Annotated in this window: 49 protein-coding genes and 3 pseudogenes; 34 read left to right on the top strand and 18 right to left on the bottom strand. The window is 64.3% G+C overall.

The genetic code is table 11. The features are described from left to right. Positions 1-276 precede the first annotated feature (276 nt). The 10 genes from ACH107_RS07235 (at position 277) to ACH107_RS07280 (ending at position 9,856) form a co-directional block, all read left to right on the top strand. Positions 277-1,428 carry a muconate/chloromuconate family cycloisomerase gene (locus ACH107_RS07235; RefSeq protein WP_412505254.1) on the top strand — a complete coding sequence of 384 codons (1,152 nt, stop codon included), beginning with the start codon at positions 277-279 and terminating at the stop codon, positions 1,426-1,428. A gap of 31 nt (positions 1,429-1,459) precedes the next feature. Next, positions 1,460-2,845: a Rieske 2Fe-2S domain-containing protein gene (locus ACH107_RS07240; RefSeq protein WP_412505255.1), complete on the top strand. Its 1,386-nt coding sequence runs from the start codon at positions 1,460-1,462 to the stop codon at positions 2,843-2,845. Between the two features lie 4 nt (positions 2,846-2,849). Next, positions 2,850-3,386: a benzoate 1,2-dioxygenase small subunit gene (benB, locus tag ACH107_RS07245; protein WP_412505256.1), complete on the top strand. Its 537-nt coding sequence runs from the start codon at positions 2,850-2,852 to the stop codon at positions 3,384-3,386. A 73-nt stretch (positions 3,387-3,459) separates the two neighbouring features. Further along, the gene (gene benC, locus ACH107_RS07250; RefSeq protein ID WP_412505257.1) at positions 3,460-4,482 is read left to right on the top strand and encodes a benzoate 1,2-dioxygenase electron transfer component BenC; all 1,023 of its coding nucleotides are present in this window, start codon (positions 3,460-3,462) and stop codon (positions 4,480-4,482) included. Position 4,483: 1 nt separating this feature from the next. Further along, positions 4,484-5,257 carry a benzoate diol dehydrogenase BenD gene (gene benD, locus ACH107_RS07255; RefSeq protein ID WP_412505258.1) on the top strand — a complete coding sequence of 258 codons (774 nt, stop codon included), beginning with the start codon at positions 4,484-4,486 and terminating at the stop codon, positions 5,255-5,257. Between the two features lie 51 nt (positions 5,258-5,308). Then, a complete protein-coding gene (locus tag ACH107_RS07260; RefSeq protein WP_412505259.1) occupies positions 5,309-6,490 on the top strand; it encodes an ABC transporter substrate-binding protein in 1,182 nt (393 codons plus the stop codon). Positions 6,491-6,554: 64 nt separating this feature from the next. After that, positions 6,555-7,427, top strand: a complete 873-nt coding sequence (locus ACH107_RS07265) for a branched-chain amino acid ABC transporter permease (protein ID WP_412505260.1) — start codon at positions 6,555-6,557, stop codon at positions 7,425-7,427. Between the two features lie 3 nt (positions 7,428-7,430). Further along, a complete protein-coding gene (locus ACH107_RS07270) occupies positions 7,431-8,435 on the top strand; it encodes a branched-chain amino acid ABC transporter permease (RefSeq protein WP_412505261.1) in 1,005 nt (334 codons plus the stop codon). Further along, the gene (locus ACH107_RS07275) at positions 8,428-9,171 is read left to right on the top strand and encodes an ABC transporter ATP-binding protein (protein WP_412505262.1); all 744 of its coding nucleotides are present in this window, start codon (positions 8,428-8,430) and stop codon (positions 9,169-9,171) included. Before ACH107_RS07270 ends, ACH107_RS07275 begins: the two co-directional genes overlap by 8 nt. Then, positions 9,164-9,856 carry an ABC transporter ATP-binding protein gene (locus ACH107_RS07280; protein ID WP_412505263.1) on the top strand — a complete coding sequence of 231 codons (693 nt, stop codon included), beginning with the start codon at positions 9,164-9,166 and terminating at the stop codon, positions 9,854-9,856. Before ACH107_RS07275 ends, ACH107_RS07280 begins: the two co-directional genes overlap by 8 nt. 30 nt (positions 9,857-9,886) lie before the next feature. On the opposite strand, the gene ACH107_RS07285 is transcribed toward ACH107_RS07280, so the two are convergent. Together ACH107_RS07285 and ACH107_RS07290 are read right to left on the bottom strand one after the other, a co-directional pair. Beyond that, the gene (locus ACH107_RS07285) at positions 9,887-10,777 is read right to left on the bottom strand and encodes a LysR substrate-binding domain-containing protein (protein WP_412505264.1); all 891 of its coding nucleotides are present in this window, start codon (positions 10,775-10,777) and stop codon (positions 9,887-9,889) included. 97 nt (positions 10,778-10,874) lie between these two features. Beyond that, on the bottom strand, positions 10,875-11,750 hold the full coding sequence (locus tag ACH107_RS07290) for a dioxygenase (RefSeq protein ID WP_412505265.1): 876 nt from the start codon (positions 11,748-11,750) through the stop codon (positions 10,875-10,877). A gap of 526 nt (positions 11,751-12,276) precedes the next feature. Between ACH107_RS07290 and ACH107_RS07295 the strand changes: the two genes are divergently transcribed. The 7 genes from ACH107_RS07295 to ACH107_RS07325 all read left to right on the top strand — a co-directional run bounded on the left by ACH107_RS07295 (position 12,277) and on the right by ACH107_RS07325 (position 16,495). Next, positions 12,277-12,648 carry a hypothetical protein gene (locus ACH107_RS07295; protein WP_412505266.1) on the top strand — a complete coding sequence of 124 codons (372 nt, stop codon included), beginning with the start codon at positions 12,277-12,279 and terminating at the stop codon, positions 12,646-12,648. Continuing rightward, positions 12,645-13,484: an alpha/beta fold hydrolase gene (locus tag ACH107_RS07300; RefSeq protein ID WP_412505267.1), complete on the top strand. Its 840-nt coding sequence runs from the start codon at positions 12,645-12,647 to the stop codon at positions 13,482-13,484. Before ACH107_RS07295 ends, ACH107_RS07300 begins: the two co-directional genes overlap by 4 nt. A gap of 90 nt (positions 13,485-13,574) precedes the next feature. Further along, positions 13,575-13,724 carry a hypothetical protein gene (locus ACH107_RS07305; RefSeq protein WP_412505268.1) on the top strand — a complete coding sequence of 50 codons (150 nt, stop codon included), beginning with the start codon at positions 13,575-13,577 and terminating at the stop codon, positions 13,722-13,724. Then, positions 13,721-14,554: a 3-keto-5-aminohexanoate cleavage protein gene (locus ACH107_RS07310; protein WP_412505269.1), complete on the top strand. Its 834-nt coding sequence runs from the start codon at positions 13,721-13,723 to the stop codon at positions 14,552-14,554. The genes ACH107_RS07305 and ACH107_RS07310 overlap by 4 nt, the downstream gene beginning before the upstream one ends. Positions 14,555-14,591: 37 nt before the next feature. Then, on the top strand, positions 14,592-15,755 hold the full coding sequence (locus tag ACH107_RS07315) for a benzoate/H(+) symporter BenE family transporter (protein ID WP_412505270.1): 1,164 nt from the start codon (positions 14,592-14,594) through the stop codon (positions 15,753-15,755). A 177-nt stretch (positions 15,756-15,932) separates the two neighbouring features. After that, positions 15,933-16,313: an oxidoreductase C-terminal domain-containing protein gene (locus ACH107_RS07320; RefSeq protein ID WP_412505271.1), complete on the top strand. Its 381-nt coding sequence runs from the start codon at positions 15,933-15,935 to the stop codon at positions 16,311-16,313. After that, entirely contained in the window at positions 16,313-16,495 is a 183-nt protein-coding gene (locus ACH107_RS07325; protein WP_412505272.1) for a hypothetical protein, read from the top strand. The genes ACH107_RS07320 and ACH107_RS07325 overlap by 1 nt, the downstream gene beginning before the upstream one ends. Before the next feature lie 58 nt (positions 16,496-16,553). Here ACH107_RS07325 and ACH107_RS07330 read toward each other — a convergent pair whose 3' ends face one another. Then, positions 16,554-17,315: an IclR family transcriptional regulator C-terminal domain-containing protein gene (locus ACH107_RS07330; protein ID WP_412505273.1), complete on the bottom strand. Its 762-nt coding sequence runs from the start codon at positions 17,313-17,315 to the stop codon at positions 16,554-16,556. A gap of 105 nt (positions 17,316-17,420) precedes the next feature. Between ACH107_RS07330 and ACH107_RS07335 the strand changes: the two genes are divergently transcribed. The 3 genes from ACH107_RS07335 to pcaF are packed head-to-tail and all read left to right on the top strand — an operon-like array spanning position 17,421 to position 20,004. Then, a complete protein-coding gene (locus ACH107_RS07335; protein WP_412505274.1) occupies positions 17,421-18,128 on the top strand; it encodes a 3-oxoacid CoA-transferase subunit A in 708 nt (235 codons plus the stop codon). Then, the gene (locus ACH107_RS07340; RefSeq protein WP_412505275.1) at positions 18,125-18,814 is read left to right on the top strand and encodes a 3-oxoacid CoA-transferase subunit B; all 690 of its coding nucleotides are present in this window, start codon (positions 18,125-18,127) and stop codon (positions 18,812-18,814) included. Before ACH107_RS07335 ends, ACH107_RS07340 begins: the two co-directional genes overlap by 4 nt. Further along, entirely contained in the window at positions 18,811-20,004 is a 1,194-nt protein-coding gene (gene pcaF / locus ACH107_RS07345) for a 3-oxoadipyl-CoA thiolase (RefSeq protein ID WP_412505276.1), read from the top strand. The genes ACH107_RS07340 and pcaF overlap by 4 nt, the downstream gene beginning before the upstream one ends. 40 nt (positions 20,005-20,044) lie before the next feature. On the opposite strand, the pseudogene ACH107_RS07350 reads toward pcaF, so the two are convergent. Then, positions 20,045-20,574: pseudogene (locus ACH107_RS07350) on the bottom strand (alpha/beta fold hydrolase); the annotation flags it as partial. A 627-nt stretch (positions 20,575-21,201) separates the two neighbouring features. Here ACH107_RS07350 and istB point away from each other — a divergent pair. Beyond that, a pseudogene (gene istB / locus ACH107_RS07355) lies at positions 21,202-21,921 on the top strand (IS21-like element helper ATPase IstB). A 166-nt stretch (positions 21,922-22,087) separates the two neighbouring features. Here istB and ACH107_RS07360 read toward each other — a convergent pair. From ACH107_RS07360 to ACH107_RS07390, 7 genes and pseudogenes are all read right to left on the bottom strand, one after another. Next, positions 22,088-22,558, bottom strand: a pseudogene (locus ACH107_RS07360) (IS5 family transposase); the annotation flags it as partial. 127 nt (positions 22,559-22,685) lie between these two features. After that, positions 22,686-23,705: a DNA polymerase III subunit delta gene (gene holA, locus ACH107_RS07365; RefSeq protein WP_310703096.1), complete on the bottom strand. Its 1,020-nt coding sequence runs from the start codon at positions 23,703-23,705 to the stop codon at positions 22,686-22,688. After that, positions 23,702-24,199, bottom strand: a complete 498-nt coding sequence (gene lptE, locus ACH107_RS07370) for an LPS assembly lipoprotein LptE (RefSeq protein WP_412505277.1) — start codon at positions 24,197-24,199, stop codon at positions 23,702-23,704. The genes holA and lptE overlap by 4 nt, the downstream gene beginning before the upstream one ends. Then, complete coding sequence (gene leuS, locus ACH107_RS07375; RefSeq protein WP_412505278.1) at positions 24,186-26,756, bottom strand: leucine--tRNA ligase; 2,571 nt, start codon at positions 26,754-26,756, stop codon at positions 24,186-24,188. The genes lptE and leuS overlap by 14 nt, the downstream gene beginning before the upstream one ends. Positions 26,757-26,827: 71 nt before the next feature. Then, on the bottom strand, positions 26,828-27,313 hold the full coding sequence (locus ACH107_RS07380) for a DUF3576 domain-containing protein (protein WP_310692226.1): 486 nt from the start codon (positions 27,311-27,313) through the stop codon (positions 26,828-26,830). 97 nt (positions 27,314-27,410) lie between these two features. Further along, complete coding sequence (locus tag ACH107_RS07385; RefSeq protein WP_412505279.1) at positions 27,411-27,554, bottom strand: hypothetical protein; 144 nt, start codon at positions 27,552-27,554, stop codon at positions 27,411-27,413. 109 nt (positions 27,555-27,663) lie between these two features. After that, complete coding sequence (locus ACH107_RS07390) at positions 27,664-28,812, bottom strand: porin (RefSeq protein WP_412505292.1); 1,149 nt, start codon at positions 28,810-28,812, stop codon at positions 27,664-27,666. Between the two features lie 24 nt (positions 28,813-28,836). Between ACH107_RS07390 and ACH107_RS07395 the strand changes: the two genes are divergently transcribed. Together ACH107_RS07395 and ACH107_RS07400 are read left to right on the top strand one after the other, a co-directional pair. Beyond that, entirely contained in the window at positions 28,837-29,787 is a 951-nt protein-coding gene (locus ACH107_RS07395) for a tyrosine-type recombinase/integrase (RefSeq protein ID WP_412505280.1), read from the top strand. 243 nt (positions 29,788-30,030) lie between these two features. Then, positions 30,031-30,738, top strand: a complete 708-nt coding sequence (locus ACH107_RS07400) for a hypothetical protein (protein WP_412505281.1) — start codon at positions 30,031-30,033, stop codon at positions 30,736-30,738. A gap of 19 nt (positions 30,739-30,757) precedes the next feature. Here ACH107_RS07400 and ACH107_RS07405 read toward each other — a convergent pair whose 3' ends face one another. The 3 genes from ACH107_RS07405 to ACH107_RS07415 all read right to left on the bottom strand — a co-directional run bounded on the left by ACH107_RS07405 (position 30,758) and on the right by ACH107_RS07415 (position 31,864). Next, positions 30,758-31,114, bottom strand: a complete 357-nt coding sequence (locus ACH107_RS07405; RefSeq protein WP_412505282.1) for a hypothetical protein — start codon at positions 31,112-31,114, stop codon at positions 30,758-30,760. A gap of 14 nt (positions 31,115-31,128) precedes the next feature. Beyond that, positions 31,129-31,458, bottom strand: coding sequence for a hypothetical protein (locus ACH107_RS07410; RefSeq protein WP_412505283.1), 330 nt, complete (start codon positions 31,456-31,458; stop codon positions 31,129-31,131). Between the two features lie 91 nt (positions 31,459-31,549). Further along, positions 31,550-31,864: a DUF6626 family protein gene (locus ACH107_RS07415; RefSeq protein WP_412505284.1), complete on the bottom strand. Its 315-nt coding sequence runs from the start codon at positions 31,862-31,864 to the stop codon at positions 31,550-31,552. Positions 31,865-32,828: 964 nt separating this feature from the next. Between ACH107_RS07415 and ACH107_RS07420 the strand changes: the two genes are divergently transcribed. After that, positions 32,829-33,395, top strand: a complete 567-nt coding sequence (locus tag ACH107_RS07420) for a tyrosine-type recombinase/integrase (protein ID WP_412505285.1) — start codon at positions 32,829-32,831, stop codon at positions 33,393-33,395. Between the two features lie 276 nt (positions 33,396-33,671). On the opposite strand, the gene ACH107_RS07425 is transcribed toward ACH107_RS07420, so the two are convergent. Then, positions 33,672-34,772: a porin gene (locus tag ACH107_RS07425; protein WP_412505286.1), complete on the bottom strand. Its 1,101-nt coding sequence runs from the start codon at positions 34,770-34,772 to the stop codon at positions 33,672-33,674. A gap of 236 nt (positions 34,773-35,008) precedes the next feature. Here ACH107_RS07425 and ACH107_RS07430 point away from each other — a divergent pair, with 236 nt between their 5' ends. Next, entirely contained in the window at positions 35,009-35,662 is a 654-nt protein-coding gene (locus ACH107_RS07430; RefSeq protein WP_412505287.1) for a YggS family pyridoxal phosphate-dependent enzyme, read from the top strand. A gap of 48 nt (positions 35,663-35,710) precedes the next feature. Here ACH107_RS07430 and ACH107_RS07435 read toward each other — a convergent pair whose 3' ends face one another. After that, positions 35,711-36,223, bottom strand: coding sequence for a L,D-transpeptidase family protein (locus ACH107_RS07435; RefSeq protein WP_310691718.1), 513 nt, complete (start codon positions 36,221-36,223; stop codon positions 35,711-35,713). After that, positions 36,220-37,302: a GTP cyclohydrolase II gene (gene ribA, locus ACH107_RS07440; protein ID WP_310691717.1), complete on the bottom strand. Its 1,083-nt coding sequence runs from the start codon at positions 37,300-37,302 to the stop codon at positions 36,220-36,222. Before ribA ends, ACH107_RS07435 begins: the two co-directional genes overlap by 4 nt. Before the next feature lie 160 nt (positions 37,303-37,462). Between ribA and ACH107_RS07445 the strand changes: the two genes are divergently transcribed. The 6 genes from ACH107_RS07445 to ACH107_RS07470 all read left to right on the top strand — a co-directional run bounded on the left by ACH107_RS07445 (position 37,463) and on the right by ACH107_RS07470 (position 42,795). Further along, positions 37,463-38,149, top strand: a complete 687-nt coding sequence (locus tag ACH107_RS07445) for a response regulator transcription factor (protein ID WP_310691716.1) — start codon at positions 37,463-37,465, stop codon at positions 38,147-38,149. Positions 38,150-38,770: 621 nt separating this feature from the next. Next, positions 38,771-39,880, top strand: a complete 1,110-nt coding sequence (locus ACH107_RS07450) for a THUMP domain-containing class I SAM-dependent RNA methyltransferase (RefSeq protein ID WP_412505288.1) — start codon at positions 38,771-38,773, stop codon at positions 39,878-39,880. A 235-nt stretch (positions 39,881-40,115) separates the two neighbouring features. Further along, positions 40,116-40,904, top strand: a complete 789-nt coding sequence (locus ACH107_RS07455) for an exodeoxyribonuclease III (protein WP_310691714.1) — start codon at positions 40,116-40,118, stop codon at positions 40,902-40,904. Positions 40,905-41,007: 103 nt separating this feature from the next. Next, a complete protein-coding gene (trxA, locus tag ACH107_RS07460; protein ID WP_310691713.1) occupies positions 41,008-41,925 on the top strand; it encodes a thioredoxin in 918 nt (305 codons plus the stop codon). 40 nt (positions 41,926-41,965) lie between these two features. Then, on the top strand, positions 41,966-42,610 hold the full coding sequence (locus tag ACH107_RS07465) for an LON peptidase substrate-binding domain-containing protein (RefSeq protein ID WP_310691712.1): 645 nt from the start codon (positions 41,966-41,968) through the stop codon (positions 42,608-42,610). 32 nt (positions 42,611-42,642) lie between these two features. Beyond that, positions 42,643-42,795, top strand: coding sequence for a Trm112 family protein (locus tag ACH107_RS07470; protein ID WP_405049855.1), 153 nt, complete (start codon positions 42,643-42,645; stop codon positions 42,793-42,795). A gap of 16 nt (positions 42,796-42,811) precedes the next feature. On the opposite strand, the gene ACH107_RS07475 is transcribed toward ACH107_RS07470, so the two are convergent. After that, entirely contained in the window at positions 42,812-44,029 is a 1,218-nt protein-coding gene (locus ACH107_RS07475) for a UbiH/UbiF/VisC/COQ6 family ubiquinone biosynthesis hydroxylase (RefSeq protein ID WP_412505289.1), read from the bottom strand. A gap of 89 nt (positions 44,030-44,118) precedes the next feature. Between ACH107_RS07475 and ACH107_RS07480 the strand changes: the two genes are divergently transcribed. The 3 genes from ACH107_RS07480 to ACH107_RS07490 form a co-directional block, all read left to right on the top strand. Beyond that, the gene (locus ACH107_RS07480; RefSeq protein WP_310691709.1) at positions 44,119-45,447 is read left to right on the top strand and encodes an amidase; all 1,329 of its coding nucleotides are present in this window, start codon (positions 44,119-44,121) and stop codon (positions 45,445-45,447) included. 125 nt (positions 45,448-45,572) lie between these two features. Continuing rightward, on the top strand, positions 45,573-46,757 hold the full coding sequence (locus ACH107_RS07485; RefSeq protein ID WP_412505290.1) for an aminotransferase class I/II-fold pyridoxal phosphate-dependent enzyme: 1,185 nt from the start codon (positions 45,573-45,575) through the stop codon (positions 46,755-46,757). An 8-nt stretch (positions 46,758-46,765) separates the two neighbouring features. After that, positions 46,766-47,440: DNA translocase FtsK 4TM domain-containing protein (locus ACH107_RS07490; protein ID WP_412505291.1), on the top strand; the 675-nt coding region annotated here is incomplete at its 3' end.

A 47,440-nucleotide genomic window follows, 5' to 3' on the forward strand; every position in this document is an offset into this window, starting at 1 on the left:
CAATGCCTCATGGCTACGGCAGCGTCACGGGTACAAAACACCCGATCAGATCAGGGCCGAGCAAAAAGCCCTTGAACCCGAAGCCGTCACGGAGGTTAAGATGGCGGCCTAACCAGCGCAACGCGCTGTCTCAGAACCGTGCCCCGGTACAATTATCATACATCTGGTCGCTTGCCGGTAGTCGGGTATCACACCAGACCGAGCGGGTATTGGCATTTCGAGCGGTCGCAGTCGACGTTCTAGTCTACGACTTGACACACGATAAAGGTGTTTGCCGTGGCTAAAATCGACTGCATCGAAACGACCATCGTCGACCTGCCGACCATACGCGGGCATGTTCTTTCGATGACGACGATGATGCTTCAATCCATCGTTTTCGTCCGCGTGAAGTTCGCCGACGGCTCCGAAGGTATCGGCGAAGGTACGTCCATCGGGGGGATGAGCTACGGGGCCGAAAGCCCCGAGAGCATCAAGTCGGCAATCGACACCTACATCGCCCCGCTGCTCGATGGCCGTGACGGTGATCAGATCAACGCGCTGATCGATGTGATGGAGCGCGGTGTGAAAGGGAACCCGATCGCCCGCTGCGCGGTCGAGACCGCGCTCTGGCACGGGTTGGCCAAGCGGCTTGGCGTTTCGGTGGCGCGGCTCTTCGGCGGGCCGGTGCGCACCGCTATGCCCGTGGCCTGGACGCTGGCCTCGGGCAATTCTGAGACCGACATCGCCGAGGCGCGCGAGATGATATCGATGCGGCGGCACAACATCTTTAAGCTCAAGATCGGCAAGCGGCCGCTGCGCGAGGATATTGCCCATGTCGCGGCGATCTGCGATGCAGTGGGATCAGTGGCGTCGATCCGGGTGGACGTGAACCAGAGCTGGTCACTGACCGATGCACGCTGGGGCTTGCGGGGTCTGCAGGAGATCGGCGTCGACCTCGTTGAGCAGCCGATTGGAGCGGGCCACGTGCGGCAACTCAAATCGCTGACCGACGGTTACGAGATCGCGGTCATGGCCGACGAAGTCCTGAACGGTCCGAACTCGGCCATGCGGCTCGCTGCCGACCGTTCCGCGGACGTCTTCGCGGTCAAGATTGCCCAGTCGGGCGGTCTCAAGCGCGGCGCCGAGGTCGTGGCCATCGCGCAGGCGGCAGGCATCAGCCTTTACGCGGGTACGATGCTCGAGGCCGGGGTCGGCACCGCAGCAGCGTTGCAGCTCTTCTCGACAGTGCCGGTGCTCGACTGGGGCACAGAACTCTTCGGGCCGCTGCTGCTGCAGCACGAGATACTCAAGGAACCGCTACAGTATCACGATTTCGCTGTCCACTTGCCGGAGGGGGCAGGGCTCGGCGCGGAAATCGACGACGACAAGATCGAGCAATTCCGGCGGGATCGCAGCCGCACCACCCACAGTGTTGCCACGCGGTCCTGACGGAGCCACGATAAAGAGGAGGAGAAAGCCAATGTTTACCGAAGCCAACCTGGCCAGCATGGAAAAGCGGCTGGCAGGAATTGTCGAGGAGGGTGACCACAACGGGATCTACCGCGCCCGTCGCGACATGTTCACCGATGCCGAGCTATTCGAGCTTGAGATGAAGCACATTTTCGAGGGCAACTGGGTCTTCATGGCGCATGAGAGCCAGATCCCGACCCCCGGTGACTATTTTACCGTGCATCTCGGCCGCGTGCCGGTTGTCATCACCCGCGACAAGAAGGGTGATCTGCACGCCCTGGTCAATTCCTGCACGCACCGTGGCGCGATGCTGTGCCGGTTCAAGCGCAACAATACCAAGACGTTCACCTGTCCGTTCCACGGCTGGACGTTCTCGAACGATGGACGCCTCCTGAAGGTGAAGAACCCGAAGGATGCAGGCTACCCCGAGGACTTCAACAAGGACGGCAGCCACGATCTGCGCCGGGTGAAGCTCGGCAATTATCGCGGCTTCCTATGGGGCTCGCTGAACCATGACGTGCCCGAGATCGAAGAGTATCTCGGCGACACCACGAAGCTGATCGACCTGATCGTCGACCAATCTGACGAGGGCGTCGAGGTGCTGCGCGGATCGTCCACCTATACTTTCGACGGCAACTGGAAGCTCCAGGCCGAGAACGGCGCCGACGGGTACCATGTCTCCTCGGTGCACTGGAACTACGTTCAGACCACGTCGCGGCGCGGTCAGGAGGGCAAAGAGGACAAGATCAAGGCCAACGACGCCTCCAAGTGGGACCAGCAGCGTGGCGGCTTCTACGCGTTCGATCACGGCCACATCCTGCTCTGGAACATCTGGGCCGACGCGTCGAACCGGCCGGCCTACATGCGCTGGGACGAGTACATCGAAAAGTACGGCGAGACCCGGGCGCGCTGGATTGTGCAATCGCTGCGCAACCTCTGCATCTACCCGAACGTGTTCCTGATGGACCAGTTCTCGAGCCAGATCCGCATGTTTCGGCCCATCGACGTCGACAAGACCGAGGTGACGATCTATTGCATCGCGCCCAAGGGCGAGAGCCAGGAGGCGCGTTCGCGCCGGATCCGCCAGTACGAGGACTTCTTCAACGCCTCCGGCATGGCGACCCCGGACGACACCGAGGAGTTCCGGGCGACGCAACGCGGCTATGCCGCCGCCGACGTTGCACCGTGGAACGACCTCAACCGCGGAGCCGCGCACTGGATCGACGGGCCAGACGACACTGCCGGGGAGCTCGGGATCACGCCACGCATGTCCGGCCCCAAGCAGGAGGATGAAGGCCTCTTCGTCGTTCAGCACGGACACTGGGCCGAGCGGATGCTGGCGGCGGTCCGCGCCGAACGCGAAGCTCTCGCGGCAATCCCTGTGGCAGCGGAGTGAACCGATGAATGTCCAGACACTTGCCGACAACGTCGAAGCTGTCGCGCCTGAAAGCCTGACTTACGACCAGATTGCCATGTTCCTTTACGCCGAGGCGCGCTGCCTCGACGACCGGGACTGGGAGGCGTGGCTCGAATTCTATCACGAGGACTGCCCATTCTGGATGCCGGCGTGGGACGACTTCGACCAGCTCACCGAGGATCCGCAAAACGAGATGTCGCTGATCTATTATCCCGACAAGTCGGGGATCGAAGACCGCGTGTTTCGCATCAAGACCGACCGCTCGTCGGCGACCTCGCTGCCTGAGCCGCGCACCAACCACAACATCTCGAACATCGAGGTTTTGTCGGACAAGGGTGGTGAAATCCGATTAAGGTTCAACTGGGTCACCAAGTCGTTCCGCTACGGCGAGACCGACACCCACTGGGGCACGTCGTTCTACACGCTCGACACCTCGGGTAACCGTCCGCTGATCGCGGACAAGAAGGTTGTACTGAAGAACGATCACATCCACCACGTGATCGACATCTACCATATCTGATCCCGGGTCTCCGGAAGGTCTGAAGACATTCCGCGCAGTCACCGGGCGCGGAAAAGCAGGGGAGGAGGTTGTCATGACCTACCAAGTGGTTCTTAATTTCGAGGATGGGGTCTCGCGGGTGATCTCCTGTGATGAAGACGAGAAGGTCACGGACGCCGCCTTCCGTCACAAGATCAACCTGCCGATGGATTGCCGTGACGGTGTTTGCGGCACGTGCAAGTGCAAGGTTGGCAGCGGCACCTACGAGATGGAATTCTACCTCGAGGACGAAGCGATGACCGAGGAAGAGGAGGAGCAAGGCTTCGCGCTGCTCTGCCAGACCACGGTGACATCCAACGCCGTCTTCAACGTGCTGGCCTCGTCCGAGGCCTGCAAGACCGGCGCGCAGGAGGTGGGCGGTGAGGTGATCGCAGCCGAACGGCTGTCGAACACCTCGTTCAATCTTCGCGTCAAGCTTGACCAGCCGATGAATTTTCTTCCGGGGCAATACGTCAATGTCTCGATCCCCGGCACCGGCGAGACCCGCTCCTATTCGTTCTCGTCGAAGCCCGGTTCGGACGAGGCCACGTTTCTCATCCGCAACCTCGAGGGGGGCGTGATGTCGTCGTATATGGCAGATCGTGCGGCATCCGGGCACAGGGTCGCATTGACCGGGCCGATGGGTATCTTCTACCTGCGAGAGATGACGCGCCCCCAGCTATGGCTTGCCGGCGGGACGGGGCTCGCGCCGTTCCTGTCGATGCTCGAGAAGGTGGTCGAGGAGGGCACCGACCAGCCGATCCTGCTCTATTATGCAGTGACCAACGCTGCTGACCTCGTGGAACTGGAGCGGGTCGAAGCGCTCGCAGAGAAGATCGGCACGGTGAGAGTCGTCACGATCCTCGCCGCCGAGACGGAAGAGCACGAGCTGAAAGGCTATGTCACCGACCACCTGTCCGAGCAGGATATGAACGGCGGCGACGTCGACGCCTATCTCTGCGGCCCGCCCCCGATGGCCGATGCGGTCAGTGCACATTTCGGTGCGCTCGGTATCGAGCCTGCGCAGTTTTACTACGAGAAGTTCACCTCCTCCGAGCCCAAATCCGAGGCCGCCTGAAATGCGGTTCTCAAATAAGACGATGGTGGTCACGGGCGCGGCGCAGGGCATCGGCCGGCGCGTGGCCGAACGCGCCGCGGCTGAGGGTGCCGAGGTTCTGGTCGTGGACCGGGCGCGGGCGCGCACCGAAGTCGTGAAGGCGATCAAGGCGGCAGGCGGCACCGCACACGCGGTGTCGGCGAACCTTGAGACTTATGCCGGCTGCAAGAAGGCGATAGACAAGGCGCTCTCGCTCTGGGGCAGGATCGACATTCTCGTCAACAATGTAGGCGGCACCATCTGGGCCAAGCCCTTTGAATATTACGAGCCTGCGCAGATCGATGCCGAGATCAGCCGCTCGCTGCTGCCGACACTCTATGGCTGCCACCTTGCGCTCGAGCCGATGCTGGCCGCGGGTCGAGGTGTCATCGTCAACGTTAGTTCGATCGCCACGCGCGGGCTCAACCGTGTGCCCTACGGAGCGGCAAAGGGTGGTGTGAACGCCCTGACCCAGAACCTCGCGTGGGAAGTGGCCGAGCGCGGCATCCGCGTCGTCGCCACCGCCCCGGGCGGGACCGACGCGCCTCCGCGGATCACCCCGCGCATCCCCGAAGAGGGCGAGGCGCAGAGGGAGGAGTGGTACCAGCAGATCATCGACCAGACCACGCAGTCGTCGCTCATGAAGCGCTACGGAACACTCGAAGAACAGGCCGCGCCAATCCTGTTTCTGGCCTCGGACGAGGCCTCGTATCTTACTGGCGTGACGTTGCCCGTCGGAGGCGGCGACCTGGGCTGAGCGTGGGATCCACGCCTGCCTGCAAAAGTTCAATCTAAGGGAGGAAAGACAATGAAACTCAAGGCAATGAACGCACTTGCGCTCGCGGGGGGGCTGACTGCACACGCTGCGGCTGCGCAGGATCAGATCGAGGTCGGGTTGCTGCTGCCCTATTCGGGCGTCTACGCCGCGCTGGGCAACGACATCCAGGCCGGCTTCGAGCTTGGGCTCGAGACCTATGGCGGGGAGGTTGACCATTCTTTCAACCTGCATATCGAAGACACCGAGGTGAAGCCTCCGGTGGGACTCGCCAAAGCCCGCAAGCTTGCTTTGCAGGACGAGGTGGATGTGATGGTTGGCATCGTTTCCTCGGCTGTTCTCGGCGCGGTTTCGGACATCGTCGCGCAGATGGAGGTCCCGCTGATCGTCGCCAATGCCGGCAACGACGATGCGACCGGAGCAGGCTGTTCACCCTTCATTACCCGGCTGAGCTTCGCCAACAGCCAAGTGAACCGCCCGATGGGCGAATGGCTTGCCGGGCAGGGCGTTGAAACGGTCTACACCATTGCGCCCGACTATGCTGCCGGCCGGCAGATGATAGGTGCCTTCATCGACGGCTTCACCGAGGCGGGCGGCGAGATCGTCGGTTCGCAGTACACGCCGTTCCAGCAGACCACCGACTTCGGTCCCTACATGACCGAGGCCAAGTCCTCGGGTGCTGACGCGGTCTATGTCTTCTATGCGGGCGGTGAGGCGATCTCGTTCGTCAAGCAGTACGCCAGCTTCGGCCTCAAGGAGGATATGCCGCTCTACGGTGCCGGCTTCCTGACCTCGCCGCTCTACGTCAATGCCGAAGGCCCGGCGGCAGAGGGTGTGTTCGCCGCGCTGCACTACGTGCCGACCATCGACAACCCGGAAAACGAAAAGTTCGTCGAAGCCTTCCGGGCCGAGAACGATCGCGACCCCTCGGAATTCGCGGTGCACGGCTATGACGCGGCGCGCGCTCTGATCGAGGCGGTCAAGACCGGCGCGACCGAGCGTACCGAGATCGCCGCGGCGCTCTCGAAAGTCAGCTTTGACGGTCCGCGCGGCGCGCTCTCCATCGACCCGGCCACCAACAACATCGTGCAGCCGATTTACGTCTACGAAACCGTGGCCGCCGAGGATGGGAACGGTCTGACGCAGAAGGTGCTGGCGCAGCTAGACGCCGAACGCATGCCGCCGAACGGCTGCAAGATGAAGCCGATCAACTGATCGACACCTAATGGGCCGGCCGCGCGGGAGGCGTGGTCGGCTCCAACAAGGGAGGAGAAGACCGATGTCGACCGATCCCGGATTCTGGATCATGCAGATGCTCAACGCACTGCAACTCTCGATGCTCCTGTTCCTGCTTTCCGTGGGCCTCACGGTGATCTTCGGGCTGATGCATTTCGTGAACCTCGCGCACGGTGCGTTCTATGCGCTCGGGGCTTATGTCGCGGCCACCTTCGCGGGCCTGGCGGGCTACTGGGCCGGCTTCATCGCGGCCCCCATCGCCGTGGCAGCGGTAGGCATGCTGCTCTACTGGGGGTTGATCCGGCGAATGCGCAAGTCGGGGCCGATGTCGCAGGTGCTGGTCACCTTCGGCCTGATCTTCGCGCTTCTCGATCTCACGCGGATCATCTGGGGTGATATCGCCATCGGGAGCGAGACGCCCGCGCTACTTTCGGGCCGGGTCTCGATCCTCGGGGTCGATTACCCCACCTACCGGCTTTTCATCATCTTCCTTGGCGCCGCGATCTTCGCCGCGCTGGCCTTGATTCTGAGCCGCACGCAGATCGGTGCGATGATCAGGGCGGGTGTCGACAACGACGACATGGCGGCGTGCCTCGGGATCAATGTCGAGAAAATGTTCTTCGCGGTCTTCTGCGTCGGCTGCGCGCTTGCGGGGCTTTCAGGGGCTGTCGCCGCGCCATTGTTGTCCGTCACGCCCGGCATGGGCCTCGAGATCCTGATACCGACGCTCATCGTCATCGTGATTGGGGGCCTTGGCTCGCTTCAGGGCGCCATCGCTGGCTCGCTGATCTTCGGCTTCGTGCAGACATTCGGTGCGGTTCTGGCACCTCAGCTCTCCTCCCTTCTCATCTACGCTCTGCTCGCGCTCGTGCTCGTCACGCGGCCTGCGGGTCTTTTCCCGGCAAAGGGAGCCTGAGACATGTTTCGACACAATCCCCTTCGCTACGGTACGCTCGCCGTGCTCTTTGCATGCGCGGTCTATGCCGCCTTTGCCGCCGGGTATTTCGGCATTGAAATCCTGATCGAGATCCTCGTCCTGTCCATGCTGGTGCTGGCCATCGACATGGTCGCGGGCTTCGGCGGGATGGTGTCGCTCTGCCACGGCGCCCTTTTGGGCGTTGGCGCCTATGCCTATGCGATGCTAGCGGTTGAGGTCGGTGTCGCGGCCCCGGTGGCGATGCTGGCCGCCATCTGCATCACCGCCGCGCTGGCGTGGATCATCGGCGCGGTCTGCGCGCGCACCCACGGTATCTATTTCATCATGGCGACGCTTGCTTTCGGCCAGATGGCTTACTCCTACATCTTCGAGACTCCGATCTTTGGTGGAGATGATGGCCTGGGCGGCATCCCGCGGGTTGACCTCTCCGCCGTCGGCCTCGATACCAACGACAGCCGGACCTTTGCGCTCCTTGCCCTTGCGGCTCTGGTGCTGTGCTACCTCTTCGCGGTCGCGGTCCTGCGCTCGGGCCTTGGGCGCAGCCTCGTGGGGGTCATGCAGTCCGAGCAGCGGATGCGCGCCCTCGGCCTTGTGACTTGGCGCGTGAAGGCCGATGTCTTTGGCCTCTCGGGCATGATCGCAGGTCTCGCCGGGGCGATCTCGGCGCAGCACATCCTCTACATCTCGCCGGGCCTTCTGAACTGGACCGTCTCTGGCGAGGCGCTTGTGGTGGTGATCCTCGGGGGCCTCGGCACGCTGGTCGGTCCCCTGGTCGGGGCCGCAGCCTTCGTCTTGCTCAAGCACCAAATCAGCGAGTTCACGCCCTACTGGCACCTCGTCACGGGCCTGATCCTGATTGCCGTGGTGATGAGCCGCGCCAACGGCATCTACGGCTTTATCGAAGATCGCTTCGCCGGGCGGCTGACCGCGAAGGCGCGCAAGACATCCGACGCGGCCGTTCCTGCAAAGGACACCCAAAATGCTTGAAACGCGAGGATTGAACAAGATCTTTGGGGCCATTCAGGTAACCAAGGATGTGAACCTCAAGCTCGAACAGGGCGAGCGGCGCGTCCTGCTCGGCCCGAACGGCGCCGGCAAAACCAGCTTTTTCAACCAACTCGTCGGAGAGATCACACCGGATACCGGCAAGATCATCGTTGCGGGTGAGGACGTGACTGGGCTTTCGGTGCATCAGCGCGCGCGGCGCGGGATTTCGCGCAGCTACCAAAGGAACACGCTCTTCGACGGTTTGACCATCGCCGAGAACCTCGGGCTCGCCGCGGCGGTTTATACCCGCAACGCCACGCGGCTCTGCGGCGACAGCCTTTCGAAGCCGCAGGTGCGCGAGATCGTGGAAGAGGTCGCCGAGCTGGTGCACCTCGCCCCGCAACTGAACGCTCAGGTCAACGAGGTGTCCTACGGGGTGCGCCGCCAGCTGGAGGTCGGTGTGGCGCTCGCCACCCGCCCCAAGCTCCTGCTGATGGACGAGCCGACCTCGGGTGTCGGCCCCGAAATGAGCCACGCGTTTCACGAGCTTCTGGCCGGGCTGCCGCGCGATCTTACGATGCTCATCATCGAGCACGACATGGACCTCGCTTTCGAGATCGCGGATTCGATCACCGTCCTGAATTACGGCGAGGTCGTCTTTGACGGCAAGCCCGAGGAAGCCCGCGGATCGGCCCTCCTGCGCGAAATTTACCTGGGGAGTTGGGAAGATGCTTGATCTGAAGGACGTTTCTTCGGGCTATGGCGAGACGCAAGTGCTCCACGACCTGTCCGTCACCGCCAGAGCGGGCCGCGTGCTCGCCATCCTCGGGCGCAACGGCGCGGGCAAGAGCACCACACTCAAGACCATCATGGGCCTTCTGCCGACGCAGTCGGGGGCGATAACCTTTGATGGCAAGGCGATGCCCGCCCGACCCTTCGATGTGGCCAGGGCGGGGATCGGCTACGTGCCCGAAACCCGTGATATCTTCCCCTCACTCACGGTGCGCGAGAATCTCGATCTCGCCGCCAAACGGTTCGATGGCGCGGACTGGTCGATCGACCGGGTGCTGGATCTCTTCCCTCGGCTTGCCGAGCGCATGTCCAACGGCGGCACGCAGCTCTCCGGAGGCGAGCAGCAGATGCTCGCCATAGCCCGCGCGCTGCTCATGAATCCGCGCCTGCTGATCCTCGACGAGCCGACCGAGGGGCTTGCCCCGGTGATTGTCGAGCAGATCCACGAAAAGCTGATGGAACTCAAGCGCGAAGGCCTGTCGATGGTTTTGGTTGAGCAGAACTTCGGCTTCGCCACCTCGCTGGCCGACGATGTCGCAATCGTCTCGAAGGGGCAGGTGGTCTGGACCGGCAACCCTGCTGAGATCCGCGAAGATATCGAGGCGCAGCACCAGTGGCTCGGCGTCTGACATCAAAACGGCTAGCGCGTCAGCGCCGGCCTACAGCAGCTTGCGCGCGACCCTTTGGGCGATGCGGACAAAGTTTTGAACGTGGACGCCCTGTTCGTCGTAGCGGAAGTTCACAGACAGCGCTGTGCGCGCGATCTCAGGCTCGATCTTAAGAAACTTCATGCCCGTGCGCGATGCGGAGGAGACCGATTCCGGCACGATGCACACCCCTTCGCCGACCGACACGAGGCTGAGCGCGGTCTGCAGGTCCATGCACCAGACCCGCAGCGGAACAGGAAAATTGGCTTTCTCGCACGCCTCCAGAACGAAGTCCGCATAGCTCGGCCGGGGATACTCGGGATAGAGGATCAAATTGTGCGTCGCGAGACGTTCGAGCCGCGCCACTGTGCGGCTGCCGGTGTCGACCGTGTCTGGCAGTGCCAGGATGAGCTTTTCCTCGAGCAATTCTTTAGTGACGAATTCCGGGTCCTTCAGGGCTGGCCGGCCGAACGCCACATCAAGCTCGCGCGACACCAGCGCCCGCTGCAACTGGGCGTTATTCATCGGGATGAGGCTGAGATTTACCTCCGGGAAGCCCCGGCGATAGGACTTTATGATGTTCGGCAGGATACCGAACGTCGCGGATCCCACGAACCCGATCCGCAGACGCCCCTCGGACCCCTGTCCGAGGCGCCGGATCTCGAGCCGCGTGTCCTCGAGCTGCGCCAGGACCGACCGTCCGCGCTCGAGCAGCCGCTCGCCCGCCTGTGTCATTGTAATTGCGCTGCGGCCGCGGTTGAGGAGGGTCGCCCCCAACTCCTCTTCGAGCTGTTTTATGGCGCGGCTGAGAGGCGGCTGCGCCATGTTGAGCCGCTCAGCCGCGCGGCCAAAATGCAGCTCCTCCGCCACTGCGATGAAGTATTGCAGTTGTTTCAGGTTCATGTGTTCGTGCGCCCCGTCTGAGTAGGCGCAGGATCAACAGTAAAAAGAAAGCCTCCGCAAGGGGAGGCTTCCAAGTGGTCCGACGGGGAGATCTGATTTACTCGGCGGCGATGCGCTCTTTCGCGGCGTCGCGCTTCAGGGTGAAGTCGAACTCGACGTGCAGGTCGGTGTCGAGGTCCGGACCGGCCTTGCGGAACTGGCCGACAAGGCTGTCCTTCACCGCGAAGACGCTATCGTTCTCGAGGTAGTTCGACGTGCTGTCGTAGATCTGGCTGATCAGCGGGCGGTAGCCCACCTTTGACAGAATAAAGTGCATGTGCCCGGGCCGCATCGGGTGATGCCCCATGAAGCGCAGGAGTTCGCCCGCGGTCTCGTCGTCCGGGATCGGATAATCCACCGGGCGCAGCGCGCGGAAGGCATAGTGCCCATCTTCGTCGGTCTCGAATCGGCCGCGCAGGTTGAATTCGGGCTGGTCTGGGTCGTGATTCTCGTAGAGGCCGTTCGGTGCATCCTCCCAGACATCGATCGTGACGTCGCTCATCGGGTTGCCGTCGGTGTCGCGCACGTAGCCCTCGAAGTAGACCGTCTCCTGCCCGGCGAATTCCTTCAGGACGGTGGACGCGCCCTTCGGCAGGACCGGCGGGTTCTCGCGGTAGAACGGGCCGAGCACGGTGGATTCGCTTTCGTTGCCGGTGACCGGGTTCGACAGCATATCGACCAGCACCTCGACCCCGAGGATGTCGCCCAAAAGGATAAACTCCTGCCGCCCGCCATCGCAGACCGCGCCAGCGCGGGCCAGATATTGGCAGGCCGCGATGAACTCGTGGTGCTGAAGCTTCACGTCCTTGCAGAAGCCGTGCAGGTGCTTGATCAACGAAGTCATGATCTCGCTCTCGCGGGCGTCGACGTTGCCGTTCTCTCCGAGCGCGGCAATGACCTCTTCGGTTATATTGTCGAGTGTGACCTTCGCCATCCGTGATCCTCCCATGGATAAAATGCTGTCTATCTATATTCGCCGTTTCGGCCCCGCCGTCCAATGTCCGCGACGGTATGGAGCAATACCCGTTCGGTGCTCGTCGTGCTGGTATCGGAGATGAGTCCGCTGGCGATTTCCGTGGGCGGCTACGAATTCGGGGCGCATATCAGCAAATGAGGAACGTCATGGCGGCGCCACGCATCACGATTGTCGGGATCGGGGTCGACTGCTCCCGCAAACCGCGCCGTCCGCGGACCCGGGCCATCCCGCTCGGCGCGGCAGCAACGTCCGACCTGCTGCACCTGCCCGGCAACGCGGATATTGCCGCGCGGCGAGCGCACGTTGCTCGGTTCGAAGGGGGGATGTCAACGGGGCTCACGGCTTGGAGATACGCGATGCCCTGCAGGCGGGCCAGATGTATCTGCACGTCTGAAGCCTAAGGTATCGTAAGATACCTGCTGGAGTATTGGATCGGACGGCGCTCCCGCGCAGAGTTGCTTCGACGACATGCACCGGAGGAGATATGAGCGTAGAGGCGACGCAGATGCAGGCCCGGCTCGAGGAGCGGCCGCACACCATCCGGCTCGGCCGGCTGTTCTCGGAAACGGTGCTACTCAAGGTCGATGACGACGAGCATTACCTTGTCTTCGACAGGGGCCGGATCGTCGAGGTGCTGCCGGGGCCTTCCAAGAAGATCCCCTACCGCTTCGCGTTGGTGACTGACGGGGCCGCGCTGGACAAGTTCTGGCAGAGCCGTCCCGAGCCCGGCTTCCACGACATCTTCGGTCTGGTGAAGATCGGCCGCGCGCAAATCCTCGGCGACATCCTGATGCTGGTGAAGAACCTGCGCTTTATCAAGGATGTGCTGGCGCTGCCGCGGGAGGGCCGGGCATGAGTCTGGAGCCCATCATCGGCCGCTACGTCGCGGTTCAGGCGGGCGGACGCAACTACCGCATCTATTTCGAGGAAGCAGGCGAAGGCCGTCCGATCCTCTGCCTGCACACGGCAGGGGCGCACACGGGCCAGTGGCGTCACCTGATGAACGATACCAAGGTGACGGCCTCGAACCGGATCATCGCTTTCGACATGCCATGGCACTCCAAGTCGCTGCCGCCGGCAGGCTCCGAGTCCGAGGAGTACCTGCTCACCACGGAAGGCTACATCGAGATTATCTGCGCGTTCATGGACGCGCTGGATCTGGAAGCGCCGGTTCTGGCAGGCTGCTCAATGGGCGGTCGCATCGCGCTGCAGCTGGCGGCCCTGCATGCAGATCGTTTTTCAGGCTTCATCGCCATCGAGGCGTCGGATTTCCAGCCTGCCTGGTACGACATCGACTGGTTCCATCGCCCCGACGCCCATGGCGGCGAGATGGGCGCGGCGCTGGTGTCGGCGAACATTTCGCCGCACGCTCCCGAGGCCGAACGCTGGAATACGCTCTGGATGTTCATGCAGTCGGGGCCGGGCGTCTTTCGTGGTGATCTTAGCTTTTACACGCAGGATGACAGCCTGATCGGGCGATTGGACCAGATCGATACGGACAAGACGCCGGTGCACATCATTGTCGGCGCCTACGATCTGACCTGCACGCCCGAGGACGCGCAGCGCACCGCCGACGCGATCCGAGGTGCGACCCTCGCGGTAATGGACGAGCTGGGGCACTTCCCGATGAGCGAACACCCCGAAGGATTCCGGCCCTTCTTTCTGGAGGCACTCGAGAAGATGCCGGGTTGAGGAGCGTGGGCAAGGATCGGGCCGGGCCCGGCGCCTGGCCATGCCAGGTGCCGGCCGGACCCGGGGCCAGCTGCGACAGGAGGAGACGAGGTGTCCAAAAATGCATCGGGCCGCTATCCGGGCCGCACCCGGCACGCACGCAATGCCAATCTGGAAACCCTGTCCATGACGGCGGACGCGGCGGGGGCGTATCGCGCGCCCCCTGACGCCGAACCGCGCTGCGCAGAGGCGCGACCGTGACCACTCCTGCAATCATCTGCGTCGCCATCACCGGTTCGCTGCCCACCAAGGCCGACAACCCGGCGGTCCCGATCACCATCGAGGAACAGGTCGACAGCACCCGCGTCGCATTCGAGGCGGGCGCAACCATTGCGCATTGCCGCGTCCGCCACGATGACGGCCAGCCGACGTCTGATCCGGACCGGTTCGCGCGGCTGAAGAAGGGGATCAAGGCCGCGTGTCCGGGCATGATCGTCCAGCTGTCGACCGGTGGCCGGTCGGGCGCGGGGCAAGCGCGCGGGCGAATGCTGCCGCTTGCCCCCGATATGGCCTCGCTGTCGGTCGGCTCGAACAACTTTCCGACACGTGTCTACGAGAACCCGCCCGACCTCGTCGCATGGCTCGCTTCCGAGATGCGCGCGCACGAGGTGAAGCCCGAGATCGAGGCCTTCGATCTCAGCCACATCCATCAGGCCAAGCTGATGCATGATCGGGGTGAGATCGAGCATAGGCCTTATGTGCAATTCGTCATGGGCGTGAAGAACGCGATACCCGCCGACCGCCGCGTCTTTGCGTTCTACATCGAGACGGTCCGGCGCCTCTTCGGACCGGACGCGCCGTGGTGCGCCGCCGGGATCGGGCGGCATCAGGCCGAGCTCAACGACTGGTCGGCCGAGCTGGTTGGACATCTGCGCACGGGGCTTGAGGACAACATTCGCCTCGTCCGCGACACGCTCGCGCCTTCGAACGCGGCGCTGGTGGAGCGCGCCGCTGCTGCTGTGACACGCCATGGCCGCCGGGTCGCCACGCCCGGCGAGGCGCGCGCGCTTCTGGGCCTCGCCCATGCCTGACAGCCCGGCCGACGACCGCCTGCTGTGTGGCGCGTCCGTGCTGCGTGACGCCTCGCTGACGTCGGTTGCGGCGGGATTTCTCGCAGTGCTCATTTCCTTCGCGGGCCCGCTCCTGATCTACCTTCAGGCGGCGGTCGCGATGGATGTGGACGCCGGCCTCTTCTCGTCATGGGTCGCGGCGATCTTTGCCGGCGCTGGGGTGGCGAGCCTCGTGCTCAGTCTCTGGACGCGCCTTCCTGTGCTCGTCGCGTGGTCCGCTCCGGGCAACGTCCTTCTGGTTACCGTTGGCCCGACGCTCAGCTATCCCGAGATCGTCGGTGCCTACGTTCTTTCGGCGCTGGCGATTCTCGTGATCGGCCTCAGCGGCGCGTTCGACAGGCTGGTTCGGATCGTGCCTGCCGGCGTCGCCGCGGGCATGATGGCCGGGATCCTCTTTCGCTTCGGTGCGGACGCGTTCATCGGGTTCGAGACGGCGCCGGTGATGGTGGGCACCCTGCTGGTCACCTTCCTCGTCTTGTCGCGTATCACCCCGCGCTACGCGCTGATCTGGCTTCTGGCAGGGTCGCTCGTCTACATGACGCTGCGCGGCGATGCGGGCAAGACTTCGCTCGATCTCGCCATGCCCGAGATGACGATCACCTGGCCAGCCTTCTCCCTCGATGCCGCGCTCGGCTTCGCGCTGCCGCTGGTGGTCACGACGCTCACCGGGCAGTTCCTCGCAGGTCTCGCGATCCTGAAGGCCAACGGCTTCGCCACGCCCGCGCGCCCGATCCTGACGACGGCGAGCCTTCTGTCCCTACCGGCGGCGCTCTTTGGCGGCATCACCATCGCGCTGGCGTCGATCACCATGGCACTCGGCGCGGGCGAGGAGAGCCATTCCGATCCGGATAGGCGCTACGTGGCCGGGGTGGCATCAGGCCTCTTCTTCCTCCTCGGGGCGCTTGGAGCCGGATCCATCGTCGCCTTGCTGCGCGGGCTTCCAGCGGAGCTGATCGCGCTGCTTGCCGGTCTCGCGCTTCTCGGTGCGATCGCGAAGGGCATGAGCGACATGCTCGGCGACACCGCGAACCGGCAGGCGGGAATTTTGACCTTCGTGGTGACAGCATCCGGCGTCTCTGTTCTGGGCATCGGCGCAGCTTTCTGGGGCCTTGTCGTCGGGCTTGTGGCCCTGCTGATCGGCCGCTTGATCCGAGCCGGGTAGATCTCGATCCAGAGGCATACGGGATGCGTTGATGGAAGGCTTTCTGATCTTCGCAAGGCGCGGCAAGTGCGATACTGGAGGTGCGAATACGCGAACGTATAGTCTACACCAAAATTGGAAGAACTCAGAATGGCACCGAGATGTAAGCCTACGCCGAGGGCCGTCTGGCGGGATCATTTGGCGACGGTTTATCGAGCGTCCTTATGGACCGACCAGCTTGGCCACAACCTGCAGGTCGTGGGCGCCTGGTCTGGTGCCACATATGAAGTAGCGCGAGGCGTGCCGGGCGAAAAGGGCTCCAGCCTGTTCTGGACTCATAATGGCGTCCTGATGGGCGGCGTGCTGTTCGACAATGGCCGCGACCGCCGGTTCCTCGAAGCCCTCGTCGAGAGCAAGGCCAACGTCCCGGTTCAAACTCAGGCGAATGCGTCTTTCTCTTTGCCATTTCGGATCGCCTCTCTCGTCGTGCTATCCACCTTAACAACTGGTCCGAATTTTCGCGACCACCTCTACAGCGGGCGGTCGTCGATGAGTCCACCGCGTGGTTCGAAGAGATGATGGTCGAGTGGAGCGCCGAGAAGAGCGAGGCCGAGCTTGCCGCACAGGAAGCCGCCGGTGTCGTGGCCTTCGACGCAGGCCCCGAAGTGCGCGAAACCGCCGTGTCGATCTACTGGGACGACCTTGAGGCGCTGAGTCCCGAAGTCGAGCGCCTGCGCCCGGTTCCGGACCCGCAGGACTGATCGTTACTCACGGTACGAGTAACGCCGCCCCGGTTCGTCCGGGGCGGCCTTTTCGTGCCTAGGCCAGCACGCGCCTCAGCCCCGCCTGCACTTTCTGCAGCGGGTCGAGGAACCGGGTGACAAGCTCGCCCGCCTCGGCCTGTGTCGCGGCCAGCCCGACGTTGAGCGCCGCGTCCACGTGGCCATGCACGTTCATCAGCGGCACGGCGATGGAACGCAGGCCGATCTCGACCTCCTGATCTATGACCGCGTAACCGTCCCGGCACACGTTCGCGATCCGCGCCATGATCTCCTCCGGGTCAGTCAGGCTGAAGGCGGTGCGCGGCGACAGGTCCGAGCGTTCGACCAGCGCCCGCGCCTCTTCCTCGGGCAGCGCGGCGAGCAGTACTTGCCCCATCGACGTACAATGCGCAGGCAACCGTGATCCGGGCATCAGCCCGATGGACATTACCCGGCGTTGGGCGGCACGGGCGAGATAGACGATCTCGGTCTCGTCGAGGATCGACACGCTCGCCGATTCTCCGATCTTCTCCGACAGCTGGTCGAGCCACGGTTGCACGATCTGCGGTAAGAGCAGCGACGCGAGCGCCCCCATTCCGAGCCGCAGGATTCGTGGCGTGGCGGCAAAAAACTTTCCGTCGTACTCTGCATAGCCCTGCGCGTGCAGCGTCAGCAGACACCGCCGCGCGGTCGCCCGGTCCAGCCCTGTGCGCCGCGCCACATCCGTGATGGTCAAGCGCGGCGTCTCGGCGCCGAAACACTCGATGACCTGAAGGCCTTTCGCGAGAGAGGAGATGAAGTCCGTGGGTTTGTTCGCCATGCGCACGAATGAATTCACCATGTTAACAAAAGTCAATATGTGAACAAAATGACTAGCCCGCTCGCATGGCCTGCCCTACCTCGGGTGGCAGAGGAGGACTTGGACATGGACAAAACCATCCAGACCGCTGCCGAGGCGGTGGCCGCGATCCCTGACGGGGCGACGGTGATGATCGGCGGGTTCGGCGGCTCCGGCGCGCCCATCGAACTGATCCACGCGCTGATCGACGAGGGGGCGAAGCACCTCACCGTGGTGAACAACAACGCGGGCAACGGCCACGTCGGCCTCGCAGCCCTGATCGAACAGGGGCGAGTCGACAAGCTAATCTGTTCCTTCCCGCGTTCCGCCGACCCCAGCGTTTTTGTCGAGACCTACAAGGCCGGCAAGATCGAGCTCGAAATCGTGCCGCAGGGCACGCTGGCCGAACGCATCCGCGCGGGTGGCGCGGGCATCCCGGCGTTCTACACCCCGACCGCCTTCGGCACCGAAGTGGCCGAGGGCAAGCCCATCGAAGAGTTCGAGGGCCGCTCCTACGTGCAGGAACGCTGGCTCAAGGCGGATTACGCGCTCATCAAGGGCGAGCTGGGCGATCCGCACGGCAACCTGACCTATCGGATGGCCGCGCGGAACTTCAACCCGATCATGGCGACCGCCGCGAGCACCACCATCGCGCAGGTCTCGCGCCTCGTCCCCTTGGGGGGCATCGACCCCGAGCACGTCATCACGCCGGGTATTTTCGTGAGCGGCGTAGTCGAGATCGCGAACCCCGCGCAGGAAGAAGACCTCAACCGGGCGGAGGCCGTTTACCCATGATCGACATCACCGACATCAAACTGTCCAACGCCCAGATCGCATGGCGCACGGCGCAGGACATCGAAGACGGCGCTTACGTGAACCTCGGGATCGGTTTTCCCGAAATGGTTGCGCGGTTCCAGCCCGAGGGCAAACAGGCGATCTTTCAAACCGAGAACGGCGTGCTCGACTTCGGCAAGGCGCCGGAGCTGGGGGATGAGGACTGGGATCTCATCAATGCCGGGAAAAAGGCGATTACGCTGAAGCCGGGGACGAGCTTTTTCCACCATGCCGAAAGCTTCGCGATGGTGCGGGGCGGGCATCTGGACCTTGCCGTGCTAGGCGCCTACCAGATCGCGCGGAATGGTGACCTCGCTAACTGGTCGACCGGCAAGGGCGGCATCCCGGCCGTGGGCGGCGCGATGGACCTCGTACAATCCGCCAAGCGCATCGCGGTGGTGATGGATCATGTGACCAAGAAGGGTGATCCCAAACTGGTCGAGACCTGCACCATGCCGCTGACCGGCGTGGGCTGTGTCACGCGGATCTATTCCTCGCTCGCCGTCATCGACGTCGAAAATGGGCTCTTCGTGCTGCGCGAAAAAATCCCGGCGATCTCGCTGGACGACCTGCAATCCCTGACCGGCTCGACCCTCCACACAGATGGCCCGGTCGCCGACCTGATTTGCCCGGAGGAGCTGGCATGACCGACGTTTACATCTGCGACTACATTCGCACCCCCATTGGCCGTTTCGGCGGCAGCCTCGCCTCGGTGCGGGCTGACGACCTTGGCGCGATCCCGATCAAGGCACTGATGGCGCGCAACGACATCGACTGGGCCGCGATGGACGAGGTCTATTACGGCTGTGCCAACCAGGCGGGCGAGGACAACCGCAACGTCGCGCGCATGGCGGCGCTACTTGCAGGCCTGCCCGAAAGCGTGCCGGGTACGACGATGAACCGGCTTTGTGGGTCGGGCATGGACGCGATCATCACCGCGGCGCGTGCGATCCGAGCGGGCGAGATCGAAATGGCCATCGCGGGCGGCGTCGAAAGCATGAGCCGCGCGCCCTTCGTCATGCCGAAAGCGGAGGCAGCGTTTTCGCGCGCGAACACGGTCTATGACACGACTATCGGCTGGCGCTTCGTGAACCCGGTGATGAAGGCGCAGTACGGCGTCGACTCCATGCCGGAGACCGCCGAGAACGTGGCCGAGGATTTTGCCATCGCCCGAGCCGATCAGGACGCCTTCGCGCTCATGTCGCAGAACAAGGCCGCCGCCGCGCAGGAGAACGGGCGGCTGGCGCAGGAGATCACGCCGGTCACGATTCCGCAGCGCAAGGGCGATGCGTTCGTGGTCGACAAGGACGAGCATCCGCGCGCCACCACCATTGAGGTGCTCGAGAAGCTCAAGACCTTCGTCAAGGCCGACGGAACCGTGACGGCGGGCAATGCCTCGGGCGTCAACGATGGGGCTGCGGCGCTGATCGTGGCGTCGGATGCAGCGGTCAAGGCGCACGGTCTCACCCCTCTCGCCCGCTTTCTAGGTGGCGCGACCGCCGGTGTCGCCCCGCGCATCATGGGGTTCGGCCCCGCGCCCGCTTCCAAGAAACTGATGGCGCGGCTGGGTCTGACCACCGACGATTTCGCGAGTATTGAGCTCAACGAAGCCTTCGCCTCGCAAGGGCTCGCCACGTTGCGCGACCTGGGCATCGCGGATGACGACCCGCGCGTGAACCCCAACGGTGGGGCCATCGCTCTGGGCCATCCCCTCGGCATGTCCGGCGCGCGCATCTCGGGCACCGCGATCCACGACATGAAGGCGGGCGAGAAAAGCCTCGCGACCATGTGCATCGGGGTCGGTCAGGGCATCGCCATCGTGCTGGAGCGCGTCTGACACACGGCCGGGCCGGGGGGCTGACCCCCGGCTCGCGCGCTTACGGCATCTTCGCGAGGCCCTCGACGAAGAACGGGCGGAACGCCTCGGGGTGTTCGCTCATCGGGAAATGCCCGACCTCGTCCATCACCGACAGCGTGGCCCCCGCGACTTGATCCGCCGTGCGCTTGGCGTCCTCCGGCGTGTAGGTGAAATCGTAAGCCCCCACGATGAAATGCGCGGGCGTCTTTGCGGTGTCGATGCGGCCAAGCTGCCCCACGAGGCTGTCGTCCTGCGTGTAGAAACTCAGATCGCCCCGAAAGACGCCCGGCCCCGACTGCATGAACATCCACAGCGTATTGGCGCGTTCGGCGGCGGGGGCGTAGGGTTAATATTGGTCGACACCAGCGCCGCCCCCATCTCGCCGCCATGCGCGTCTGGCCGGTGGAACCAGTCGATATCGTACCACGCGGGCTGAAAATCGCTCGCCTCGATGGCGAGGAAGCTCGAGAAGGCGTCGGGGTGATGCACGGCGAGTTACAGCGCGATCTGCCCACCCATGACCTGCCCCCATAAAACTGGGCCATTCATTCGGAGAGTTTGTTCGCCGCGCAGCGGATCGAAGGGTTCGGGAGACCGTGCGAATGAGGGCGAAGCGCCGATCACCGTCTACTTCGATCTCGCCGAAGCCGTGCCGCCAGCGCTGCGCAACCTCTATGGTATCGCAGACGGGTGAGGGTGCTCTGCATGGTCATTGATTGAGGTTACCGGCAGCTTTGGGTCGGGCGGGTCTTATAGGCTGACCACGTTTCGCAGTTCAGCATCGCCGCTACCTGCGTTTAGCGGGCACCTCGATTTTTGAGGCTTCTGGGTCTGATTTGGCCGCAGTAGCGTGTTGACGGCGCTTGGATGGCGTGGACGTTTTGAGGTTTACAGCGCGGCGTCCCACTGCGGCGGTGGCTGGAGCGCCGGCTTCTCGGGCCGATGGCCTGATCGGCCCGTCTGCGCGCCGCTTCGTCACGCCGGGCAAACCAGCGCGCAGGTCAGGCCGCAAATCTGGAGAAACCGGGGATGAAAGGCACCGAGCCGTGATTGCCCCGGGGGGCATACCGCCAAACAGCTACTTCCCTCCCGCTTCACGCCAAACGCACCGCTGCGCGACCAAGAAAATAGTCAAAAATCGAGGTGCCCGTCCAGTTCCTGGCGCGCCTGGTGGAAATGGAGATGCCCGGCGGCGTGCGCCGCCAATTCCTGTATCGCGCGCCTTTGGCGCGACCGTGAACGGCGGATGGTCGAGCGCCGCAGTTCAAGCTGGTCCGCGCCAGCGGATCAAATGGTCCGGGGGACCATTTGAAGGCGCAGAACGCGGCGAAGTTCCCGGCCGCCAAGAGCCTCGACAGCTTCGACTTCAAGGCAATCCCGAAGCTCAACAAGATGCAGGTGCTGGAACTTGCCCGCTGCGAATGGATCGAGCGGCGCGAGAATGTCATCGCCCTCGGGCCAAGCGGCACCGGCAAGACGCATGTCGCTCTGGGCCTTGGCCTGGCCGCCTGTCAGAAGGGGCTGCCCGTCCGCTTCATCACCGCCGCCACGCTCGTCAGCGAGCTGATGGAAGCCCGCGATGAGCGCCGCCTGCTGCGGCTGCAAAAGCAACTGGCCAACGTCAAGCTGCTGATCATTGATGAACTGGGCTTCGTGCCGCTCTCCAAGACCGGGGCAGAACTGCTCTTCGAGCTGATCTCGCAGCGCTACGAGCGCGGCGCCACAATGATCACCAGCAACCTGCCATTCGACGAATGGACGGAAACCTTCGGCACCGAGCGTCTGACCGGTGCCCTACTCGACAGACTGACGCACCACGTCAACATCCTCGAGATGAACGGCGAGAGCTGTCGCCTCGCGCAGAGCCGCGCGCGAAAGTCCACCGACACCGCCTGAGACGACCCTCGCTGGCTTGGCCCTGACGGGCCAAGGCGGCCAGTCAACCGACAGCTATATGGGGAGCGCGGCTGACTGGCCGCCGCCACGTGGCGCGCGTCGTGCCCAAAATCAAAAGTGGCCGGATTTTGCGCCGCCCAATGGCCGGATTTTACTCCGCCGTTGACACAGCGAGCAGATTTCCCTGCGTATCCGTCACGATATGGCGTTTGCGACCCTTGATCCTCTTGCCGGCGTCGAAGCCTCGGGGACCGCCACTTTCGGTGGTTTTCACGGACTGGCTGTCGATGATGCCCGCCGTGGGCTCGGCCGCGCGGCCGTCCACCAACCGGGCCGCAGACGCCAGAGCGTCGTTCATCAGATCCAGCGTCCCGCTGTTGCGCAGCATGTAGAAGTAATACTGGACCGTCGTGAACGGCGGGAAGTCCTTCGGCAGCATGGCCCACTGGCATCCCGTCGCCGCCATGTACTGGATCGCGTCCCAGACGGCCCGGAGGTCGGTCGTGCGCGGACGTCCGACCTTGCTCCGCGCCGGCATGAAAGGCGCGACCACCGCCCACTCCTCGTCCGTGCTGTCGGTTGCGTCGCGGAGGCCCTCGCGGGCATAGTTTCTGCGGGTGATTTCGGTCCAGGGCATCGTGTTCTCCAAGGTGTCGCAACCCGAGAGAATCATAACCGGCTGAAATCACTCAACTTGGTTTTCGGTTGGGCTCTAACAGTGTGTCAATGGCGGTGGGGCGATGGCTCGGCCAGGTGCGGCGGGCCTACCGGCCCAGCATGGCCAGGCGGATCAGGGCGCGTTCCATCAGGGCCTGCGCGGGGGCATGGCTGCTGGACCGCAGGCGCAGGTCGGTGTCGGTCAGGTAGGTCAGGGCCTGTTCCAGCCGCGTGCGGCCCCATTTGCCCGCCTGGCGCGCCATGCGGTCTCGCCGGGGGCCATGGATCGGGGGGCGCAGCCGCGCGATGCCCGCCGCAGGGCCGCCGGGGTCCGATGCGGCGGCGTGGAGGCTGCGGAAATGCCGTGTCGTGCCGATGCACAGGCCCACCGGGTTGCTGCCCTGGGCATACAGACGGCTCAGCACCGGGCCGATCTCGCCCACGCGCGACTCGGCCACGATATGCAGCAGGTCGTCGAGTTCGGCCTCGCTCGAGCGCGGCGCACAGAGGTCCAGGTCCTCGACCGTGACGGGCGTGGCATCCCCGAGCTTGTAGAGCCCCAGTTTCTGCAGGGTCTGGCGGAAATCGCCCGGGTCCAGTGCGCGCGACAGGTCGGTGATCGCGGCCATGACATCGCCGGGGACCCGGGCCAGCCCGGCTTCGGCCAGGATGCCCTCGATCTCGGCCCGGTCGGGCGGGTCGTCATAGATCCCGACCGCGTAGGCCTGCTTGTGTCCCTCGAAAAGCTTGCGCAGGGTCGAGCGCGCAGTGAGCGCCCCGGCCGTGACGATGACCTGCGCATCCCCGGGCGCCCAGTCAGCCAGGGCCGGCTCGATGGCCTTGGCGGTGCCGTCGGTGGCCTCTTCGACAAAGGCGACGCGCGGGCCCGGAAAGAAGCCCTGCGCCTTGATGGCGTCGTGCAGCAGGGCGGCATCCTTGCGCAACTCGGCACCGCTGATCCGGGTCAGGCGCATTTCGGCCTCGGCCTCGGGGCCGACGAGGGCCGCGATGACCTCTTGCCGCCGGGTCGCCACGCGCATCGCGTCCGCGCCGTAGATCAGAAGCCCCGCGGCCTCGGGGTCGGGCTTGCGGCAGTAGCGGGCGGCGTCGCGCGGGATCAGCTTCATGGCAGGTCTTGCGCGGCGAAGATCAGGTCCGTGACGATCTGGTCGGCCAGGGCCACCGCCAGCCGGTCGCGGGCGTCGTTCTGGGCCTCTTGCGTTGCCACGGTGTTGCCGAAGGCGGAATAGGCGGTGAAGGTCCGCACCTCGCCGCTGGCAAGCGGTGTCTCGGTCTCCAGGTCGTAGGCGGCGTAAAGCGCCCAGGTCGCGTGGCCCTGTAGGTTGTAGCGGTTGATGTTTTGGTCCGAGGAAATGACCAGCGCGACTTCCCCGGTCTCGATATCGACGCGCAGCAGGTAATCGCCGCGCTCGACGCGGCCCAGGCGGTCTTCCAGCCGGGCGCGCAGGCGGAAGCCTTCGGGCGTGTCCGGTGCGCGATAGGCAACCCGGCCGCGCAGGGCGGTGGCTGCCCCCGCCGGACCATGGACCGGCGTGAAGCCGCAGGCTGCCAGTGGCAGCCCGGCAAGGACAGTCAGCGCATGGCGTCTAGATAACCACATTCACGATCCGGCCCGGCACGACGATCAGTTTCCTGGGCTGCCCGCCATCGAGCGCCCGTTGCACAGCGTCCTCTGCCAGGGCGCGCTTTTCAACCTCTTCCTTGGGCAGGTCCTTTGGCACCTCGATCTCGGCGCGGCGCTTGCCGTTGATCTGGATCGGCATGGTGACTGTGTCCTCGACCAGAAGCGATTCGTCGGCGACGGGCCAGGGCCGATCGGCGATCAGGCCGGCGCCGCCCAGCATCGCCCAGATTTCCTCGGACAGGTGCGGGGTCATGGGTGACATGAGCTGCGCCAGAACCTCGGCCGCCTGCCGCCGGGCCTCGGCCCCGGCTTTGGATTTCTGCAGCACGTTGGTGAAGGCGTAAAGCTTGGCGATGGAGGCGTTGAACCCGAAGGAGTCGATGCCCTGGGTCACGTCGAAGATGGTCTTGTGCATTTCCTTGAGCAGGGCGTCGTCGTCGGCGTTGGCCGGGGTATCGGCCTGCGCGATGTCGCTGGCGATGCGGTGGACGCGGGCCAGGTGCCGGTTGGCGGCCTCGGCCCCGCTGGCCGTCCATTCCACGTCACGCTCGGGCGGGCTGTCGGACAGCACGAACCAACGCGCGGTATCGGCGCCGTAGGTGGCGATGATGGTCATCGGGTCCACGACGTTGTTCTTGGATTTCGACATTTTGGCCGAGGGAATGATCTGAACCTCGGTGCCGTCCTTCAGAAATCCCTTGCCGTCGCGCAGATCCACGTCCGCCGGGTAGTGATAGACGGGCCGGCCGTCCGCATCGCGGGTCTGGAAGATCGCATGCGTCACCATCCCTTGGGTGAACAGGGCGTTGAAGGGTTCGCGGCTCTTCTCCGGCAGGTGGCCGGTGATGTGCATCGCCCGCGCGAAGAACCGCGAATAGAGCAGGTGCAGGATCGCGTGTTCGATGCCGCCGATATACTGGTCGACGTTCATCCAGTAGTCGGCCTCGTCCATGTCGGTGGGCGTGTCCGCCTGCGGCGCGGTGAAGCGGGCGAAATACCAGCTGCTGTCGACGAAGGTGTCCATCGTGTCGGTCTCGCGCCGGGCCGGCGCGCCGCAGGCGGGGCAGGGGCAGTCGCGCCATGACGGGTGACGGTCCAGCGGGTTGCCGGGCACGGAAAAGTCGATGGGCGTGCCGTCCTCGTCGTAGGGCAGTTCGATGGGCAGGTTCTCTTTCTTCTCGGGCACCACGCCGCAGGCGTCGCAATGGACCACCGGGATCGGGCAGCCCCAGTAGCGTTGCCGCGACAGGCCCCAGTCGCGCAGGCGGAACTGCGTCACGCCTTGGCCGACGCCCTTGCTTTCGCAGACCGCGATGGCGGCCTCGACGGCCTCTTCGCCGGTGGCGTCCTGCGCCCAGCCGAAGCTGCGCACCCAGTGCACCTTGTCGGTCTTGGCGGGCACGAAGGCCTCGGCCAGCTCCTCGGAACTGTCGGCGTCGGGCAGGAAGGTCGGGATAATCGGCAGGCCGTACTTGGTGGCGAAGTCGAAGTCGCGCTGGTCATGGGCGGGGCAGCCGAAGATGGCGCCGGTGCCATAGTCCATCAGGATGAAATTGGCGATGTAGACCGGCAATTCCCAAGCGGTGTCGAAGGGATGCCGCACCGTCAGGCCGGTGTCGAAGCCCAGCTTCTCGGCCTTTTCCAGCGCTTCCTCGGTGGTGCCGCCCTGGCGGGCCTGCTTGCAGAAGGCGGCGACCTCCGCGTTGTCGCGCTCAAGCTCTTTGGCCAGCGGGTGATCGGGCGAGATGCCGATGAAGGAGGCCCCCATCAGGGTATCAGGCCGCGTGGTATAGACCTCGACCCGGTCATGCGCGCCCCGCGGCTCGACCATGGAAAACCCGAATTGCAGGCCCCGCGACTTGCCGATCCAGTTCGATTGCATCAGCCGCACCTTGGCGGGCCAGTCATCGAGCGTGTCCAGCGCCTCCAGCAATTCCTCGGAAAAGTCGGAGATCTTGAAGAACCACTGCGTCAGCTCGCGCCGTTCCACCTCGGCGCCCGAGCGCCAGCCCTTGCCGTCGATCACCTGCTCATTGGCCAGAACGGTCTGGTCGACCGGGTCCCAGTTGACGGTGGCGTTCTTGCGCTCGATCAGCCCGGCCTGAAGGAAGTCCAGAAACAGTGCCTGCTGCTGGCCGTAATACGCTGGGTCGCAGGTGGCGAACATGCGCGACCAGTCCAGGCCAAAGCCCAGCGGCTTCATCTGGGCGACCATGTCGTCGATGTTGCCATAGGTCCAGTCGCGCGGATGCCCGCCGCTGGCCATGGCCGCGTTCTCGGCCGGCATCCCGAAGGCATCAAAGCCCATGGGATGAAGCACGTTGTGCCCGGTGGCCAGCTTGTAGCGCGCGATCACGTCGCCCATGGTGTAGTTGCGCACATGCCCGATGTGGATGCGCCCCGAGGGGTACGGGAACATTTCCAGCACGTAGTACTTGGGCTTGCCGTCCTCACGGCGGGCGGTGAAGGTGCCGGCGGCGTCCCATGCGGCCTGCCACTTGGCTTCGATCTCGGTGGGGCTGTAACGTGACATCTCGGGTCCTTGAAACGAAAGCGCCGGGCGAATTTACCCGGCGCGGTGTTAGCTTGTCTGCGGGCGCGGGTCTACAGGCCGCCGTCGCGGATGCGCAGCTGGCGCGCGCGCGACAGGATCGCATCCTCGACCGCGCGCACGGTGTCCTGCGCCGCCGGTCCCGCGCGGGTCTGGATCGCCAGGTTCAGCGCGCGGGCGTCCAGTGCCGGATCGCTGATGAAGACGGTGGCGCGATAGGCCCGGCCGCCGCCCGGCGGGGTGCCATAGCCGAAGTCGATCACGCCGGTGAAGGGGTCCACGCTTTCGACCGGCAGGAAGTCCAGCACCTCGAGCGAGGCCGCCCAGAGATAGCGGTTCACGGCCACATTTTCCGAGGCGCTGGCGCGCGCGGCCGGCCGGGTGGAAGGCGCGCCCCCGCCGGTGCCGATCCCCGACCCGATGCTGCCGAAGGGGCTGGACCCGATGGAGCCGATGCTGCCCGAGCCGCCGCACCCTGCAAGCAGGGCTAGGATGGCAAGGCTTGCCACGGCGGTCTTGATGCTGGATGTGCCGGTCACGTCGTCTGCCCCCCCCGAAAATCAGTGCTCCGACAATCTGTAGCCGAGGGGCACCACCCTCACAAGGCTCGGGTCGTGCGGGGCGGGCCATGGCGGATCAGCGGCCGACCATGTTGCCGGCGCTGCGCAGGTCTTCCGCCACGCCCTCGATCACGCGGCCGGTGCCGTCGAACAGGCCCTGTATCGTTCCGCAGCCGCTCAGGGTGACCGCGGCAAGTATCAGAAGGACAGTGGGTTTCATTGCTCAGCCTCAAAGCGGGTTTGTTTGGCGCGAGGGTACAAAAGCCCCGCACAAAAAGAAAGAGCAGCGCCGAAGCGCTGCTCTGACTTGGTGTTAAGTTCCAGTTCGATCAGAACTCGAAGGAAACTTCCACAGTGGTGCCGTGCTTGTATTCCTGCGGACCGATCTCGTCGTTGAGGTTGGGCGCCGTCGTGTCTTCGTCTTCGGCATAGGCCACCAGCAGCGCAGCGCCGCCACCCAGGTTGTATTCACCTGCAGCGTAGGCGCCGTCGGCATCAGAACCACCGGCGTAGACCACCAGGCCGTTGCCAACATCGTAGGAGGCATGCAGGCCGAAGTCTTCGTCGTTGCCGTCATGATAGAAGGCATCAACTGCCACCGGACCTTCGGAGTAGGCGATGGCGAAGCCGTAGTTGTCGTCAACTTCGGTCCCAGCAGCGTCGTCCTGCTGCGACACATAGAACAGGGTCGCAGTGACAGGGCCGAAGGGCATGGAGCCTTCAACGCCGAACGCGGTTTCGGGAATACCGCCTGTCCCCGAGTCGTTGTTGACGAAGGACGCAGTGATGTCAGCGCCGCTCAGCGTGGTGGAGCCGGACAGACCGAAGATCTCGCCGCCCACATTGTCGTCGTCTTGGTAGGCAACGGTGACACCGAATTGGCCCAGATCCGCAACAGCAGCGAACTGCATGTTGGTCAGATCGTCATCGTCAGTACCGCCGTTGGTGTCCACTACCGCATACGACAGCGAGCCGGTGACGTTGCCAAAGGTGTACTCGCCAACAAGCTGGCCCTCTTCAGTGGCATCGCCAAATTCGGCAAAGCCATCGTTGTCCATGTTGGTGACGCCGCTCCAATGACGATCAGCCGAAGGATCGGTGTCGCCAAAATCGAGGCTGGCAGTATCACTGCTCAGCGACACGACAAAGTCAGACGAGTCAACGGAGCCAAGGCTGCCGGTATCGTTGTTCGTGACCAGATCGACGTCCAGCGAGAAGCCAGCTGTGACACCGTTGTCCAGCGCGGTCGAAGCCGAAACGCCAAGGCCAGCGCCCCAGTACATGCCGTTGTCGATGTCGTCGTTGTAGCCCAGCTCAGCGTCACCAGTGACATTGAGGTCAGTATGTCCGTCAGCAGCGGCAGCGCCTGCGAAGGCGAAGACCGAAGCCGAAGCGAGAAGGATGCTAGGATGGTAGCAGGTGCGTATTTCATTGCTTTTGTCGATGTCGCACTCGTCCGCGCAGTCGTTTGACAGTATCGTTGTACTGCAAAGGAGACTGCAGTGCGATCACTTTCAAATCTGTTCGGCAAAGCCAGCGCAAGCACGGACACGCAGCTGAGCCTGCGCTTGAGTGAGTTCTTCGACGACAAGTATATGTCGTTTGCGAAGGCTACAAAGCGTAGGAGCGAGCTGGATCGCTATGTTTTTGACAAGCACATGCGCGCACAGCTGGGTCACAAAAAGCTGGGTGACATACGCAGTGAAGACATAGACCATTGGATTATGCAGCAGGTGGACGATGGATACAAACCTGCGACCGTCAACAAGCACAGCGCCATGTTAAACCGGATGCTTAACATAGCCATGCACTGGGGATACTTGGATCACAATGTGTTTAAGAACACAGCCATACGCAAACTGGCAGTTGGCGACCATGTGCAGCGCTTCCTTAATGATGCAGAGATCAAGCGCCTGCTGCATGCGTGCAAGCACAGCTCACACCCTTTCCTGTATCTTTTCGTCAAGCTGTTGCTGCTGACGGGAGCACGCAAAAGTGAGCTGAGATTGGCACGCTGGCAGGACATCGACACAGACACACAGGAACTGTTTGTAGCGGTCAGCAAAAGCGGGCGCAGCAGGACTGTGATGCTCAGCGAAGCGGCGCTCACAGTGCTGGTGCAAGTGCGGGCGAAGTCGGACGCGCTTGGCTTGCCCATAAGCAACGACGCATTCGTGTTCACCAACCCACGCACCTGCAAGCCCTATACCAGCTTCCATCTTGCCTTTTTTGAGGCGCGCAAGCAGGCAGGACTGGACAGCGTGCGCATACACGACCTGCGCCATACATACGCCAGCTTGCTGATCAACAACGGCGCGAGCATCTACGAAGTGCAGCAGCTGTTGGGGCACTATCACATTTCAATGACTGAGCGATATGCGCACCTGTTTCCCAGCACGCTGCAAGATCGTGTTGACATCATCGCAGGCAAGATCGACTTGGATCGTATTTGAGACCAGCGTCACTATGCCAGTGGGCGAGATCGATCGGTGACACGGGGGTGCTGCAGTTTGCGCCATGTATACGCCCAAAAACGCACACACAGCGGCGTTGGGGCGTTTGTGTGTGCTTGGGGTGCAGGCGACAGTTAGACGGCGTGTGTGCTGCGCTGTTGCGCGCGCTGTGCAAGGTGGATTAAAACTACCAGTGATGCGCAGATAACGCCAGTTGCCCGTATGTCCAAAGATGAACATCCATTGATCAAACAGATCCGAGCGCGCGCGCAGCAGCAATCACAGGCGGAGGATGCACGGGCTGACACTGTGGGCGAAAGCGGCGGCAAGCACAAGCTGCACTTTCCGCGCATAGAGGGCGAGAGCGCAGTTGAACGCTACAAGCGCGTCAGGCGTTGGACTGGTATACTGGACAAGATGAACAGGCGCTTTGTGGCGCTGGCACTGTTGCGAGAGCGCATAGAAGAGGGCAAGCATGTGCAAAATCGTGCCCTGCAAAACAATCTCACCAAAGCGGAATATCAGGCGCTGCAGGCAGAACAGGAGAGACAGAGGCGCATGCGCGCTGGCAAGAACAAGCCTGACGCAATCAAGCACTACGAGGCAGCACTGAACCGGATAACGCTGCAGGCAGTCAAAGCCAAAGACCTTGCGCACAGTGGACACGATGCGGGCGCGTCAGAAGTTGCCCGGCTGTGCAGCAGCCAAATTTGGGATCTACTCACACAGCTGCGCAGCGCAGTTGCCAAAGACCCAGCACTGCAGCATTGGCTGGATAGACCAGTGCCACAACAGCACACAGTGACTGTGGAGCAATTGCCACGCGCCATAACCAGCGGCAGCCAACACTGCGTAGCGCAGCGCAAGAGCAGCAAAGAGGTCAAACTGGACGCGATCAAACAGGCGATGCACAGCTTGGATGAACAGAAGACACAATATCTACGCAGTTAACAGTGTCTGCAGTGCGGCGTCAGGCGTTGCGCCTTGCTTCTTCAGCTGCCCAAGTGTCATCCGTGCTTTCTTCGATGATGGCTTTGTAGGCCTGCAGCACAGATTTCACAGCCTCCAAGTTGTTGTCCACATATGTGCCCATGCCCTCAACAGCACGGTTGCCATACTTGGGCGTGATCTTGCGTTTGCCATCCACACTTTGCGGTGCCCACCAAAAGCGCGCATTGTCTCCATCCAAGTCTGCAGCGCTGTCGTAGTTCTCCATCTCTTTGAGCATGCGATTGACCTGGTTAAGCAGCTTGCTGCGCGGGCCAGAGCTGGGATTTTCCATCGGCGTAACGCCGTGCTTTTTGAGCAGATCGTTTAAGTCAGGCATCGCCTGTTCTCCAGTTAGTGCTTATCAGCTTCAATGTTAGACAATGCGCGCAGGGTTTCAACAGTTTCTTGTGGTAGATCAGGCTCAGTGAACGGTCGAGCAGTGGTCTTAGCTGGTTCGGGCGCTGGTGGAGCTGTGGGCTTTGGGGGCGCAGCAGGCTTGGGCACGGCTTTTGCAGCTGCACGCTTTTTGGGTTGCTGAGTGCTGCCGCGCAACTCGCGTGCCATGTCTGCAGCAGTGCTGGTCATCAGCGCCAAAGCCGCTGTGCGCGTGTCCGCTGTGCCCGCACGTTCCAACCGTCGTATCTGGTTCAGTGCGCGCTGTATGTCGGTGATAGCTGACATTACATGGACTCCGCAGCTGAGCTTGGGGTTGCTAAATCACCACCCACAAACTGTAAGTACTCCACCTCTGGATTTTGCAGCACAGGTGTAATCATACGCAGATGCCTTTTTGCTGCAACACCTCAAGCGCGCGCTGATCCAGTGCCTGATAAGTGCGCACGCGCAGCTGATCCAAATCCCCAGCGCTGCTGTGTTTGCCCTGTGCGCGCAGCTCACTGGCTGTGTGCGCCAATCGTGATGCACATGTTGCCAGTGCATCCGCGCTGGGTTGGACGCCAGAGAAGCGCAAGCTGCGCATGTAACACTCGCTCTTGCCCAGCCACAGCTGACAGAACTGTGCGTTGCTGCTGATCAGTCCTGCCGCATGCACACCGTCTCGCACCTCTGCCAATATCCCGTTGTCCACTCGCAATACCTCCTTGTGTCGTGTATTTATCAATGCCCAGCAACACTGGTATCGTGCACGCCAAAATCGCCTGTGTTTCCTGTGCGATCTTCGATCACACATACAGCTGCAGCACCGTGTATTCGCTCGCGCTCACACCCCGTGCTTTGCTGTTGTTCATCCGATCAGTTAAGCCGGTATCAGTGTTGGTTGATTCATTGATTGATAGGCATTGCAAGGAGCAGTTAGATCAACGCCTATTAAGGCGTCGATCCAACAAGCGTGCATTGCACGTCGCTTGCAGGCTGTATCACCGAACCATTGCAGGAAGAGCAGGTTTTGCTATCATCTCTATTACCGGCGTATCACACGCACACACAGGACCCATACAGCCAGGCCGACCCATGCGTTGATGGGTGCCGCATCACACGGCGTTGTCATCCATCTCACTTGCGCCGCTGCAGTTCTACCCACAGCGCCTATCACCACACACTGTTACGACAAGTGAAGCTGCGGGCCGGCTAAACATTTATGCCTTTGCAGCTTTGAGCATCTCACCGACAAGGATGAGTTAGTCACTTGAAGCGTATAACGAGCAATACATTGCTTACCGTCTCACCGCAGAACGGGTTCGCAGCACTATCACAGTCGGCGTGCTAGCCTTGATCTCGTTTGTAGAGCCTTGCTTGAGCCTTGCTTGAGCCTTGCACAGTTATTTAGCCAACGCGCTGTGAAAGTGGATTATTTTTGAGCGTGACCCCAGTTTTCCAAGCTGCACAGTTCACCAGCCACTGCAATTTCGTGCAAGCCAAAACTCGGGTCTTGCCCCCGCTGCCCAGCCCTGTGCTGATCCTCATAAAATAAGTATTCAGTGATAAATCCTGCTAACCCATTGTGATCATACAAGATCACTGCGCGTGTTTTTTGGTCGCACAGCACAGCTCTCAGACCATAGCATAGTGCTGCAACACAGTATGAGGACAACATGGCAGGCGCACGCGCATTGACTGACAAGGAGATCAAGTTGGCACTGGCACAGTGCAACACACGCAGGCACAGCGCGCGTGATAGAACGCTGGTGCAGTTCAGCGTGCTTGCTGGGTTGCGTGCATGTGAACTGGCAGCGCTGGCTGTGGGAGATGTTTATGATCAGCAGGGCACAGCACGCAACAGCGTGATCTTGCAAGTGGGCCAAACCAAAGGCCACAGTGCGCGCAGGGTCTACATCAACACAGAGCTGCAGCGCGTGCTCAAAGCGTATTGGCCTCATTTGCGTGACACAGCACAGGCAGCGCCACTGTTTGCCACGCGCTTTGGCACAGCATTCTCAGCCAACACCATGAGCCAGCTGTTTTTGGAGATATATCACAGCTGTGGCCTGCATGGATGCAGTTCACACAGTGGGCGCAAGACCTTCATCACACGCTTGGCAGACAAGGGTGTTGCTGTGCACTTGCTGGCAGCGCTGGCTGGGCACAAGCACATCAGCACCACGCAACGCTACATCACCGTCAACGAAGCACTGCTCACACGCGCCGTAGAACTGGTATAGCAGTTTTCTGTGCGCGCAGCTGCGTCAGCGCCGGAACATGCCGCCAGCACTGCGCAAGTCCTGTGCCACACCTTCCACAGCGCGCCCTGTGCCCTCAAGCAATCCTTGCAGTGTTCCGCATCCGCCAAGTGTCAGCGCAGCCAGCATCAAAAGCACAGTCAGTTTCATCGCTCAGCCTCAAAGCGGTTTGTTTGGCGCGAGGGTACAAAAGCCCCGCACAAAAAGAAAGAGCGACGCCGAAGCGCCGCTCTGACTTGGTGTTAAGTTCCAGTTCAATCAGAACTCGAAGGAAACTTCCACAGTGGTGCCGTGCTTGTATTCCTGCGGACCGATTTCGTCGTTGGTCGCGTCATCTTCGTCGTCGGCGTAGGCAACGAGCAAGGCAGCGCCGCCGCCCAGATCGTACTCGCCAGCACCGTAAACGCCGTCGGCGTCGGAACCACCGGCGTAGACCACCAGACCGTTACCCACATCGTAGGAGGCATGCAGGCCGAAGTCTTCGTCGTTGCCGTCATGATAGAAGGCATCAACTGCCACCGGACCTTCGGAGTAGGCGATGGCGAAGCCGTAGTTGTCGTCAACTTCGGTCCCAGCAGCGTCGTCCTGCTGCGACACATAGAACAGGGTCGCAGTGACAGGGCCGAAGGGCATGGAGCCTTCAACGCCGAACGCGGTTTCGGGAGTGTCAGCAGCGTCAGAGTCGTTGTTGACAAAGGACGCAGTGATGTCAGCGCCGCTCAGCGTGGTCGAGCCGGACAGACCGAAGATCTCGCCGCCCGGATTGTCTTCGTCCTGGTAGGCAACGGTGACACCGAACTGGCCCAGATCAGCAACAGCAGCGAACTGCATGTTGGTCAGATCGTCATCGTTGGGAGCGCCATTGGTGTCCACCACCGCATACGACAGCGAGCCGGTGACGTCGCCAAAGGTGTACTCGCCAACAAGCTGGCCCTCTTCAGAGGCGTCGCCAACTTCAGCAAAGCCATCGTTGTCCATGTTGGTGACGCCGCTCCAATGACGATCAGCCGAAGGATCGGTGTCGCCAAAATCTAGGCTGGCGCTATCAGTGCTCAGCGACAGAACGAAGTCGGAAGTAGAGACAAGGTTTTGGCTCAACGTCGATTCAGAGCTAAGAATACCGTCGGTTTCGAAGTCTTCATCAATGTCAATGTCCAGCGAGAAGCCAGCTGTGACACCGTTGTCCAGCGCGGTCGAAGCCGAAACGCCAAGGCCAGCGCCCCAGTACATGCCGTTGTCGATGTCATCGTTGTAGCCCAGCTCAGCGTCACCAGTGACATTGAGGTCAGTATGTCCATCAGCAGCGGCAGCGCCTGCGAAGGCGAAGACCGAAGCCGAAGCGAGAAGGATGCTTTTCATGGTTTTGTTCCTCGTGTTTGCATTCCCGAGAATGCCAGTTGCACCAGCATTGCGAGTGTCTTTGCGCTTTAAGCGCCGCACACTCAAGGGAATTGCCGGGCCCGCGGTGCGCGGTGGTCGAAACTGATGCAGGCGTGCCACACACGAGCAGCGGGGCCCTGGCGCGGCAGCGCTTGCCAAACCAGCCCCGGAATGGTCCAACAGGGCGATTTTGACGCCGGAACAGGAGCTTGAACATGCCATTGGCTGAGATCACCGAACGGGTGCAGCGCGCCGAGGATGCCGCCGGACGGGCGCGCGGGTCGGTCCGGCTGATCGCCGTGTCCAAGATGCAGCCCGACGCGCGGGTCGCGGCGGTTCTGGAGCAGGGCCACCGGACATTCGGCGAGAATCGCGTGCAGGAGGCGGCGGGCAAGTGGCCCGGCTTTCGTGACCGGTTCGAGGGGGTGGAGCTGCACCTGATCGGCCCCTTGCAGACCAACAAGGCCCGCCAGGCGATGGAGCTTGCCCAGGCGATCCACACGCTGGACCGGCCCAAGCTGGCCCGGACCTTCGCCCGGCTGGCGCAGGAGATGGGCCGGTGCCCCGCGCTGTTCGTGCAGGTCAACACCGGCGAAGAGCCGCAGAAGGCCGGCGTGCTGCCCGCGCAGGCCGATGCCTTCGTGGCCGAGTGCCGGGGGCTGGACCTGCCCGTGGCGGGGCTGATGTGCATTCCGCCCGTGGACGAGGCGCCCAGCCTGCATTTCGCGCTGTTGGGAAAGATCGCCGCGCGCAACGGGCTAAGTAGCCTGTCCATGGGCATGTCCGGCGATTTCGAGCAGGCCGTGGCGCAGGGCGCGACCCATTTGCGCGTCGGCTCGGCCATCTTCGGGGCGCGGGATTACGGGTGACTGCGGTGCCGGGGTTGCGCTGGCCACCGACGCCGACCGGCCCTGCCGTCAGGGCACGATGAGGCGGGTCCGGTACCGGATGCGCTGCGCGAGCCAGGTCAGGTGATCGGGGCGCAGCGCGACGCAGCCCGCAGTGGGAAAACCGGGGCGCCGCCAGCGGTGAATGAAGATGGCCGAGCCGCGCCCCTTGACCGGGTAGGGCCAGTTCCAGTCGGTCAGGATGACCAGATCATAGAGCGGATCGGCCCGCCGCAGCGCCTCGTGGCTGTGCGGATAGGGGGCGCGAACCATCAGGTTGTAATCCGCCTGCGCGGGGTCGTCCGACCACAGGTCGCCGGGGCGGATCGGCAGCGCCCAGTCCGTGGGCCGCGCCATGCGGTCGGGGCGGTAGAGCATCCCGACGATGCCGTGGCGGCCGCGCGGGGTCGCGCCGTCGCCCTCGCGCTTGCGGCGGCTGACCCCGCCCTTGCCGATCACGCAGGGCAGACGCCGCCCGAAAAAGCGCAGTCCCGTCGGGGTCAGGACGATGTCTTGCGGGCCGGGCGCGGCAACCGCCGTCACAGCAGATGCCCGGACTTGCTGGCCTTGGTCGCCAGGTAGTGATGGTTGAACCGGTTTTCGCCAACCTTCAGCGGGACGCGGTCCATCACCTCGATCCCGCAGTGTTCCAGCCGCTCGACCTTGGCGGGGTTGTTGGTCAGCAGGCGGACCTGTGAAAAGCCCATGCGGCGCAGGATCTCGGCGCCGATGCGGAAATCGCGCTCGTCGTCCTCGAAGCCGAGGCGGTGATTGGCCTCGACCGTGTCGAAGCCCTGGTCCTGCAGCGAATAGGCGCGCATCTTGTTGGCCAGCCCGATGCCGCGTCCTTCCTGGTTGAGGTAAAGCAGCACACCCTCGCCCGCCGCGCCCATCTGGGCCAGCGCGCCATGCAGCTGCGGGCCGCAATCGCATTTCAGCGATCCCAGCAGATCGCCGGTGAAACAGGCCGAATGCAGCCGCGCCAGCACCGGCCTTGAGCGGTCGGGGCTGCCGATCTCGACGGCGTAGTGTTCCTCGGCCCCGTCCTCGGGGCGGAAGATGTGCAGGCGGCCCGCTTCGGACACTTCCAGCGGGACTTTCGCATGGATCACGGATGCCAGCGGGGACAGGTCCGTGGTCATCGCCGTGGCTGCGCCGATCAGGGTAAGGCCGTGCGCGCGCGCCAGCGCCGCGCCATCGGGGATCGGCACGACCAGAACCGCCGGGATCAGCCGCGCGGCCTTGGCCAGGCGAATCCCCGCGCGGTGCAGCATCGCGTCGCCCGCGCGCCGCGCCCGGAACGGCCCCTTGATCGGCAGGCGCAGGTCGTCGGCGGGGTCGGCCACCGCCTGGACCCAGTCGAGACCGGCCCCGCCGGGCACAGCAAGCCGCACAAGGTCGCCGTCATAGGCGGCGGTCTTGAGCGTCGTCGCCCGGTGTTCGGTGATGGCAAGGTCGGCCTGCCCCAGGGCAAGCGCATCGGCGAGCCGCTGCGGCCCCAGCGTTTCCACCGCCATGACCACGGCCGCCCGGTCGCCGTCCGACAGCACCACGGGCACGCCCAGGCGCATGTCGGCGCGGGCGCGGGCCAGCATCTCGGTCAGGTCGGGGGCGAAGCTCATGCGCGATCCTGTGGTCAGGGGGGCGGGATAGCTGCATCTGACAGGAAATGAAACATATCCGCCAGTGGCCACACGTCGGCGTGAGCGTTTTGCAGCATGCCTTGCCCTTCGCCGCGTCCGGACGCATCTGGATGTCATAACAGGCGGGGAGGGCCAATCCATGGCACAGCTCAAGAAAATTCTTTTGGTCGATGACGACGAGGACCTGCGCGAGGCGCTGGGCGAGCAACTGGTCATGACCGAGGATTTCGACGTCTTCGAGGCCGGCACCGGGTCCGAGGCCATGCAGAAGGCCAAGGAAGGGCTATACGATCTCGTCATCCTCGATGTCGGCTTGCCCGACACCGACGGGCGCGAGCTGTGCCGCCTGATGCGCAAGCAGGGGGTCAAGTGCCCCGTGCTGATGCTGACCGGGCACGACAGCGACAGCGACACCATCCTCGGGCTGGACGCGGGGGCGAACGACTACGTCAGCAAGCCCTTCAAGTTCCCGGTGCTTCTGGCCCGCATCCGCGCGCAACTGCGCCAGCACGAACAATCCGAGGACGCGGTGTTCACGCTGGGGCCTTACACCTTCAAGCCCGCGCAGAAGATGCTGGTCACCGAGGAGGACCGCAAGATTCGCCTCACCGAAAAGGAAACCAACATCCTCAAGTTCCTCTACCGCGCGACCGAGGGCGTGGTTGCCCGCGACGTGCTGCTGCACGAGGTCTGGGGCTACAACGCGGGCGTGACGACGCACACGCTGGAAACCCATATCTACCGCCTGCGCCAGAAGATCGAGCCCGACCCCGCCAACGCGCGGCTGCTGGTGACCGAAAGCGGCGGCTACCGGCTGATGGCCTGAGAGATCCCGCCGGCGGCCGGGTCATGCCGCCATCCTCCCTGTTGGACTGGCCCCGGAGATTCTCCGGGGCCTTTTTTGTGCGGGGTCGGATTGTGGAGGGTCGGGGTCGCTGCCGGCTGTCCGGCACACGCGGTGCGATCGGCTGCACAGCATCGATTGCGCGATCTGCAAGTTTCTGCGGCGTGGGTGCGGAAAGCGGGCACGCAGACCCGTCCCGACGCGCGCCAAGGACGAGGCTCGGGCATGTCGCGCCCTGGCGCGGGGTAAAGGCGAAGCCGCTGCGCCATCGCCGGGCCGCCCCCACGGCCCGGCGATATGTCAAAGCCAGCGCCACGTGTCGCGGGTCGTCCGAACCAGCTTGGATAAAGTAATAGGCTCAACTCGGGGGATCGCCGAGCCGCGGCCCGTCGCTGGCTCGGCTTCTCACCCGGATGGCATAGGTCCGTTTCGAAATAGCGCGCTTCACGCCAAAAGCGTGAGGCCCGCTGTATGGCGAGAGGAAACTGTCAAAGCCCCGCGAACGCGATTTTTGCGCCTGGGCTGGGTCGCCAATACCTGCATGTCGCCCCAGCCCCCGCTTTTCCCGTCGCCTCGCCCCGCGTTCCCCGCTATGACGCCGGCATGGCCGACCCGTTCGAGATCTTTCTGCAAGCGCCGCCGGGGCTGGAGGCGACCCTCGCCGAGGCGGCGCGCGCGGCGGGGTTTCCCCTGCCCGAGGCCCGGCCCGGCGGCGTGGCTTTCATGGGCGGCTGGCCGGATGTCTGGCGCGCCAATCTGGAGCTGCGCGGAGCCGGGCGCGTTCTGGCGCGGATCGGCAGCTTTCGCGCCTTTCACCTGGCGCAACTGGACAAGCGGGCACGCAAGTTTCCCTGGGCCGGGGTGCTGCGGGCGGATGTGCCCCTGCGGGTCGAGGTCACGACGCGGAAATCCAAGATCTATCACGCCAAGGCCGCACAGCAGCGGATCGAGCGGGCAATCTCGGAAACGCTGGGCGCGCCGCTCGACGACGCGGCCGGTGTGACGCTCAAGGCCCGGATCGAGGACAATCTGGTGACCCTCTCGGTCGATACCTCGGGCGAGCCGCTGCACAAGCGCGGCCACAAGGCGGCAGTGGGCAAGGCCCCCATGCGCGAGACCATGGCCGCGTTGTTCCTGCGCCAGATGGGCTATACCGGGGCCGAGCCGGTGCTGGACCCGATGTGCGGCTCGGGCACCTTCGTGATCGAGGCGGCCGAGATCGCGGCGGGCCTTGCCCCGGGCCGGTCGCGTAGCTTTGCCTTCGAGCGGCTGGCCACGTTCGACGCCCCGTCCTGGGCGGCCATGAAAGCCGCGCAGGTGCCGGGGCAGACCGAGCTGCGCTTTCACGGCGCCGACCGCGATGCCGGCGCCGTGCGGATGAGCGCCGACAACGCCGCGCGCGCCGGGGTCGGCGGGCTGACGCGGTTCGACACGGCCCCGGTCAGCGCCCTGACCCGCCCCGAGGGCCCGCCGGGCATCGTCATCGTCAACCCGCCCTACGGCGCGCGCATCGGCAATCCCAAGCCGCTTTATGCCCTGCACGGCAGCCTCGGGGCGGTGCTGCGCGACAACTTCCGGGGCTGGCGCGTCGGGATCGTCACCGCGCAGGCGAGGCTGGCCCATGCCACGGGCCTGCCCCTGTTGCCGCCCGGCCCGCCGGTGGCCCATGGTGGGCTGAAGGTGAAGCTCTACCGCACCGATCCGCTGCCCTGAGCGGGCAAAAAATCGCGCACCCTTGATACAGATCAAGACATGGGCCGCGCCGGGCGGTTATCCTGAGGTCGGTGGCGACGGGTTCGTCACCACCTCCCTGTAGGACTTGGCCCCGACGCGCTGCGCCGGGGTCTTTTTTTACCCGAGCAGCGCATCGCGCGGGGATGGCAGGCCGGGGTGCGATCCGCTATGCCTGCGGTCACAGCCCGTTGCGCCCCATACCCCGGAGTTCCCCATGCCCTTCACCCTTGCCACCTGGAACATCAATTCGGTCCGCCTGCGCGAGGGGCTGGTCGTCCGCCTGATGCAGGAGGAGGCGCCGGATATCCTCTGCCTGCAGGAATGCAAGTCGCCGGTCGACAAGATCCCCATGGAGCAGTTTCGCGCGCTGGGCTACACCTATATGGTCGCGCGCGGGCAGAAGGGCTACAACGGCGTGGCGATCCTGTCGAAACGTCCCATACAGGAGGTCGGCAGCCAGGATTTCGCCGCCCTCGGCCATGCCCGCCACATCGCCGGGCAACTGGACAACGGCGTGACGATCCATAACTTTTACGTGCCCGCGGGCGGCGACAAACCGAACCGCGAGGTGAACGAGAAGTTCGGCCAGAAGCTCGACTACCTCACCGAGATGCGCGACTGGTTCCACGGCGAGAGGCCCGCGAAATCCATTCTTGTCGGCGATTTGAATATCGCCCCGCGCGAAGATGACGTCTGGGACCACAAGAAGATGCTCAAGGTCGTCAGTCATACGCCGGTGGAGATCGAGCATCTGGGCGGCGCGCAAGAGGCCGGGGGCTGGGTCGACGTGACCCGTGCGGACATCCCCGAGGGGCAGCTCTACAGCTGGTGGTCCTACCGCTCGCCGGACTGGGATGCCGCCGACAAGGGCCGCCGGCTGGATCATGTCTGGGCCACGCCCGACATCGCAACCGCCGCCCATTCCAGCCGCATCCGCCGGGACGTGCGCGGCTGGGAGAAACCCAGCGACCATGCCCCGGTGTTCGCGACGTTCGACTTGTAGGCCTACAGCGTCTGCGCGCGTGATCGGCGGCACACCCCCCTTTCGCTTTGTGCCAAATCGCCCCATATAGGGTGCGACACTCCAGACAAGGCGGAGAGACAGGATGCTTGAACTCGGACAAGGCAACGCCGCCCCTGCGGGCGATCTGATCAAGGAGGGGGGCGATGCCACCTTCATGGCCGACGTGGTCGAGGCCAGCCAGGAGGTGCCGGTCATCGTCGATTTCTGGGCGCCGTGGTGCGGGCCCTGCAAGCAGCTGACCCCGGCGCTCGAGACGGCGGTCAATGCCGCGGGCGGCAAGGTCAAGCTGGTCAAGGTCAATGTGGACGAGAACCAGCAGATCGCGGGCCAGTTGCGGGTGCAGTCGATTCCCACGGTCTATGCCTTCCACCAGGGCCAGCCCGTTGACGGGTTCCAGGGCGCCTTGCCGCAAAGCCAGATCGACGAATTCGTCCAGAAGCTGGCCGCCATGGGCGGCGGCGACGGCGATGACGGCGGCATGGCCGAGGCGCTGGAGGCGGCCGAGCAGATGCTGACCGACGGGGCCGCGGCGGATGCCGCGCAGACCTTTGCCGCCATCGCCCAGGAAGATCCGCAGAGCGCCGCGGCCTTCGGCGGCATGGCGCGGGCCTACCTCGCGCTCGACCAGGCCGACCAGGCCGAGGCCGTGATCAACGGTGTGCCCGCCGAGATCGCCGAGGCGCCCGAGATCGAGGCCGCCCGCGCCGCCATTGACCTGGCCCGTCAGGCCGAGCAGGCCGGCCCCATCGACGAGCTGCGCGCCAAGCTCGAGGCCGATGCGGACGACCACCAGGCCCGGCTTGACCTGGCCACGGCCTTGCATGCCTCGGGCGATGCCGAGGGGGCCGTGAACGAATTGCTGGAACTTTTCCGCCGCGCGCCCGACTGGAACGACGGCGCGGCCAAGGCCCAGTTGTTCACTGTCTTCGATGCGCTCAAGCCGAACGACCCTGTGGTGCTGAACGGGCGGCGCCGGCTGAGTTCGATGATATTTGCCTGACGGCGTTGCCTGAGGGGGCCTTCGGTCTAACTTGCGTGTCATGGCAAACCTCCCCGACCTGCCCGAAACCATCCCCGTGTTCCCCTTGACAGGGGCGCTGCTTTTGCCGCGTGCGCAACTGCCGCTGCACATCTTCGAGCCGCGCTACCTGGCCATGCTCGAGGATGCGCTGAAGACGCCCGACCGGCTGATCGGAATGGTGCAGCCCTGTGGCGCTGGAAATGATGACCCGCGGCTTCACAGTATCGGTTGCGCGGGCCGCGTGACCGCCTTTTCCGAGACCGAAGACGGGCGCTACATGATCACCCTGGCGGGCCGGTCACGCTTCCGCGTGCGCAAAGAGGTCGAGGGTTTCACCCCCTATCGCCGCTGCGAGGTGGACTGGTCCGGCTTCGAGGCCGACCGCGTCAAGACGGCCGAGGGCGATGCGGGTTTTGACCGCGAGGCGCTTTTCGCCGTGCTCAACCGGTATTTTACCGAGACCGGCCTGAGCACCGACTGGGACAGCCTCAAGGAGGCCGACCCGGAATTGCTGATCAATTCGCTGTCCATGCTGTTGCCGCTGGACCCGGAGGACAAGCAGGCCCTGCTCGAGGCCCCGAGCCTGTCCACCCGGCGCGAGACGCTGGTTACCCTGATCGAATACGCCCTGCGCGGCGGCGGCAGTGACGAGATGATCCAGTGACCGACCCTGACGGCCCCGGCTTTGATCGCAAGATGCTCGAGGCGCTGGTCTGTCCGCAGACCCATGCGGTGCTGAGCTATGACGCCCAGCGGCGTGAGCTTGTCAGCAAGGCGGCCCACCTGGCCTATCCGATCCGCGATGGCATTCCGGTGCTGTTGATCGACGAGGCGCGGCAGCTGGATTAGGGCGTTGTGCCGCCTGTCAGCCGCGCATGGACCTTGGCAGATCGCCGGTCAAACCGGCGGCCTCGCGGATGAAGCCCCGGCGCAGGCCGGGGAGGGCGTTCACCGCCCCCATGCCGATATCCCGGACCGACCGTAGAAGCGGATTGTCGTTCGAGAACAGACGGTTGAAACTGTCTGTGGCCAGCGCCAGCGTGGCGGTGTCGAAGCGGCGCCAGTGTTGATAGCGGGCCAGCACCAGGGGGCTGGCGATGTCCTCGCCCCGCGCGCGGGCATCGGCAAGAACCTCGGCCAGCGCTGCGACATCGCGCAGTCCGGCGTTCAAACCCTGGCCCGCGATCGGGTGCATCCCATGCGCCGCATCGCCTACCAGCGCCAGCCGATCACCCACGAAGGCCGTCGCGATGGTCAGCTTCAGCGGGTAGGCAAAGCGCTTGCCCGCAAGCGCGATCTCGCCCAGGAAAGACCCGAAGGCTGGGCGCAGGGCCTCGAGGAACCCTTCGGCGTCCAGCGCCATGATCCGTTCCGCGCGCGCGGTCGACTCCGACCAGACGATCGAGGACCGGTTGCCCGGCAGCGGCAGGATCGCCAGCGGCCCCTGCGGCATGAAGAACTGGTGCGCAATGCCGCCGTGGGGTTTTTCGTGGCCCACGGCGCAGACGATGGCCGTCTGGCCGTAGTCCCACCCGGTGCGCCGGATACCGGCGCGGTGCGCCGTGCCGCTGGCGCGTCCGTCGCAACCGATCAGCATCCGCCCGGTCAGGCTGCGCCCCGAGGCGAGCGTGACCGATACGTGGTCTGCAGCGGTGTGCTGCGCGACCACGGTTTCCGCATTGATCGAGGTGATGCGCGGCTCTTCTTCCATGGCCTCGAGCAGGGCCAGCCGCAAATGACGATCTTCGAGCAAGTGGCCCATGGGGCCTTCCTCGATCTCGGCATGGTCGAAATGCAGCATCCAGGGGGCCGGGCCTTCGCCCGCGCGCCCGTCAGTGACCTTGATTTCCAGCATGGGCTGGCTGGTCTGCGCGACCCGATCCCAGATGCCGAGGTGATCCAGCAGGCGGATCGAGCCCAGCGCCAGCGCATAGCCGCGCCCGTCGAAATCGGGCAGTTCGCGTTTTGCCTTGGGCAGGGCGTCGATCACGGTCACCTGCAATCCGGACTGGGCCAGTGCAAGTGCCAGGGCCGGGCCGTTCAGGCCGCCGCCGACGATGAGGATATCCGAGTCGGGTGTCATGGGGCGCAATATGCCCTGCGTGCCGGGATTGTCCATGCGCTGCTTGGCCGCTACGGTTTCGCGGGGCCAAAGCCGGGGAAAGGGCAATCATGCAGGATTTGCGGGGCAGGAGCGCGTCTGATCTGGGCCGGGCGATCGAGGCCGGCCGGGTTGATCCCGTTGATCTGGCGGAAGAGCTTTTCTCGGCGATTGCCGACAGTCCGCAGGCCGGCCGCATCTATGCGCGCGCCATGCCCGACCGTGCCCGTGCCGAGGCCCGTGCGGCCAGCCAGCGCGCCCGGCTGGGCCAGCGCCGGTCGGCGCTGGACGGCGTGCCCATCGCCTGGAAGGACAACATCGACAGCGCCGGGGTGGCGACCGAGGCGGGCACAGCGTTGCTGGCCGGGCGGGTCCCCGCGCAAGACTCGGTGGTGTTGCGCAATGCCACGGCGCTGGGGCTGGTCTGCCTGGGCAAGACGCATATGACAGAGCTGGCCTTTTCCGGTTTGGGGGTGAACCCGATCACGGCCACACCGCCCAATGTCCACGACCCCGAGGCCGCCCCAGGGGGGTCTTCCTCGGGGACGGCGAGTGCCATCGCCCATGGTCTTGCCGCCGCCGGGATCGGGTCGGACACCGGCGGGTCCGTCCGCTTGCCCGCGGCGTGGAACGATCTGGTCGGGTTCAAGCCGACCCACAATGTCCTGTCTCTGTCCGGCGTGGTGCCGCTGGCCGCGCGGTTCGATACGGTCGGTCCGCTGGCGCGCACGGTCGAGGACGCAGCCAACCTCTTTGCCGCCCTGCAGGGGCGGGCCGCACCGGACCTGCGCGGGGCCACACTGGCGGGAACCCGGCTGCTGATCCTGGAAACCGTGGCCTGCGAGGGCCTGCGCGATGGCACCGACCGGGCCTGCGAACAGGCGGTGACGCAGCTTGAATGGGCGGGCGCGCGGGTGATGCGCGGGGCGATTCCTGCGGTGGCCGAGGCATTGGACATGGCCGGAATCCTCTACACCTCGGAATGCTACGGCACCTGGGGCAAGGCCATCGAAGCGGACCCGGACAAGATGTATGGCCCGGTGCGCGAGCGGTTCCGGGCGGGCAGCGCCCATGGCGCGGCCGACTACGTGGCCGCATGGCAGCGGCTGGATCGACTTCGGGCGCAATTCGCCTCCGCGACGGCAGGCTATGACGCGGTCATCTGTCCCTCGGCCGCCCTTACCCCGCCAAGGACCGCCGACCTGCTGGCCGACAGCGCGCTTTTCGCGTCGGAGAACCTGTTGACCCTGCGCAACACCCGCATCGGCAACATGATGGGCCTCTGTTCCATCACCCTGCCGACCGGCGTGCCGTCCTGCGGGATCATGTTCAACGCCGGGCCGGGGCAGGACCTGCGCCTGCTGCGCCTGGCCGCAGCGGCCGAGGCGGCGCTGGCCTGACCCAAAAGCAACAGGTTTGCGGTGCAACCCCCGAAATTTCCGCCGATTTTCTGGACAAGTCGGGCGGCGGGCGTCTATCCTGCTGACAAAATGGTCCATCAACGAGGCCATATCCTGAGGCAGACATGACCTACCCCGAGCGGTTCTCGAACCTACCGGCCTATGCGTTTCCGCGCCTGCGGAGCTTGCTCGACCCTGTTGAACCGGGGGGCGAGCCGCTTGCCATGACCATTGGTGAGCCGCAGCACCCGTTTCCCGCCTGGGTCGGCGATGTCCTGTCGGACAGCCTGTCGGGGTTCGGGAAGTACCCGCCGAACGAGGGCGCGCCGGAATTGCTTGCGGCCATCACCGGCTGGTTGCAGCGGCGCTATTCGGTGACCGTCACGCCTGACCGTGTCATGGCGCTGAACGGCACGCGCGAGGGGCTTTACAACGCCGCCATGGCGTTGTGTCCCGAGACGAAGAACGGCAAGCAGCCGGTCGTTCTGACGCCGAATCCGTTTTATCAGGTCTATGCGGTGGCCGCGCTCTCGGTGGGGGCCGAGCCTGTCTTCGTGCCCGCGACCGCCGACAGTGGCCATCTGCCGGATTTCGCGGGCCTCGATCCCGAGACCCTCGACCGCACCGCCATCACCTATATCTGCAGCCCGGCGAACCCGCAGGGCGCTGTCGCCAGCCGGGCATACTGGGCCGAGCTTCTGGCGCTGGCCGAGAAGCACGATTTCCGGGTCTTCGCGGACGAATGCTATTCCGAGATCTACCGCGACGCGCCGCCCCCCGGCATCCTGGAAGCGGTGGCCGAGACCGGGACCGACCCCGAGCGGGTGGTGGTCTTCCATTCCCTGTCCAAACGGTCGAACCTGCCGGGGCTTCGGTCTGGTTTCGTGGCCTCGGGCCCCGAGAACATCCGCCGCATCCACCAGTTGCGCGCCTATGCGGGTGCGCCGCTGCCACTGCCCTTGCAACGGGTCGCCGAACGGGTCTGGTCGGACGAGATCCATGTCGAAGAGAACCGCGCGCTCTACCGCGAGAAATACGCCCTGGCCGATGCGGTCCTGGGCGACGTGCCCGGCTATCACGGCCCCGAGGCGGGGTTCTTTTTGTGGCTGCCTGTCGCCGACAGCGAAGCGGCGGCGCTCAAGCTCTGGACGGAAACGGGCGTGCGAGTGCTGCCCGGCAAGTATCTCAGCCGCCCCGGCCCTGCGGGTGACCCGGGCGACGGCTTCATCCGGGTCGCGATGGTGGCCCCGAAACAAGATGTGCAGCGCGGCCTGACCCGCATCCGCGCCTGTCTTTACGATCGAGTATGAGGAAGAACATGGCATCCTATCAGTCCCGGCAGCGCGACCCGCTTCTCGACAGCAACATGCAGGCCGCGCTTGAAAGGCGCGGCAAGGAGCTGCTGGGCCTCGCGCTTGTCGTGCTGGGGACCGCGGCCGCGATGCTGGTCCTTTCTTATTCGCCGGACGATCCGAGTTTCCTCGCCGCGACGGATGCGCCGGTGCAGAACTGGCTGGGCCGCTACGGGGCGCTGATCGCCGCCCCGGTCTTCATGATCCTGGGTTGGGCTTCGGTCGGGGTCGGCGTGGGACTTCTGGCTTGGGGGCTGCGGCTCGTTTTGCACCGGGTGCCCGAACGGGTGCTGACCCGTGTCATATTCGCCCCCATTGCGGTGGCATTGCTGGCGGTTCATGCTTCGACCCTGACAACCGGACCGGGCTGGGCGCATAGTTTCGGGCTGGGCGGGCTGTTCGGGGACACGGTGCTGTCGATCGCGCTGACTGTGCTGCCAATTCCGACGGCCTGGGCGCTCAAGTTGATGTCAGGGGCCACCGGGCTGGGCTTGCTGGTCTTGGGGGCCTTCGTGCTGGGGTTCACCCGGCGCGAGGTCAGAACCCCGGAACAGCTGGCCCCGGGCTGCAGCAGCGACATGCCGTATTCATGGGCGGCGACATTGGCCTCCCAGATCTCAAGGCTGTCCGCGTCGACCTCG

It is taken from the genome of Roseovarius halophilus (ex Wu et al. 2025) (genome assembly GCF_047086965.1).

Excerpts from the sequence above, each read along its gene's own strand:
- ACH107_RS07240 (WP_412505255.1), top strand. The coding sequence starts at position 1,460 with ATGTTTACCGAAGCCAACCTGGCCAGCATGGAAAAGCGGCTGGCAGGA.
- benB (WP_412505256.1), top strand. The coding sequence starts at position 2,850 with ATGAATGTCCAGACACTTGCCGACAACGTCGAAGCTGTCGCGCCTGAA.
- benC (WP_412505257.1), top strand. The coding sequence starts at position 3,460 with ATGACCTACCAAGTGGTTCTTAATTTCGAGGATGGGGTCTCGCGGGTG.
- benD (WP_412505258.1), top strand. The coding sequence starts at position 4,484 with ATGCGGTTCTCAAATAAGACGATGGTGGTCACGGGCGCGGCGCAGGGC.
- ACH107_RS07260 (WP_412505259.1), top strand. The coding sequence starts at position 5,309 with ATGAAACTCAAGGCAATGAACGCACTTGCGCTCGCGGGGGGGCTGACT.
- ACH107_RS07265 (WP_412505260.1), top strand. The coding sequence starts at position 6,555 with ATGTCGACCGATCCCGGATTCTGGATCATGCAGATGCTCAACGCACTG.
- ACH107_RS07270 (WP_412505261.1), top strand. The coding sequence starts at position 7,431 with ATGTTTCGACACAATCCCCTTCGCTACGGTACGCTCGCCGTGCTCTTT.
- ACH107_RS07275 (WP_412505262.1), top strand. The coding sequence starts at position 8,428 with ATGCTTGAAACGCGAGGATTGAACAAGATCTTTGGGGCCATTCAGGTA.
- ACH107_RS07280 (WP_412505263.1), top strand. The coding sequence starts at position 9,164 with ATGCTTGATCTGAAGGACGTTTCTTCGGGCTATGGCGAGACGCAAGTG.
- ACH107_RS07285 (WP_412505264.1), bottom strand. The coding sequence starts at position 10,777 with ATGAACCTGAAACAACTGCAATACTTCATCGCAGTGGCGGAGGAGCTG.
- ACH107_RS07290 (WP_412505265.1), bottom strand. The coding sequence starts at position 11,750 with ATGGCGAAGGTCACACTCGACAATATAACCGAAGAGGTCATTGCCGCG.
- ACH107_RS07295 (WP_412505266.1), top strand. The coding sequence starts at position 12,277 with ATGAGCGTAGAGGCGACGCAGATGCAGGCCCGGCTCGAGGAGCGGCCG.
- ACH107_RS07300 (WP_412505267.1), top strand. The coding sequence starts at position 12,645 with ATGAGTCTGGAGCCCATCATCGGCCGCTACGTCGCGGTTCAGGCGGGC.
- ACH107_RS07325 (WP_412505272.1), top strand. The coding sequence starts at position 16,313 with ATGGTCGAGTGGAGCGCCGAGAAGAGCGAGGCCGAGCTTGCCGCACAG.
- ACH107_RS07330 (WP_412505273.1), bottom strand. The coding sequence starts at position 17,315 with ATGGCGAACAAACCCACGGACTTCATCTCCTCTCTCGCGAAAGGCCTT.
- ACH107_RS07335 (WP_412505274.1), top strand. The coding sequence starts at position 17,421 with ATGGACAAAACCATCCAGACCGCTGCCGAGGCGGTGGCCGCGATCCCT.
- ACH107_RS07340 (WP_412505275.1), top strand. The coding sequence starts at position 18,125 with ATGATCGACATCACCGACATCAAACTGTCCAACGCCCAGATCGCATGG.
- pcaF (WP_412505276.1), top strand. The coding sequence starts at position 18,811 with ATGACCGACGTTTACATCTGCGACTACATTCGCACCCCCATTGGCCGT.
- holA (WP_310703096.1), bottom strand. The coding sequence starts at position 23,705 with ATGAAGCTGATCCCGCGCGACGCCGCCCGCTACTGCCGCAAGCCCGAC.
- lptE (WP_412505277.1), bottom strand. The coding sequence starts at position 24,199 with ATGTGGTTATCTAGACGCCATGCGCTGACTGTCCTTGCCGGGCTGCCA.
- leuS (WP_412505278.1), bottom strand. The coding sequence starts at position 26,756 with ATGTCACGTTACAGCCCCACCGAGATCGAAGCCAAGTGGCAGGCCGCA.
- ACH107_RS07385 (WP_412505279.1), bottom strand. The coding sequence starts at position 27,554 with ATGAAACCCACTGTCCTTCTGATACTTGCCGCGGTCACCCTGAGCGGC.
- ACH107_RS07405 (WP_412505282.1), bottom strand. The coding sequence starts at position 31,114 with ATGCCTGACTTAAACGATCTGCTCAAAAAGCACGGCGTTACGCCGATG.
- ACH107_RS07410 (WP_412505283.1), bottom strand. The coding sequence starts at position 31,458 with ATGTCAGCTATCACCGACATACAGCGCGCACTGAACCAGATACGACGG.
- ACH107_RS07420 (WP_412505285.1), top strand. The coding sequence starts at position 32,829 with ATGGCAGGCGCACGCGCATTGACTGACAAGGAGATCAAGTTGGCACTG.
- ACH107_RS07425 (WP_412505286.1), bottom strand. The coding sequence starts at position 34,772 with ATGAAAAGCATCCTTCTCGCTTCGGCTTCGGTCTTCGCCTTCGCAGGC.
- ACH107_RS07430 (WP_412505287.1), top strand. The coding sequence starts at position 35,009 with ATGCCATTGGCTGAGATCACCGAACGGGTGCAGCGCGCCGAGGATGCC.
- ribA (WP_310691717.1), bottom strand. The coding sequence starts at position 37,302 with ATGAGCTTCGCCCCCGACCTGACCGAGATGCTGGCCCGCGCCCGCGCC.
- ACH107_RS07445 (WP_310691716.1), top strand. The coding sequence starts at position 37,463 with ATGGCACAGCTCAAGAAAATTCTTTTGGTCGATGACGACGAGGACCTG.
- ACH107_RS07450 (WP_412505288.1), top strand. The coding sequence starts at position 38,771 with ATGGCCGACCCGTTCGAGATCTTTCTGCAAGCGCCGCCGGGGCTGGAG.
- ACH107_RS07455 (WP_310691714.1), top strand. The coding sequence starts at position 40,116 with ATGCCCTTCACCCTTGCCACCTGGAACATCAATTCGGTCCGCCTGCGC.
- trxA (WP_310691713.1), top strand. The coding sequence starts at position 41,008 with ATGCTTGAACTCGGACAAGGCAACGCCGCCCCTGCGGGCGATCTGATC.
- ACH107_RS07465 (WP_310691712.1), top strand. The coding sequence starts at position 41,966 with ATGGCAAACCTCCCCGACCTGCCCGAAACCATCCCCGTGTTCCCCTTG.
- ACH107_RS07470 (WP_405049855.1), top strand. The coding sequence starts at position 42,643 with ATGCTCGAGGCGCTGGTCTGTCCGCAGACCCATGCGGTGCTGAGCTAT.
- ACH107_RS07475 (WP_412505289.1), bottom strand. The coding sequence starts at position 44,029 with ATGACACCCGACTCGGATATCCTCATCGTCGGCGGCGGCCTGAACGGC.
- ACH107_RS07480 (WP_310691709.1), top strand. The coding sequence starts at position 44,119 with ATGCAGGATTTGCGGGGCAGGAGCGCGTCTGATCTGGGCCGGGCGATC.
- ACH107_RS07485 (WP_412505290.1), top strand. The coding sequence starts at position 45,573 with ATGACCTACCCCGAGCGGTTCTCGAACCTACCGGCCTATGCGTTTCCG.